We start from the raw sequence: 56,274 nt of genomic DNA on the forward strand, positions 1-56,274 counted from the left end.
CGACGGCAGCGTCTCGTCCTCGGCGGTTTGCACGACGAACGAGGCGAAGTACCGTCCGGCCGCGTCCTTGATCACGGTGACCGAGGTGGGTGCCGACGGCAGGCTGCGTGACCAGCGGACCGGCACGTCGCCGATCTTCGGCAACCGCAGGCGGCCGTTGTCGAGGACCTTGAACCTGCTGTTGTTGGTGAAGCGAATGGCCTGCCGGTTGTCCTTACGGGACCTGAAGCGGGGTGCGGCCACCTTGCGGCCCTGGCGTTTGCCGGACAGCGAGTTGAAGAAGTTGCGGTACGCGGTGTTCAGGTCCGCGAGGGCCTGCTGCAACACCACGGCCGATACCTCGCCCAGCCACGCCCGGCCCTCGGTGGCTTTGGCCTGGGTGATGACCAGCTTCGACAAGTCGGCGTCCGAGACGTACTTCTCGCCCGTCTCGCGGGCCTGCTGGCGCAGACGCAGTCCGTCGTTGAAAACCACGCGGGCACACCCGAACGCCTGCGCCAGCGCGGTGCGCTCAGCGGCGTCCGGGGTGATCCGGAAGTTGTAACGGAGCTGCACGATCATCACTGTACCATGTTGGTTTATGGTCGAGTTTCAAGGCATACGTACTGGCAGACACTGCGTTTTCGCGATGCACGTCCACTTGGTTTTCGTGACGAAGTTCCGGCACAGGGTGTTCGCCGACCGGCACCTGACCCGGATGGAGACGATCATGCGAGACGTGTGCGCCGACTTCGAGGCCGAACTGGTCGAGTTCAACGGCGAGAACAACCACGTGCACCTCCTGGTCAACTTCCCGCCCAAGGTCGCCGTGACCCGGCTGGTCAACTCCCTCAAAGGCGTGTCCTCGCGCCGCCTGCGGCAGGAGTTTCCCGACCTCGTGCACCACTATTACCGGGCCAACAAGCTCTGGTCGGGCTCATACTTCGCCGGGTCCGTCGGCGGCGCACCGCTAAGCGTCGTCAAGCAGTACATCGAACAGCAAAACCCTCCCGGTCAAGGCACCGCTCAGGCCTAGCAGCCCTCCCAGCACGGGCCATCACCCCCGGCCTGAAGGCCGGAGCACTGGCCCGCATTCCGGGTAGCCGTACGCGACGTGCACCCGGTCGCCCGGCCGGCCACCGGAGGCCCGGATCGACCGGGCCATCAGCCGGGCCCAGGTCCGCAGGTCCTCCCGGGTGTAGCCGACCACGGTCGGCCGCCCGGTGGTGCCCGACGACGCGTGCAGCCGGGCCACCTGCTCGCGGGGCACGGCGAACATGCCGAATGGGTAGGTGTCCCGCAGGTCGGACTTGCCGGTGAACGGAAACCGGCCCAGGTCGGCCAGGTCGCGGCAGTCGTCGGGATGGACGCCGGCCGCGGCGAAGGCCGCCCGGTAGTGCGGCACGTTGTCGTACGCGTGCCGCAACGACCAGCGCAGGCGGGACAGTTGCAGCTCCCGCAGTTCGTCGACCGAGGCCCGTTCGACGGGTTCGAGTTCCTCCGGCCGGGGTGCCCGGTCCTGCATGGTGCCTCCTCGCCGCCGGTCGCCGCCGTGTCCGCGCCCGGCGACCGGCCGAATCGTACGCCCGCGCGGTAGCCGGTCGACCGGCGCCGGGCGATCCGGCGGCGACGGTGTGGGCGCGGGTCGGGGCGACGGGTTCACCGGGCCGGGTCCGACCCGCCGTTCACCGGGCCGGGTCCGACCCGCCGCCCCACCGGCTCGGGTCGGCCATCGGCTCGCCGGCCAGCGCGAGCGCGTCGTACGCCCCGACCCAGGTGTCGCAGCGCGGCACCCCGCACACCGGGCACACGCCGGTGGTGGGGCTGTTCGCGTGGACCACGAGCACCTGCTGGAAGTAGCGGACCTGGTACGGCGACAGTTGGCCGGAGATGCGCCACGGATTGTCCTCCGACATCGGCGGTTGCCCTTCATCGATCAACGCCGCTCCGGGCGGAACTACGCTCAGTGTGTCGACAACGACCGAGGGGCACAACCCGCCGCGGCTGCCGACCGGCTGCGCCCCTCCGGCTGACAAGATCGGGTTCGCTTGGTAGACAGGTGACGGGTCCGCGTACCGCCAGGTGGACGGCGGGCCGGCACTTGCGACGAAAGGCGACCATGCCCCCTGCCGACGAATCCGCCGGCCCGGCGATCCCGGTCGGTTCCCCGCCGACCGCCGGCGCCCTCCGGGCCGCCTCCCGCGACGGCGTCACCGGTGCCGCCGCGGTGGAGCGGAACGGACGGGAGCTGGACGCGGCGACCGCCTGGGAACGGTTGCTCAAGGTGCGCGACGGCGCCGACGCCGAGGCGGCCGGCCTGGTCCAGGGCCCGGACGGCCGGTGGCGGTGGGCCGGTGCCGCCTGCGCCGAGGCGACCCGGCTGGCCGAGTTGTACCTGCCGCTGTGCCTGGCCGGTCCCCGGTACGCCTGGGCCCAGCTCGGTCAGAGCCTGGACGGTTTCATCGCCGCCCGCACCGGCGACGCCATCTACGTCACCGGCGAGGAGGATCGGCGGCACCTGCACCGGCTGCGGGCCCTGGCCGACGCGGTCGTCGTCGGCGCCGGCACCGTCGTCACCGACGATCCCCGGCTGACCGTGCGCGACTGCGCCGGAACCAGTCCGGTCCGGGTGGTCCTCGACCGGTCCGGCCGGTTGTCGCCGCGCTGCCACCTGTTCACCGACGGGGCCGCGCCGACCCTGCGGCTGGTGGGCGTCGGGGCCGACGTGCCGGAGCAGGACGGGGTGCAGGTGCTCCGGTTGCCCGCCGCCGACGCCGGGTTCGCCCCACGCGAGGTGCTTGCCGCGTTGGCCGGCCGCGGCCTCGGCCGGGTGCTGGTCGAGGGCGGTGGGGTCACGGTGTCGCGGTTCCTGCGCGAGCGCGCCCTGCACCGGCTCTACCTCACCGTCGCCCCGGTGCTGATCGGTGACGGCGTCCCGGGCCTGCGGTTTCCCGGCGAACCCCGGATGCGCGACGCGCTACGCGCCCCCACCCGGCGCGGCCACCTCGGTGAGGACACGCTGTTCGAGCTCGATCTGCGGCCGGGCGGGACGCGGCCGGGCCAGCCAGCGGGCGATCAGCAGACCGAGGCCGGGCAGGCTCGCCACGAAGGTGCACACGCCGTAGACCACGGCGACCGTGAGGCCCTGCGCGGCGCTTAGCCCCGCCATCCCGAACGCCCAGGCCAGCACCCCCTCCCGAGGTCCCCAGCCGCCGACGTTCAACGGCAACGCCATCGCCAGCAGGGCGAGCAGCAGCAGCGGTGCCAGGGTGAGCAGCGGCGCCGAGACCCCGGTCACCCGCGCGGCGACGAGGAACATCGCCAGGTGACCGGCCAGCACCACGGTCGACGAGAGCAGCACACCGGGCCAACTGTTCCGGGCGAGCAGGCCGAGTCGTACGTCGGTCAGGGCGGTGCCCCAGGCCCGGCGCCACCGGGCGCCGCCCCGCCACAGCCGCAGCCCGATCGCGGCGGCGAGGGCGCCGCCGGCCACCGCGGCCAGGATCAGGACGACGGTGGGGGTGACCCGCACCCGGTGCGCCTCGGCGAGCGCCAGCGACGGCTGGCCGAGCAGCGCGACCGCCCCGACGGCGACCAGCACCACCTGCCCGGCGGTCCGTTCCAGGACCACCGCCCGCACACCCCGGCCCACGTCGCCCTCGTGCTGTCCGTGCCGGACCGCGCGGTGCACGTCACCGAGCACGCCACCGGGTAGCGCCGCGTTGAGGAACAACGCCCGGTAGTAGTCGGCCACGGCGCAGCCCAGCGGAAGTCGCAGGCCGAGCCGGCTGGCCACCAGTCGCCAGCGCCAGGCGCTGAGCACGGTGGTCAGCAACCCGATGCCGAGCGCCGCGGCCAGCGCGCCGACCCCGACCAGGCGCAGCCCGTCCAGGAACGCGGCGGCACCCAGCCGCCAGACCAGCAATCCGAGGATGGCCAGGCCGGCGAACGGCCGCGCCCAGGCCCAGACGGTACGCATCACGACGCGTCCCCGTCCGGCAGGGCGAGCAGGTCACTGTGGCCGACCGTCACCCGCAGCCGACCGGCCGCGCCGGCGGTCAGCCGGCGATCCAGGTACGCCGCGCCGGGTCCGGCCAGCTCGGGCACCTGTTCGCAGGCGGCGCCCACCCAGCCGCGCAGCCACTCAACGGTGAGCGCGGCCTGCTCCGGGCCGAGCCGCCACGGGCTGGGCCGAACGTGCACGGTCGCGCCCCGCCCGGTGAACGCGTCGGTGGCGACCGCCACCGCGTCCGGGCCGAGCAGCCGCCGGCCGCCGGTGACGCGCCGCTGGTGGGCGTTGAAGGCGGCCCGGATCTCGGCGTCGAGCGGGTCGACCGGGTCGAGGTCGACCTCGCCGAGCACGGAGAGCGCGAACAGGGCCGGGCAGCCCGCGGCGACGCAGGCGGCGGCCAGTGCGCCGACCTCCGCCGCGGTGAGCACGTCCAGCAGCGCGGAGGCGGTCACCAGCGACGTGCCGGCCAGGACGTCCGCGGTGAGCGCCGTGACGTCGATCCGCTCGGTGGTCACGCTGACCGGTGCGCCGTCGGCGGCCGTGCCGGCCATTGTCGCACCGGCCCGGGCCAGCAGGAGCGGATCGGTGTCATGCATGATCCAGTGCTGTGGGCCGGGCAGCCGACCGGCCAGCCAGCGGCCCATCGAACCGGTGCCGCACCCGAGGTCGCGGACCACCGCAGGACCGGTCCGACCGGCGTCGCCAGCCAACCGGTCACGCAGCAGCCCGACCAGTTCGTCCGAGCGGGCCGCGGCGTCGGCCGGCTCCCGCAGGGCCAGCCACTCCGGGGCGTAGACGGTCTGTTCGCCGGACTCACTCATCATGTCCTCCCGGATCGCGGCGGAGCTGGTCCAGCACGCCGGCCAGGCGTTGCGACGTCGCCGCCCAGCCGGCCAGGGCGGTCCGCCGCCGGACGGCGGCGGACCGGAGCCGGGCGCGTAGTTCAGGTTCGGACAACCAGCGCCGGACGGCGCCGGCGAGGGCCGCCGGGTCGCCGGCCGGCACCAGGATCCCCGGCAGCGCGCCGTCCGGAGTGTGCCCGAGCGCCTCCGGCACGCCGTCCACCGCGGTGGCCAGCACCGGTACGCCCCGGGCCAGCGACTCGGTCACCACCATGCCGTACGTCTCGGCGTGGGACGGCAGGACGGTGAGATCGGCCGCAGCGTACGTGGCGGCCAACTCGTCCCCGGTCCGCGGACCGGTCAGCCGGATCCGGTCGTCGAGCCCCGCCTCGCCGATCGACCGGCGTACCCGGTCGACGAAGTCCGGGTCCCGGCGCAGCCCGCCGACCAGCTGGCAGTCCCAGTCCAGGTCGGTGACCGTGGCGAGCGCCTCGACCAGCAGGTCCTGCCCCTTGCGGCGGGTGACCGACGCGACGCACACCAGCCGGCCGCCGGAACACGTGCCGGCGACCGGCAGCGCCGCGTCGACACCGGGCGCGGCGACGTGCACCCGGGCGGGATCGAGACCGTGCCGGTCGACCAGCCGGTCGGCGGCCCAGGTGCTGGTCGCCACCACCGCCCGGGCGGCGCGCAGCACCCGCCGCTCGCCGGCGTCCAGCCGGGCCGCCAGGTCGGGCGCCAGGCCCGACTCGTCGGCCAGCGGCAGGTGCACCAGGACGGCCAGTCGCAGCCGGTCGGCCGCCGGGACGACGACCTCCGGAACGGCGCAGGCCACCAGCCCGTCGAGCAGCACCACCGCGCCGTCGGGCAACACGGCCAGGGCGGCGGCCAGGGCGGCGGCGGCCGCCCGGTCAGGTCGCGGCCAGCCGCCGTCGACGGTCAGCTCCCCCACCGACCAGCCGACGGTCGGCAGGTCCTGGCAGACCCGCCGGTCGTAGGTGTTGCCGCCGCTGGGCACGGTCGGGTCGTCGATGTCACCGGGCAGCACGACGTGCACCCGGCGCAGATCGGTGGTGGCGGCCTCGGCTCTCACAGCTGCCGTTCGTAACTCGCCCAGGCGACGTGCGACTCGTGCAGGGTGACGGACAGCCCGGTCAGCGCCCGGGCTCCCTCGCCCAGGGACCCGGCCGCCACCCGGTCGGCCAGCCGGTCGGCGATGACCTTGGCCAGGAACTCGGTGGAGGTGTTGATCCCGGCGAACGCCTCCTCGTCGTCGAGGTTGCGGTAGTTCAGCTCGCCGAGGATCTCCCCGAGCTGCTGGGTCGCCAGGCCGATGTCGACGACGATGTTGTCGGCGTCGAGTTCGGAGCGGCGGAACGTGGCGTCGACGAGGAACGTCGCGCCGTGCAGCCGCTGCGCCGGGCCGAAGACCTCACCTCGGAAGCTGTGCGCGACCATCAGATGATCGCGGACGGTGATGCTGAACAAGGATCGTCCTCCTGCAGTTCGCGGTCGGGTGCCCGGGCGCCCGGGCGGCTCAGTAGGTGACACGTAGACACAACGCGGAAAGTTCACCGCTGGTGAGCTTCGGCATTACCCGGGGAAGATCGGCGAAACCGCACTCGCCGCTGATCAGGGCGTCGAAGGCCGGATCGGCCAGCAGATCGAGCGCCAGCGCCATCCGGTCGGCGTAGCTGCGCCGGCCGGCGCGGGCCGGCGAGACGGTGCCCACCTGGCTGCCGCGGATGGTCAACCGACGGGAGTGGAAATTCTCCCCCAGCGGCAGGGCGACTCGCCGGTCGCCGTACCAGCTCAGCTCGACGACCGTGCCCTCCGGCGCGAGCAGTTCCAGCGCGCGGGTGAGTCCCTCGGCGCTGGCGCTGGCGTGCACCACCAGGTCGCAGCCGTCGGCCGCGGCGGCGGGCGGGGCGAAGTCGACGCCGAGCGCGGCGGCCACCGCGGCCCGGTCCGGGTTGGTGTCGACCAGCTGCACCCGCACGCCCGGGAAGCGGGCGAGCAGGGCCGCGACCGAGCAGCCGACCATTCCCGCGCCGACCACGGCGATCCGGTCGCCGACCAGTGGCGCCGCGTCCCAGAGCGCGTTCACCGCGGTCTCCACCGTGCCGGCCAGCACCGCCCGGGCCGGGGGCACCGCGTCCGGGACCGGTATCACCGCCTCGGCCGGGACGATGTACCGGGTCTGGTGCGGGTAGAGGCAGAAGACGGTCCGGCCGAGCAGGTCCGCCGGGCCCTGCTCGACCACGCCGACGTTGAGGTAGCCGTACTTGACCGGGGCGGGGAAGTCGCCCTCCTGGTAGGGCGCGCGCATCGTGGCGTACTGGTTGGGCGGCACCGCGCCGCCGAAGACCAGTGTCTCGGTGCCCCGGCTCACCGCCGAGTGGCTGCTGCGCACCAGCACCTCGCCGGGGCCGGGATCCGGCAGCTCGACCGCTCGTATCTCCCCCTCCCCCGGGGTACGGAGCCAGAAGGCATGGGCGGTCGAGGGCATGGGCATCCTCCTGGTGACGAGGCGATGACACTCGGTAGACGACGGGTTGTGGATCTTCAGAACGCGATTACCATACGCCGCAGCTTGAACACCGCCACACAACGTAACGGGAGGTGCGGTGGCCGTACTGCAGGTGCACGACGTGTCTCGGCCGGTCCGGGAACTGACCGCCGAGATCGGTGGCCAGTTCGTCCTGCTGCTGGCGCTCTGGGCCGCCGTCGGGCTCGGCCCGGCGGGGTGGCTCGCCGGTACGGTGTACGCCCTGGTGGTGTGGGCGCTGCTCACCACCGCCGTGGACCGGGCCCGGATCCGATCGTTCGGGCCGGCGAACCGGGTGACCCTGGCCCGGGCCACCCTGGTGGGCGGCGTGACGGCGCTGGTGGCCGACTCGGTGCACCGCCCGGTGCCCGGCACCGTCCTGATCGTCCTGGCCACGGTGGCCCTGGTGCTGGACGCGGTCGACGGCCAGATCGCCCGGCGGACCGGGACGGCCACCCCGCTGGGCGCCCGGTTCGACATGGAGGTCGACGCGTTCCTGATCCTGATGCTCAGCGCGCACGTCGCCGGTCGGCTCGGCTGGTGGGTGCTGGTGATCGGGCTGATGCGGTACGTCTTCGTCGCCGCCGCCCAGGCGTGGCCGTGGTTGCGCGCGCCGCTGCCGCCGAACCTCGCCCGCAAGACGGTCGCCGCGACGCAGGGCGTCGCCCTGGTCGTCGCGGGCACGCCGGCCGTACCGCTCGCGCCGGCCGCCGTCACCGCCGCACTCGCGCTGCTGCTGCTCGGCTGGTCCTTCGGCCGGGACGTGCGATGGCTGTGGCGGGCAGGGCAGGACCGCCGGATCATGGTCTGACGGCACGGGCGGTACCGGACGCGACGCCGCACGACGCGCGGAATCCGCCGATCGGCCCGGCACGACCGCGCGGGGTCGCACCCGGGCGTCCATTGCCGGCCACCGCGCGCACGCGGAATCCGCCGCCGCTGTCGCGGCGACGGATCCGGCCTCCGGGAGCCCGTGGCGGCCCGCTGTCCCGGTCTCGGCGGAGGCTGCTTCCGCGCGGTGTCAGCCGCGCCGTGGCCGGCGGCCCCGGGTGGAGACGAACTGGTACGACAACGACGCGAACCGCGGATCACGGGCCAGCTCACGGAACACCCGGAGCTGGCCGGGGGTGACCCCGTCGGCCTGCAGCTTCGGTTCGAGCTGCCGGGAGTTGGTCGCGTGCAGCGAGGCGCCGGGCGAGCCGCCCACCCAGCTCTCGGAGTGGGTGACGGTGTCGATGTCGGCCAGTCCGGCCAGGGCCATCTCGGTGTGCACGGTCTGCGCCCACGCCATGTCGGCGCCCTTGCTCTGCAGGGCCCCGAGCATCGAGTCCATCACCCGTTGGAAGAGCTTCGCCGCGTCGTCGGTGGGCGCGGTGAGCACCCGCAGCGGCGCCGTGCAGTCGAACTCCTCGACGACCAGCCAACCGCCGGGGGCCAGCGCCTCGGCCAGCCGGCGCAGCACCCGCCGCCGCTCGGGCAGGTGCAGCAGCACCAGCCGGGCGTGGATCAGGTCGAACGGCGCCCCGGCCGGTGGTTCGTCCCGCACGTCGTGCCGCGCCACCCGCAGGTTGCCCTCCGGGACCAGGTGCGCGGGTTCGATGTCGGTGGCCAGCACCCGTCCGGCGGGACCGACCAGTCGCGACATCAGTCGGGCCACCGACCCGGCTCCGGCTCCGATCTCCCAGCAGTTGGCCCCCGGCACGAGCAACGGGGCCAGCCGGTGGGCCGTTATCGGATCCATGTACGACTCCAGCGCGTGCATCTGCGCATCGGCTTCCGGAGCGGCGTTGTCGAACGAGTAACCGGGCGTGGTAATGGTGGCGGACACGGATCTACCTCCCTGTCGGTGATGAATGTCTGTCAGTGGTGGACGGCCCGGTCGGGCGCGTCGCCGCGGTCGGCGGGCGACGGTGTGGTTGCCGCGTCGGGGGTGGCGACGCTCAACAACGCCTCGACCGGGGTCGGATCGGCGCGGACCCGCGCCGCCGGGGCGTCCAGGACGACCCGGCCGTAGTCCAGAACGGCCAGCCGGTCGGCCACCTGGAGCGCGTGCGGCAGGTGCTGTTCCACCAGCAGCACGGTGAGACCGCCGGCCGCGAGTCCCGCCACGAGTTCCCGGACCCGGGCCGCGAGGTCCGGGGCGAGCCCTTCGCTCGGTTCGTCCAGCAACAGCACCCGGGGCTGGATGAGCAGCGCCCGGGCGATGGCGAGCATCTGTTGCTCCCCGCCGGACAGCTGGTTGCCCCGGTGGGTGAGCCGGGCGCTCAACCGCGGCAGCAGTTCCAGCACCCGCGGCACGGTCCACCGGGCCGCGTCGGCGACCCGGCCGCGCGGCCGGCTCCCGGCCGCGAGCCGGAGGTGTTCGGCCACGGTCAACCGGGAGAACACCCGCCGGCCCTGCGGCACCAGCCCCACGCCGGCCCGGGCCACCCGGTGCGCCGGCTGCCCGGTGGTGACGGTTTCGCACACCTCGACCACCCCGGCGGACGGTCGCAGCAGCCCCGCGACGCTGTGCACGAGGGTGGTCTTGCCGGCGCCGTTGCGGCCGACGACGGCCAGCACCGTGCCGGCCGGGACGGTGAGGCTCACGTCGTGCAGCACCGTGCCGCCGCCGTAGCCGGCCCGCAGGCCGCTGATCCGCAGCATCAGCCGACCGCCTCGGCGTAGGCCCGCCGCACCGCGGCCGACCGGCGGATCTCGTCCGGCGTGCCGGTGGCGACCGGCCGGCCGTCGCTCAGCACGGTGACCCGGTCGGCCAGCCGGTAGACCAGATCGAGCCGATGCTCCACGAGCAGCACCGCCACCGTACGGGGCAACGACGACAGCAGGTCGACCAGCCGGTGCACCTCGACCGCGGACAGCCCGGCGGCCGGCTCGTCGAGCAGCAGCAGGCGTGGCCGGCCGGCCAGCGCCATGGCGAGCTCCAGCTGGCGGCGCTGACCGTGCGACAGGTGCGCCGCCGCTTCGGTGCCACCGCCGGTCAGCCCGACCTCGTCGAGCAGGGCCAGGCAGGGCCGGCGGACCCGGCTGTGGAACCGGCCCGGACCGACGCGGCGGTGCGGCAGCGCCGCGACGATGACGTTGTCCAACGCGGTGAGCGACGGCCAGACGGCCGGCCGTTGGTGGATGCGGCCGATGCCGAGCCGGGACCGACGGGCCGGACCGAGCCGGGTGATGTCCCGACCGGCCAGGTGCAGCCGGCCGCCGTCCGGGCGGGTGGCGCCGCCGACGAGGTCGAGCAGGGTGGTCTTGCCGGCGCCGTTGGGGCCGATCAGGGCGTGCCGTTCCCCGGCGTTCACCCGCAGGTCGACCCGGTCCACGGCGGTCAGCGAGCCGTACCGGCGGGTCAGGGCCCGCGCCACGAGCAGGTCCGTCGTCATCCCTCGGCCTCCGATCGGTACGCAGGCGCCGGGCCGGACGGCGCCGCTGCCGGCCGGCGGCCCGCGGCTGACCGGAACAGTCCGGCGGTCGCCGCCGAAAGGGTGCCGACACCCTTCGGGAACAGGTACGCGGTCAGCACGAAGAGCGCGCCGAGCAGCAGCGGTGCGGAGCCGGGAAACTGACCGGTCAGCCAGTCCCGGGCGGCGATGACGAGGACCGCACCGGCCAGCGCGCCGCGGATCGAGGCCGCACCGCCGATGACGACGCCCAGCAGCAGCAGGGCCGAGGTGTCGAAACCGAAGTCGGCCGGGGACACGTACTGCTGCGCGGTGACCAGGAGGGTGCCGGCCACGCCGGCGACGGCGCCGGCCGCCAGGTACGCGGCGGAGAGGTAGGCGGTCACCGGGTGGCCGCTGGCCCGCAGTCGGGCCTCGTCGTCGCGGGCGGCGGTCAGCAGCAGACCGGCCCGGGTCCGCAGGAGCAGCAGCACGACGGCGACCACCACGACGACCACCGCCAGCGTGTAGAGGTAGCGCGTCCGGTCGCTGTCCAGGACCGGCAGTCCCCAGAGCGGCCGGACGGCGGGGAACCCGGCCAGCCCGTCGGTACCGCCGGTGACCGACCGCCAACGTCCCGCGGCGGTGACCACCAGTTCGCCGATCGCCAACGTGATCATCAGTACGACGACGCCGCGGGCGTACACCACCAGCGGGACGGTGCCGGCGGCCAGGGCGGCGCCGGCGACCGCGCCGGCCAGCAGTTGCACCACGCCGACGGACTGGGTGTGCACGGCCAGCACCGCACCGGCGTACGCGCCGGCCGCGTACGGCGCGGTCTGGCCCAGGGTCGGCAGGCCGGCGACCCCGGTCAGCAGGGCGACGCTGACTCCCACCAGACCGAGCACCAGCGTCCGGGCCAGCAACGCGGTGGTGTAGTCGTCGACCAGCCAGGGCACCGCCACGGCCACCACGAGGATCACGCCGAGCAGGGACGCGCCGAGCACCCGGCGCCGCGGCGACACCGTCATGTCGCCCTCCGCGGCACCGGCAACCGCAGCCCGCGGGCCCGCACCGCGAGGGCGACGGCCATCGCGGCGAACAACAGGAACGGCGCGGCACCCGGCAGCAGCGCCACGCCCAGGGTCTGGATCTCGCCGACCAGCAGGGCCGCGACCAGGGTGCCGCCGATCGAGCCGAGTCCACCGAGGACCACCACCACCAGGGACAGCAGCAGGACCACGTCGGCGGTGCCCGGCCCGGGACCGATGATCGGTGCGCCGAGCACGCCGGCCGCACCCGCCAGCGCGCCGGCCGCCGTGAGCACCCCGACCCGGATCCGGGTCGGGCTCACCCCGAGCGCGGCCACCATTTCGGCGTCGTCCACCGCGGCGCGGATCAGCATGCCGGCCCGGGTGCGGGTGACCGTGAGCTGCAACAGGCCCGCGATCGCCGCCGCCACCAGGATGAAGACCAACCGGTACGCGGCGTAGGGGTGACCCAACAGGCTCACCGGACGGTCGACGGCCGCGGGGATGCGCACCGGCAGGTTCTCCGGGCCGAAGGCGGCGACCAGCAGGCTGCCGCCGGCCAACGCCACCCCGAAGGTGAGCAACGCCTGGGTGAGATGGTCACGCCGGCCGACCGGGGCGAGCAGTCCGGCGAGCAGACCACCCGCCCCGGCCGCCGCGACGATCCCGACGGCCAGGGCCAGCACCAGCGTCGCCCAGCCGCCGTCGGCCAGCCGGGCGGCGGTGTAGGCGCCGATCGCGTACAGCGTGCCGTGCGCCAGGTTGAGGATGTCCGCGACGCCGAAGCAGAACACCAGCCCGGCGGCGGCCACGAACATCAGCAACCCGTACGCCACTCCGTCGACCGCCGGGATCAGGTATCCGCTCAACGCCCGCACCCCCTCGGCGGCGGTCAGCCACCGATGGTCGCCAGGTCACCGACGACCGTGTTGGACAGTGCCCGTCCGTCCTGGCGTACCTGGCGCAGGTACCACTTCTGCACCGGGGAATGGGTGGTCTTGGAGAACTGCCACGTCCCGCGCGGGCTGTCGATCTGCCCCAGGTCCTCGATCGCTTTGTTGATCTTCTCCGGTGTCGGATCGGCACCGGCCGCGCCGATGGCCTTGTCGAGCACCGCCGCCGCGTCGTACGACGCCATCGCGTATGTGGTGGGCGAGCCGTCGTGGTTGGCCTTCCAGGCCGCGACGAACGACCGGTTCGCGGCGTTGTCCAGGTCGGGTGAGTAGTTCAGCACCGAGTAGATGTTTCGGGCCGCCTCGCCCTGCGCGTTGAGCACGCCGCCCTCGGTGAGGAACCCGGCCGCGTAGAGCGGAACGTCCTTGATCTCCGACTGGGCGTACTGCTTCACGAAGTCCACCGCGGCGGAGCCGGCGTAGAAGGTGTAGACGGCGGCCGCGCCGGACGCCTTGATCTGCGCGAAGTACGGCGTGAAGTTGGTGGTGTTCGGGAACGGCGTCCACCGGGTCTTGCCGTCGGGGTTGGCCAGCTTCCCGCCGGCCTTGGCGAACGCCTCGGTGAAGCCGCGCAGTTCGTCGTAGCCACCCTGGTAGTCGGGGCCGATCGCGTAGACCGGGCCCTTGACGGTGTCCCGCACGTGCGGCGCGATGGCCGCGCCGGGCTCCTCGGACAGGTAGGAGGTGACCCAGACCCGGGAGACGTCCTTCAGCTCCGGTCGGCCGTTGGAGCCGACGAACGGGATCTTGGCCTCGGTGAGCACCGGGTAGACCGCCGCGACCGAGCCACCGCCGACGATGCCGGTCAGCGCCCGTACCTTGTCCTGCTTGATGAGTTTGGTGGCGGCCGGCACGGCGGTCGGCGCGCCGTTGCCCTCGTCGGCCACGATCAGTTCGATCTTGTGCCCGCCGAGCTTGCCGTCGTGGTTGTTCAGGTAGAGCTGGAATCCGTCGCGGATCTCGGTACCGACGGCCTGGTAGGTCCCGGACAACGAGGCGAGGAGACCGATCTTGATCGTCCCGGGACTGCCGGTGCCGCCGCCGTCGCCGGCGCAGCCGGAGGCGGAGGCGGTCGTCAGGCCGAGGGCGAGCAGGCCGGCCAACAGGGCGCGGCGGTGCCTGCTCCGGGTGGTGCGAGGCATGTTCTCTCCAGGAGGGGAAGGGACACCGGCGCGGCGGTGCGCCGGGGTCCGCGGATGTCAGCGGCTGTTCAGCACGGCTGAACGCGCTGCCGGGGTGAGGACGTCTCCGATCCGGTTGGCCAGTTCGGCCATCTCGTAGGAGACCTTGCCGACGTCACAGGTAGGTGCGGCGAGGACAAGCAGTGAGGCACCGTCGTTGAAGGCCATCGAGAACATGAATCCGCCCTCGAGCTGGGTAACGTTGGAGATCACCGCACCGGCGTCGAAGAATCCCGCCGCGCCGCGGAGCAGGCTGACCAGCCCGCTCCCGGTCGCGGCGAGCTGGTCGGCGCGGTCCGGTGGAAGGTTCCGGGTGGCGGCCACCATCAGGCCGTCACTGGAGATGGCGATCGCGTGGCTCACCTCGGTGGCCCGCTCGGCGAAGCTGTCCAGCATCCAGCCGAGATCGTGTTGGTTGGTCACGTGGAACTCCCACTCCCTGTCGCATCACTGGTGGCCGCGGCGTTGACGAGGTTGGTACGTCGGTTGGACACACCGCGGGCGTAGGCGGCCATCGCGTTCGCCACCTGCGTCGGATCGCGGTGCTCCGACTCGGGTTGGGGTCGGGAGGGCATGACGACACCGCCGGGTACGAGGTGCCGCTGTGGTTGCCGCTTCGGCAGACCGGTCCGGGTGGTCGCCGCCACCGCGGGCTTGGCCACCTCGGTGGCGGCCTTCCACGCGTCGTCGGCCGGGGTGTGCCAGCCGGACCCCTTGCCGCCGTTGGACCGGTCGGAGCGGAACCAGTTGTTGACCTGTTCGAAGATCACCAGTTCCTCCGTCGGATCGTCGCCCCGGTGGGGCGCGGAAGCACCGGGTTGGAAGGCCGGCGCGATCGGGCGGGACCGTCCGGCCTGTGCCGGGTCGCCCGGATGCCGACCGGCCGAGCCGTTCTGCGGCGCCCGGGCGTAGCCGACGGGCGCGCTGCCACCGTTACCGCCGTACCCGCCGCCGGGACGGGACGCGAGTCGTCCCGGGGCGAGCAGCCGCGACTCGGCCGGAATGGGCCGGATGAGCGTGGCCGGCAGCGCCACCTCGGCGATGGTGCCCAGCTTGGGGCCGGGGCGTAGTTCGACCCGCACGCCGAGCCGGCCGGCCAGCTGGCCGACCACGACCAGACCCATCGCCCGGACGGCCGCGACGTCGATGGCCGGCGGACTGGCCAGCACCTCGTTGAGTTGTGCCAACCGGTGCGGCGACAGGCCGACCCCCTCGTCGCTGACCTGCACGACCACCCGGTCGCCGAGACTGCGCGCGGTGACCCAGGTCTCGGTCTCCGGCGGCGAGTAGGAGGTGGCGTTGTCCATCAACTCGGCGAGCAGGTGCACGACCTCGTCCACCTTCTCGGCCACCACCGCGACGTCCCCGTCCACCACGCCGAGCCGGATCCGCTGGTAGTGCTCGATCTGCGACAGCGCGGCCTGGAGGACCTTCTGCAGCGGTACGTCCTGGTGGCGTACCCGGCCGACGCCGACCCCGCCGAGCACCAGCAGGCTCGCGTTGATCCGCCCCATCCGGGTGGCCAGGTTGTCCAGCGTGTAGAGCCGTTGCAGCCGTTCCGGGTCGGTCTCGTCCCGTTCCACCCGGTCCACCTGGGCCAGCACGGCGTCCACCAGACGCTGCTCGCGTCGGCTCAGGTGGATGAAGATGTCGGCGGTGTTGGCCCGCATGACGGCCTGCTCGGCGGCGGTGCGGACGGCGGCCCGGTGCACCTCGCTGAACGCCTGGCCCACCTCGCCGATCTCGTCCTCACTGGACACGTCGACGGTGGAGTTGACCCGCCGGGCCAATGCCTCCGGGTCGACCGTGGAGCTGTCCGCGTTGCGCAACTCGGCCACCATGGCCGGCAGTTCGCGGAACGCGACGGTGTTGGCCGCCTCCCGCAGCCGCCGCAGCCGGCGGGTGATCTGTCGGGCGACCGCCCAGGTCACCAGGACGGTCAGGGCCAGCGCGACCGCCATGGCGGCGGCCTCGACGAAGGCCCGACGGCGCTGGTCGGCCCGGTCGGCGTCGACGGCCCGCAACACCGAGGCGTCGACCTGCTGCTGCACCTCGAACAACCGTTGCGCCCAGCCCTGGGTGGCACTGATCCAGGCCGCGGTGTCGAGGTTCAGCCGGGCACCGGGCCGGGCGCGGGAGACCTGGTCCTGCAGGCGTTGCAGGGTCACCGCGACGTCGCCGCTACCGGCCTGCTCCCACCACACGGTCCAGGTCGGCTCGGCCAGACCGAGGAAGGAGAGGCTGGCGTCGGTGAAGCTGGTCCGGGCGGCGGTGATGTCCTGCTGCATGGCCGTGGTCAGCTGGCCGGCGGCCACCGCGCGCAGCACCGCCACCTGCTGCTGGCCGACCGATTCCGCCGCCTTGGACAGCTCGGCGGCGGCCCGGATCGCGTCCGCGATCTTGGCGTTGACCACGCCCTGCGCCGTCGCCTCCCGGTAGCTGAGCAGGTCGGCGATGATGATCCGGTAGCTGAAGGTCATCGCCGACACCGAGGCGTGCGCGGCGGTGCGGACCTGGGCACGCAGCGGGGCGAGGGCGTCCAGCGACTCGTCGATCCGGGTCAGCACGGCGGCGGCGCCCGGCGAGAGCGCGGGAACGTCCCGGCGCTGCTGCCGGTACCGGGCGACCACCGTGTCCGTCTCGGCGGTGGTCCGGGCGAAGGTGTCCTGCTGTTGCGGCGCGCCGGTGGCCAGCAGGTCGGCCGCCGCCGCGCGTTCCCGCTGGAGCTGGTAGGCCAGCCCACCGGCGTCGGTCGCCAGCTGGGTCATCTCCCGCAGGTCGCTGGCCCGTTGCGCCTGACGGACGCTGTCGGCCAACGCGAGGCCGGCGAACCCGATCACCGCCACCAGTGGCGCGGCGACGATCAGGCGCATCCGGGAGGCGATCTTCCAACCGCGCCGCGCTGCCGGATGGGTGCGGGCCGCGTGGGATCTGGTGCCTGTGGCCAAGACTCACTCCCACGAATCGTCGCCAGGATCGGCCCGAATCACGTGGCGGTTGCCCGGCGGCCGATCTGCAGCTTGCAGTTAGCAATTCCCATTGCGCCGGACGGGCGGGAGGAGGAACAGGGTTACCCTTGGTACAAACCGCTGGTACCAGCATCTGTACCCGCGGCCGGCCAGGGCCTTTCCGCAGCTCGGCCGCCTGCCGCGGGGTGTCCCGGGCACGCGCCGACGACCGACGACATTCGTCGGGTCGGTCCGGTGTCGGGCAGTCGGCCGGTCAGTGCCGCCGACCCATGGTGTCGATGTGCCCGACCGGCCGCGGTCGGGCCGGCAGCCGGTCGCTGAGCACCAGGTCGATCAGTTCGCGCAGCTCGTCGATCGTCACGGCGGCCGGTTCGCCCGGCTCGACGTCCCGGTCCACGAGCAACGACAGCGCGTCCGGTGGGGAGCAGCCGCGCCGCGCCGCGTCGGCCAGTCGCGGCCCGCGCCGGCCGTCGGCGGCCAGCTGCTCCACCGCCACCCGGGGCCACAACGCGGCCAGCCGACCTCCCGTGCAGAGCACCTCGTCGCACCGCACGGCCAGTTCGTGACTGCCGTACCGGCGGCCCGACTCCACGGCGGCCACCGTCTCCCGGCTGAACCGGATGCGCTCCGCCAGGGCCCGCTGGGTCAGACCGCTGCGGGTCCGCCAGCGACGCAACTCGCGCCGGAACTGGCGCGTGGCGGTCGGGTCGGCAGCGGTTGACGAGGACGGGGCGTCCATATGCTCACCTTCGCGCGTCAGCGATTCGGCCGCTCGGCCTGATCAATGAGGACGGTGGATCAGCTATTCGCGGGGCCAATTCTTACCCCCACGCGTTACGGGTGGGAAGAGATGGCGGCTACTTATCGTTCGCGATCGGTGAAAAAAGTTCCGTACGACGTGCGCCCGCCACCGGTCGTACCGAGTCGCGAGGGGTCGGTCGAACGGTGGCGGGTCCGCCGTCATCGCTGGTCGGGATGGCCGACAGCGGTCGTTTCCGGTCGCGTCGGTGATCCTTTCCCGGTCGTTACGCCGCGTGCGCGATCGGTGGGCTGACCAGCGGATGGGGCTCGAGGACGGTCGATCCGATATCGATGATCGCGGGCAACGCACGATGGGCACGGAATGCGACATTCGGTTTGTAGAGGCTCGCGTATCCCGGCGCGAGGCGCAGCCGCGGAATGGCGGCGGCGAGCCGGGTGAAGGCGACCCGCGCCTCCAACCGGGCCAATGCGGCGCCGATGCAGAAATGCGGACCGTAACCGAAGGAGAGGTGATCCTTTCCCTCGGTCCGGTGCGGATCGAACCGGTCCGGGTCGCTGAACACCACCGCGTCCCGGTTCGCCGCCCCGACCAGCAACAGGCAGCGTTGTCCGGCCGGGATCGTGACGGTACCGAGGGTGACGTCCCGGCGGGTCAGCCGGAGCCATCCGTCGATCGCCGGACCGAACCGCAGGGTCTCCTCGACGAAGGCCGGTACGGTCGACGGATCGTCAGCCATCGCCTGCCACCGGGCCGGCTGCGACAGGCCCTGGTGCAGACCGTGTGCCAGCAACCCCGCCGTGGTCTCGTGCCCCGCGACCAGCAGGTTGAAGGCGATACTCGCGACCTCGGCCTCGGTCAGCACCCGGTCGTCGCCACCCCGGTGCCGCAGGGCCCGGCTGATGTAGTCGTCGCCCCGGTGGCCCTCGCGCTCCCGACGGGCGACCAACCGGAGGCAGTAGCGCCAGAACTCCAGCAGCCCCTCGGCCAGTCGCACCTGCTCCGCCGGGTCCGGCTGACCCCAGATCAGCGCGATCTGGCCGTCCGCCCAGCCCTTGATCCGCACGACGTCCCGCTCGGGTACGCCGAGGATGTCCAGCACCACCAGCAGCGGGAGTTCGGCGGCGAACGCCGGGACCAGGTCGACCAGTTCCCCGCGCTGCGCCAGCAGGCCGGCGACGAGCTCGTCGACCCGGCGGCGGACGATCGCGCCGTACTGCTCCTCGACCCGTCCGGCGGTGTTGGCGAAGGTGGCCCGCAGGGCCTGCCGGGTCCGCGTGTGCACCGGCGCGTCGGCCGCCGCCGTCGTCGGTGGGGCATCGATTTTCAATATCAGCGACATCGCCTCGGGACAGGGCTCGTAGACCGGGGCAAGCGTCAATGCGTTACTGAAACTGCCGGCGTCGCCGAAGGCGCGTCGGACGTACTCGTGCTTGGTGATCACCCACATACCGAGATCGTCGGCGTAGTGCACGCCGACCGAATCGTCGAGCAACTCCCGCCAGGTCGCGGCGGGATCGGTGAGGTATGTCCCGGCAAACGGGTTGAGCTGCATGATTGCCTCCTCGCCCACCGCATGGCGGCGCGACACACGATCCCCGCGAGCGGTCCCCCCGGGGCGGTCCGAGAATTGTGCCGGAAAACCTTTCTTCAACTCTGTGGATACTTACGGTGCGCTTTCCCTTACGATAAGTCAAGACTGGGATAGGGCACGCGGCGGGGGTGATCAAGAGGCCTCGGGAACTGCGCCGACGACCCCGTCCGAACATGCTTCGCGCAACTTGCCGAATGAGGTTTGCGCACCTATTCCACGGGCGGCCGGGCCGGTGCGCCGAGGTCTGCGTGGCCGGAGCCCGCCCCAGGGAGCCGACTCACCGAACGCACCCGGCCCGGCGGGGCGGCGATCGAACCGGTCCGAGCCGGGAACCGGCCGTCGGCCGAGGACGGCTCCGGATCTCCGCAGCGGACGTCGATCTCTTCCGGACGCCGGCCCGCTCATTGGGAAGAGCCACTGGCGACACCATTGAACCTTTTTCAACCTCCCCTTGCGCTCCGGCGTCGGCCGAGGTCGAAGACGCGGCTTGCGCACCGCGCGGTTCAGGTTGAAAAAGGTTCATTGCGGGTATCGTCGGACCGCGGAATTCCGGCGAGCCGCTCCTTACCGGAAGCGGCCGCACCGGCTCGCCGGCGGAATCGACGCCACGGGCGCGGCGCGGCCCACCCGAACGACCCCGACCGAACCTTTTCAACCCGAGCACCCCTAGCATCTCCAGCCGCCTCGTTCGATCTGCGCCGACGTCAAACTCGGTAGACCGAATGAGGTTCCACGGTCCGGTGACGTGTCGTCGCCGGCGCCACTCCGAGTGCCGCCGACGATGCTCCGCGAGCGATCGACACCAGCCCGTTCGGCGGCGCCGCCGCCGGTCAGCGGCCGTCGGACGATCACCGGCCGAGCGGCGTGCCGCGGCTGCCTCCGCCTCGACGTCAACAATGTTGAACTGCCGGACCCGACTCCGGTAGCGCTCGGACCAGATTGTGAGAACGACGCGGTACGGATCCGTCGACCGTCGGGAGACCTGGTGAAGACGACGGAAAATTGCCAGAAACTTCGCTCGGGATAGGCAAATCATTGCCGCGCGGCTATACGATGCGTCAAACTGACCGCAATGCATTCTCAAAGGAGTGATCGGCGTGGCGAAGCAGGTAATCACCGTTCTGACGGACGATCTCGATGGCGGCAAGGCGGACCGGACTGTCGAGTTCGGGGTGGACGGCGTCACCTACACCATTGATTTGTCCGACGCCCACGCCGGCAAGCTGCGGAAGGCCCTCGACCCGTACATCGCGGCGGGCAGCCGGATCGGACGGGGCCAGGTTGAGACCCGCCGGTCGAATCGCCGCCGAGGCGTGAGTGCCGGGACCAACCGCGACGAGAACCGGGCGATCCGGGAGTGGGCCAGGAAGAACGGCCACGACGTCTCCGAGCGCGGCCGGATCCCGGCGTCGGTGGTCCAGGCGTACCGCGGCCGCTGAGCCACCGCGCGGTGGCTCGGCGGCCGTCCGGTCGCGGCGCGGCACCGTGCGGCCGCGCGGTCGGGGCGTGGCGGCTCAGCTGACGTTGGCCGGTCCGAGGACGCTCTTCAGGTCGGCCATCAGCGCGGTGGTGGGTCCGACCCGCAACGGGCCCAGCCGCAGCAGGGTGCCCCGGGTGCCGTTGAGCAGCCGGACGTGCACCTCCGCGTCGCCCGGATGGCGGACCAGGATCTCCTTCAGCTTCTCCACCATCGGCGGCGTGCACCGGGTGACCGGCAGGGTGAGGGTCACCGGCTTGCTCGCGCCGGCGGTGCTGATGTCCGGCATGGACATGTCCATCGCCATGATCCGCGGGGTGTCGTCGCGCCGGTCGACCCGGCCCTTGACCACCACGATGGCGTCCTCGGCGATGTACTGACCGATCACCTCGTACGTGTTGGGGAAGAACAACGTCTCCACCCCGCCGGCGAGATCCTCCAGGGTGGCCGAGGCCCACGCGCGGCCCTGCTTGGTGATCCGCCGTTGTACGCCGGAGAGGATCCCGGCGAGCGTGACGACCTGCCCGTCGGGCACGGCGCCGTCCTCGGCCAGCGCGGCGATGGTGGTGTCCGCCGCGCCGCTGAGCACGTGTTCCAGCCCGAACAGCGGATGGTCGGAGACGTACAGCCCGAGCATCTCCCGCTCGAAGGCGAGTCGGTCCCGCTTGTCCCACTCGGTGTCGGCGATGACCGGCATCGCGACGGTCCCGCCGGTGCTGGGAGCGGAGTCGTCCGCGCCGAAGCCGGCGCCGAACAGGTCGTACTGGCCGGCCGCCTCGTTGCGCTTGATGTCGGCGTACGCGTCGATGGCCTCCGCGTGCACGGCGAGCAGCCCTTTACGGGTGTGCTTCAGCGAGTCGAACGCGCCTGCCTTGATCAAGGATTCGATCGTCTTCTTGTTGCACACCACCGCGTCGACCTTGGCGAGGAAGTCGTAGAAATCGGCGTAGTCGCCCTTCTCCTGCCGGCAGCGCATGATCGAGGCGACCACGTTGGCGCCGACGTTGCGGATGGCCGCGAGGCCGAACCGGATGTCCTTCCCGACCGGGGTGAACGGCCCGGCCGAGGTGTTCACGTCGGGCGGCAGTACCTGGATGCCCATCCGCCGGCACTCCGACAGGTAGAGCGCCATCTTGTCCTTGTCGTCACCGACCGAGGTGAGCAGCGCCGCCATGTACTCGGCCGGGAAGTTGGCCTTCAGGTAGCCGGTCCAGTACGAGACCAGCCCGTAACCCGCGGTGTGTGCCTTGTTGAAGGCGTAGTCGGCGAACGGGACCAGCACGTCCCACAGTTTCTGGATGGCCTCGTCGGAGTAGCCGTTGTCCCGCATCCCCTGCCGGAACGGGATGAACTCCTTGTCGAGCACCTCCTTCTTCTTCTTACCCATCGCCCGGCGCAGCAGGTCGGCCTTGCCGAGGCTGTAGCCGGCGAGGATCTGCGCGGCGCGCTGCACCTGCTCCTGGTAGACGATCAGGCCGTGGGTGGGCCCGAGGATCTCCTCCAGCGGCTCGGCCAGCTCGGGGTGGATCGGGGTGATCTCCTGGAGGCCGTTCTTGCGCAGCGCGTAGTTGGTGTGCGAGTTGGCGCCCATCGGACCGGGCCGGTACAGGGCCAGCACCGCGGAGATGTCCTCGAAGTTGTCCGGCTTCATCAACCGCAGCAACGACCGCATCGGCCCGCCGTCGAGCTGGAACACCCCCAGGGTGTCGCCCCGGGACAGCAGCTCGTAGGTCGGCTTGTCGTCCAGCGGCAGCTTCAGCAGATCGACCTTGGTGCCGTGGTTCAGCTCGATGTTCTTGACCGCGTCGTCGATGATGGTCAGGTTGCGCAGGCCGAGGAAGTCCATCTTCAGCAGCCCGAGCGACTCACAGGTCGGGTAGTCGAACTGCGTGATGATCGCGCCGTCGGCGTCCCGCCGGGTCAGCGGGATGTGGTCGATGATCGGCTCGGCCGACATGATGACGCCGGCGGCGTGCACCCCGGTCTGCCGGATCAGGCCCTCGATCCCCCGCGCGGTGTCGATCACCTTGCGTACGTCCGGTTCGGACTCGTAGAGGCTGCGGATCTCGCCGGCCTCGGCGTACCGCGGGTGGTTGGGGTCGAAGATGCCGGTCAGCGGGATGTCCTTGCCCATCACCGCCGGAGGCATCGCCTTGGTGATCTTGTCACCGACGGCGTACGGGTAGCCGAGCACCCGGGCCGAGTCCTTGATCGCGGCCTTCGCCTTGATGGTGCCGAAGGTGGCGATCTGCGCGACCTTGTCGGCGCCCCACTTCTCCGTGACGTACCGGATGACCTCACCGCGCCGACGCTCGTCGAAGTCGATGTCGACGTCCGGCATCGAGACCCGCTCGGGGTTGAGGAACCGCTCGAAGATCAGGCCGTGCGGGATCGGGTCCAGGTCGGTGATGCCCAGCGCGTACGCGACCAGCGACCCGGCCGCCGAGCCACGGCCCGGGCCGACCGCGATGCCCTGGCTCTTGGCCCACTGGATGAAGTCGGCGACCACGAGGAAGTACGACGGGAAGCCCATCTGGATGATGACGCCCAGCTCGTACTCGGCCTGGACGACGTGTCCCTCCGGGATGCCGTCCGGGTAGCGGCGGCGCAACCCGGCGAAGGTCTCCTTGCGGAACCACGACTCCTCGGTCTCCCCCGCCGGGATCGGGAACCGGGGCATCAGGTTGCGGAACTCGAACATCCCGCTCGGGTCGACCCGCTCCGCCACCAGCAGCGTGTTGCGGCAGCCCTCGGCCCAGACGTCGGACGAGTCGGCCGCGCGCATCTGGTCGGCGGACTTGATGAAGTAGCCGCCGCCCTCCAGCCGGAACCGGTTCGGGTCGTCGATGTTGCTTGCGGTCTGCACACAGAGCAGCACGTCGTGGGCGGCGGCCTGTTCCTCGACGGTGTAGTGCGAGTCGTTGGTGACCACCGGCGGGATACCGAGCTTGCGGCCGATCTCAATCAGCCCGTCCCGGACCCGCCGCTCGATCTCCAGCCCGTGCTCCATCAGCTCCAGGAAGTAGTTCTCCTTGCCGAAGATGTCCTGGTAGGCGCCGGCGACCTTGAGCGCCTGGTCGAACTGTCCCAGCCGCAACCGGGTCTGCACGGCACCGGACGGGCAGCCGGTGGTGGCCATGATGCCGTCGGCGTACTCGGCGATCAGCTCCATGTCCATCCGGGGCCACTTGATGTAGTGGCCCTCCATCGAGGCCCGGGAGTTCAGCGCGAACAGGTTCTTCAGGCCACCGGCGTTGCGGGCCCACATCGTCATGTGGGTGATCGCGCCGTTACCGGAGACGTCGTCGCTCTTCTGGTGCGGCTCGCCCCACTTGACCCGCTGCTTGTGGAAGCGCGACTCGGGAGCGACGTACGCCTCCACCCCGAGGATGGGGGTGACCCCGGCGGCGGTGGCCTGCTTGTAGAAGTCGTACGCACCGTGCATGTTGCCGTGGTCGGTGATCGCCACGGCCGGCATGCCGAGCCGATCGACCTCCTTGAACAGGTCCTTCAACCGCGCCGCGCCGTCGAGCATCGAGTACTCGGTGTGTACGTGCAGGTGCGCGAACGAATCGCTCATCGCGGCGTCCCCCGGGGTTGTCGAACTGGAGCGGATCAGCGTGCCGGCCCACCCTATCGGGGTTGCCGTCGGTGGCCGACCGGCCACGCACGGGCCATTCGGGCGACTCCGGCGGAAAAGGGTTCGGGCGGTACCGCGAGTTCGTGTAACGCCCGGGTAGGCTCAGCGGGCGCCCCCGCCTGACGCCGCGAGAGGACCGCGCCTGTGACGCATTCCTGGACCCTGACCGACGACCTGACCCGGAAGCTCGACGACCTCGTCGACCGGGTCACCGAGGCGGAGTTGGCGATGGTGCTGTCCCCCGACGGCCTGTTGCTCGGCACCTCTCGCGGGGTCGACCAGGAGGTCGCCGAACAGGTGGTCTGCGTGGCCGCAGGGTTGCAGGGGTTGGCATTGGCCGCCGGCCGGCTCACCGACAACGGCGGGGTCCAACAGATCATCGTGCAGATGGCCGAGGCGTACCTCTTCCTCGCCACCACCCGCGGCGGTGCGCTGCTGGCGGTGCGGTTCACCGCCGACGCGGAGATCGCCGACGTCGCGTACGAGGTGGCGCTGTTCGCCAACCAGTCGCACCACGACCTGCCGGCGGAGTTGGAGTCCGCGGTCCGCTCGCCGGCCCGCGACTGACCGTCCGCCCCACCCGCCTCCGACCGCCCGGCGGCCGACCGATCGACCGGTCCGGGCTGCGGTCGCACCGCCCCGGGCCGGCACACCACCGGCGGCCGGCCCGGTTCGGTGAACCGGGCCGGCCGAGGGGAAGCGGGCTGACGCCCGCGCGTCGGATCAGGCCGAGTAACCGTGGCCGGCGGCCCAGCCGGTGACGTCGGCGGTGGTCATCCAGTACAAGCTGACGTCCGGGTTGGCCGGGTCGGCGAGCTTGAGGGTCCGGCCGTTGTCCCGGTAGCCCACCACGGTCAGGTAGTGGCCGCCGTCGTAGCTGTGCCAGCCACCGTCGAGGTCGGTACGGGTACCGGCGACGTTCACCACCGGGACGTACCCCTGGGTGATGGCCCGCACCACGTCGGCCCGCATCCGGTCGGCCTCGGCGGCGCTGCCACCCTTGACGGTCCGGGTCCGGTAGAAGTCGGTGCCGATGACCGCGTTCAGCACCCGGGTGGTGTCCTCGGCGGAGTCGGTACCCCTCTCGGTGGTGCCCAGCCGGCTGGCGACGGCGTCCTGGCTGGGGCTCTTGCCCTTGGCGGTGAGCGCGATCCGGGTGGCCGCCGGGCCGCAGTAGTAGTAGTTGATCTGAGCCTGGTACTCGTACGCCAGGGTCTTGGACGCCGGGGGCTTGGGCTTCGGCGCGGGTGGGGGCGGTGGGGGTGTCGTCGGGGACGCGGCGGCCGAGGGCTGCGCGGGTGTCGGCGAGGCGGGGCCGGTGGTGGCCGGTGCCGGCTCGGTCTGGCCGGCCGGTGCCAGTTCGGCGGCGACCGGGCCGGACGGGCCGGGGACGGTCGCCAGGCCCTGGACGGCCAGGATCCCGGCGGTGAGGGCCGCCACGAGGGCCACCCCGGAGCCGGCCGTCAGCCGGACGGTGCGACCGGACGGGCGGAGCCGTCGTCGGGTGCGTTGCGTCACGTAATCCTCCACAGATGTTCCGGTTTCGGATCGCGGTGAGGCGATCGGAAGCGCGGGGTCAGGTCGGCCCGGCGGCGCGTCGACATGGCGATGTCCGGTCGGTGGTGGAGGTCAGGTCGGGGCACCCGGGGACCGCCCGTCGGGCGACGGGCGCACGGAACCGTCCGCCACCGCCGCGCGGTGGTGGGCGTCGTCCTCGATGTGATCGCCGGGCGCGGGTCCCGGCGGGTACGACCGTCCTCGCCGCCACCGACCGTCGACGGGTCGGTTGGCCGGTCCGGGCGTTACGACCCGGCGGGGCGGGCGGCCTGGGACACGGGTATGCGGCGGGGGGATCCGGGGGATCGACCGCGGCTCGTGCTGCGCTTCACGAACGTGCTCTCCTTCCGAGACCGCCTACCGGGTTAGCTGACGGATTCGGGCGGGAAGGCCGCCCTACCGCGGGCTTGCGCCCGACGGATTCACCCCAGACGTGCAGTGGGTCCCCGGCTCGTGAGTTCACGACTCAGCGGGCCCGCTCCGGTGTCACCCACGGTGACCAGGGGCCAGAGCGGACGGGCCGACAGTACCGACCGGGAATATCCCTGCCAACCCCGCTTGACCAGCGGAAACGGTGATCTGGGTCGGCACTTTGGTCGATCCGGAAGGCGTCGATCTTTGTTTCACTCAGAGTTACTGGGTAGAGCGGTCGCCCCGGGTCGCGACCGGTAGCCCAATGACCAGAACCGACATGTCGGACATCGCCCGTGGCACCGACCCGGCACGGCGGAGAAGTCCCGGTGACCATCGAGACGAAACCGTTACCTGATCCGGCGGTCGGGCCCGCTCCGGCGGATGGTGCCGCGATCGGGCGACGGGGTCGAATCCTGAGCTGCGTGCCGGGTAGATTCAGCGCCTGAGTCGAAGGGTGGACCGGTTGCATCACGTGGAAATGTGGCTCTCAACCCTGCCGCCGGCCGGGGTGTACCTGCTGGTCGGCCTGATCATCGGGCTGGAGAGCATGGGCATCCCGCTGCCCGGCGAGATCGCACTGGTCAGCGCCGCTTTGATCGCGGCCACCGGCGTGGTCGCCCCGGAGTGGGTGGCCGGCGCCGCCGCCCTGGGGGCCATCGTCGGCGACTCCGTCGGGTACGCCGTGGGCCGGCGCGGCGGCCGGCCGCTGCTGGAACGCCTGGGCCGCCGGTTCCCCCGCCATCTCGGTCCGAGCCACCTGCTGCGCGCCGAGGAGATGTTCGGTCGATGGGGTGTCTGGGCGGTTTTCTTCGGCCGGTTCGTCGCCCTGCTGCGCATCCTGGCCGGACCGCTGGCCGGCGCGCTGCGGGTGCCGTACCGGAAGTTCCTGATCGCCAACGCCGCCGGCGGTCTGCTCTGGGCCTTCGGCACCACCTACCTGCTGTTCTACCTCGGTCGCGTCGCGGAACGGTGGCTCAAGGACTTCTCCTGGGCCGCGCTCGTGGTGGCGGTGCTGGCCGGGATCGGCAGCACCCTCTGGCTGCGGCGGCGGGCCGCCCGGCACGCCGCCGCGGACGAGCCGACCGGCGCACCGGCGGAGCCGGAGGTCGCCGGGTCGCCCGTCGGGACGCCGGAGCACGCGAACCCCCACGAGCCCGATGATCGGAGTGTGTTCCCAGGTTGACGGAGAGTTCGCCGGGTATGCGAGCCGGGCATGCCCAGGTGACAAGGGGGACACCATGTCCGAAACCGTCGCGGTCACGCAGGTCGACGTCGGCATCACAGCGTCCGACGTGTGGCACGGATTCCTGCTGTGGGTACCGCGGATCATCCTGTTCGTGGTCATTCTCGTCGTGGGATGGCTGGTCGCACGTTTCGTCCTGAAAATCGTCGATGCCGTCCTGGAGCGGGTCGGTTTCGACCGGGCCGTCGAGCGCGGTGGGGTGGGCCGGGCGCTGGAACGGACCAAATACGACGCCAGCGACATCCTGGCCAGACTGGCCTACTACGCCGTCCTGCTGCTGACGTTGCAGCTCGCCTTCGGGATCTGGGGGAGGAACCCGATCAGCGACCTGATCAGCGCAGTGGTGCGGTGGATACCGCGGGCTTTCGTCGCCCTCGTGATCATCGTGATCGCCACGGCCATCGCGAGCGCCGTCCGGGACCTGATCACCGGCGCGCTGGGCGGGCTGTCGTACGGCCGCATCCTGGCCGACATCGCCGCGATCTTCGTCATCGCGCTGGGCGTCATCGCCGCCCTCAACCAGGTCGGCATCGCCACCACGGTGACCACCCCGGTGCTGGTGGCGGTCCTCGCCACGATCGCCGGCGTCCTGATCGTCGGGGTCGGCGGCGGCCTGGTCCGACCGATGCAGCACCGCTGGGAGGGCTGGCTCACCCGGATCGAGGACGAGTCCCGCGAACGGCGGGGCGAGGCCTACGCCGCCGGTCGGCGGGACATGGGCCGGGAGCGGGCGGACCGTACCGGAGCGGGCGCGACCCGGCCGGGGTCGACCGTCGGCGGCGGCACCGCCGAGCCGATGGGCTCCGCCGGCGGGTCGATGGGCGGCGGTGCCCAGCCGCGGCCGCCGCAGTCCGGCGACCGCTGACCGTCGCCACCCGGGACCGGTCCGGTATGCGCCGGCCGGAGCGGACCAGGGGCACCCGTCACGCGACGGGTGCCCCTGGCGTACGCGCCGCTCAGGGCCGGGCGGTGGTCACGGGCGCACGCCGGCCTCGCGGGCCAGGGCGCAGACGGCCAGCAGTCGGGTCAGCACCCAGTCCGGTGCCGACCAGTCGACCGGACCCGCCGGTGGTTGCCAGCCGTGCTCCACGGCGGCGTCCCGGACCCCCTCGGCGTACGCGGCGAGCAGGGCCGGCGGTGGCGTCGACCGGCCGGCCGCCGGCCCCGGCACCAGGGCGTCGCGGACGGCGGCGGTGTGCTGGTCGACCGCCGCCAGCAGCCCGGGCCGGTCGGCCGCGGCGGCCAGACCGGCCCGTCCGACGGCCGACAGCAGCGCCGCGAGCACCCGACGGGCGGACCGGCGGGACGCCCAGGAACCCGCCGTGAACAGGGATTTCATGGGGTACGAGGCTAACCGGTGGCCCGGTGCGACGGCCTCGGCCGGACGGTGGACCCCGACGGCCCGGCCGGCCGACCACCGGCCCCGCGCCGACCCGCCGCACCGGCGGCGACCGACAGCCGTCGGTCGACGGTCAGGTGTCCAGGACCACATGGTCGAAGGCGAACTCGTTCGTCAGTTCGTCCCGGCGCAGCCGCAGGCGCGCGATCTCCCGCCCGAGGTCGGCCTTGTCCCGCAGGACCGATCCGGTGTCCGGCCCGGTGTCGAGGTGCACCAGCCGCCGGCCGACCGCCGCGGCGGCCAGGTCCTCGGCCAGCCGACCGGGGTCGATCCCGCAGGAGAAGCCGTGCGACCAGAGCCGGACCCGCTCGAACAGGCACCGGTCGGCCCGCGCGTCCACCCAGCCCCAGCCCTCGGCCGGGCCGTCCCGCCAGGACGCGTGCAGGCCGCGCAGGATCGGGTCGGCCAGCCGCCGGTCGACGTACGCCTCGACGGCCGCGGCCCGGGCGACCGCGCCCAGGTCGTTGACGAAGCCGGTCCGGCCGTCCGGCAGCCGGCCGACGATGTCCCGGAAGCACGGCTGCGGTGCGTCGTCGTCGACGTCACCGGCTGCGTCGCGGAACGCCCGCGCGTCGGCGAGGTAGTCCACGATCACCCGGCCGTGCCGGTCCGGCCGCAGCGTCGCGGACTGGATGGTCAGCAGTTCCAGACCGACCGCGCCGCACACGGCCTGTTTCATCCGGGCCGTCCGCCGGTGGTCCTGGTCGGTCCGGTCCGCGTCGTCGAACTCGACCGCGAAGACCGGGGCCCCGCTGTCCGGATCGCAGACGACGAAGTGCAGATGGGTGCGGGTGGCCGCGTTCCACTGGCTCGCGGTGACGCCCTCCGGGCGGCGCTGGACGAGTTGGCCGAGCTTGCGGTCGGTGCGCAGCATCCGGTCATCGTAGGAAGCCACGCCCCGGTCGGCGCCGCCGGAGGCCGTCCGGCGTGTCGCCCCGGGGCCGGGCACCAGCCGGAACGCCGCGGACCGCCGGCCCGGACGACGGCCGGGCGCCGGGGCGACCCACGGCCGGGCACCAGTCCGCAGGGGGTGCGGTCCGGTGCGCCTCCGATATGGAGTGCCGCCCGACCGGTCGGCCGGTCACCCGTGGCGACCGGTCGGTGGAGGGGGCGAGGGATCAGTCGCGGAGCCGGGCGATGTCCCGCATCTTGTTCATCGCGTCCAGCGCCGCCACCTTGTACGCCTCGGCCAGCGTCGGGGTGCACCCCGAGCAGCCGGCCGGTGTCCGGGGCCACCAACAGCTTGAGCATCCCGTACGAGTCGCCGATGATCTGCCCGCGGGCCAGCTCCCGGTAGCGGGCCACGCCCGCCTCGAACGGCACCTTGCCCTCGGTCAGCTCCTCCTCGGTCCGACCGATGAAACTGATTTCCGGGATGGTGTAGATACCGATCGGCTGCAGCTCCGGCATCGCCCGGACGGCCTCGTCGCAGGCGTGGTGGGCGGCCAGCCGCCCCTGTTCCATCGAGGTGGAGGCCAGCGCCGGGAACCCGATCACGTCGCCGACCGCGTAGATGTGCGGGACGGTGGTGCGGAAGTGCGCGTCCACGGCGATCCGGCCCCGGTTGTCGGCGGCCAGGCCGGCGTTCTCCAGCCGCAGCTCACCGGCCGTGCCCTGCCGACCGGCGGAGTACATCACCGTGTCCGCGGCGACCCGCTTGCCGCTCTCCAGCACGGCGATGGCGCCGCGCGGGTGGCGCTCCACCGAGCCGACCGCCTCGCTGAACCGGAACGTCACCGCCAGGTCGCGCAGGTGGTACTTGAGCGCCTCGACGATCTCCAGGTCGCAGAACTCCAGCATCCGGCTGCGCCGCTCGACCACGGTGACCTTGGTGCCCAGGGCGGCGAACATCGAGGCGTACTCGATGCCGATCACCCCGGCGCCGACCACCACCATCGAGTTCGGGACCTTCTCCAGGTGGATCATGCCGTCCGAGTCGATGATGGTGCGCTCGTCGAAGTCCACACTGTCCGGTCGTGCCGGCCGGGTCCCGGTGGCGATGATGATCTTCCCGGCGGTCACCGTGCTCTCCCGGCCGGCCGGATCGGTCACGATGATCGTGTTCGGGTCGTGGAAACTGCCCGTACCGGTCAGCAGCCGGACCCGGTTACGGGCCAGCCACCCGCCGGCCGAGCTTGGCCGCCGCGATCGCCGCCTTCTGCCCGCCGGGACCGGAGCCGAGCACCAGCACATCGACGTCGTACATCCGACCAGTCTGGCGGATCCGACGCCGTCCGGCAGCGCACGGACGGGGAAAGATCCGGCATCGTTCAGGTGAAGCGCCCGGACCCGCCGCCGGCGCCAACTGGACGCCGGCCTTGCGGTGAAGAAAGATAATTGCGTATGGGCATCATCCGGCAGATGCAACGGGCGCACGCGCAGCAGGTCCACGCCGAGCAGCGGCAACGCGCCGTCAGCTATCAGCAGCACCAGCAGATGGTGTGGGCGGCGGAGAACGCCCACAAGGCCGCCGAGCGGGCGGCCGCCGCGGACGAACGGGAGCGCCGCCGGCTCTACCTGGACGCCCGGGCGGCCCGGGTCGAGGCGGCCAACGCCGACCTGCGGGCCCGGCTCAACGAGCTGGACAACCTCCTGCTGACCACGCTGGCCATCGACGACCACATCGACCTGAACCGGCTGAAGAAGCGGGCCGCCTACCCGCCGTTCGAGCCGGGCGCGTTGGAGAAACCGGCGATCGCGCCGGACTGGCGCAGGTTCGCCCCGCCCGCGCCGACCGGTCTGGGTCGGGTGCTCGGCGGCGACAACCGGCACCAGCAGCAGCTGGCCGACGCGGAGAAGGCGTTCGCGCTGGCCCAGGAGAAGCACACGGCGGCGGAGGCGGCCCGACAGCGCCGGCTGGCCGAGGCGCGCGCCCGGTACGAGCGCCGGTGCCGGCAGATCGACGAGCAGGTCGCCGCGCACAACGCCGAGATCGACCGGTTCGCCGCCACCCTCGCCGCCGCCGAACCGGCCGCGGTGGTCGAGTACTTCGGCCTGGTGCTGGGCAACTCGGTCTACCCGGACGACTTCCCGCAGCGCTACCGGCTGGCCTACCTGCCCGAGTCGCGGCAGATCGTGGTGGAGTACCAACTGCCGACCATCGACGTCATCCCCGCGCTGCGGGAGTACACCTTCGACCGCGCCCGGGACAAGGTCACCACGGCGGCCCGACCGCAGGCCGAGATCGGCCGCCGGTACGCCGGCGTGGTCATGCAGGTCGCGCTGCGCACGGTGCACGAACTGTTCGAGGCCGACCGGTCCCGGCTGGTCGAGACCATCGTGTTCAACGGCATCGTCGACACCGTCGACCGGGGCACCGGCCACTCGGTCCGGCCCTGCCTGGTCACGCTGCGGACCGTCCGGGACGCCTTCGTCGACATCGACCTGGCCAAGGTCGACCCGGCGGCCTGCCTGGAACACCTGAAGGCCACCGTGTCCCCCCGCCCGGAGACGCTCGCCCCGGTCCGGCCGGTGGTCGAGTTCGACGCGGTCGACAACCGGTTCACCGACGAGGTGGACGTGCTTGCCGACGTCGACCACCGACCCAACCTGCAGACCCTGCCGGCCGCCGAGTTCGAGCGGCTGGTCGAGGACCTGTTCGGCCGGTTGGGGCTGGAGACCCGGCAGAGCCGGGTCACCCCGGGCGGCGACGTGGACTGCGTGGCCGTCGACCCGCGGCCGATCTTCGGCGGCAAGGTGGTCGTCCAGGCCCGCCGGCCCCGCGAGGTGGTCGACGTGTCCGCGGTACGGGACCTGTTCGGCACGGTGGTGGACGAGGGTGCCACCAAGGGCATCCTCATCACCACCCGGGGCTACTCGCCCGAGGCGTTCGAGTTCGCCTCGGGCAAGCCGCTGGAACTCATCGACGGTGCGAACCTGCTGTACCTGCTGGCCGAGCACACCGACGTGCGGGCCCGGATCGACACCGTCGACTCCCCCGTCCCGGACGGCGGTCGCGACCTGACCGGCAGTTAGGAAACACGTCCGTCCTGGCTGCTGGCGGCGGACCGGCGCGACGGGACAACGGCGCGGCCTGTCGGCCACTAGCATGACGGCCGTTCTGATCCAGCGAGCCGTGAAGGTGTCCGGTGTCCCATCCCGTTCCGCAGCAACCGACGATCCCGCAGGGCTACCCGCCGCAGCCGCAGCCGTACGGCGCGCCGGCGCCGCAGCAGCCCTACCCCCAGGCGGCGCCGCAGCAGGCGTACGCGCACCCGGCCCAGCCGTACCCGGTGCCGCCGCAGCAGCCGCCGTACCCGCCGCACCAGCCGCAGTACGCCCAGCCGCAGTCGACCGGGCAAATGGCCGCCGGGGCGGCGGAACTGTCCTGCCGGCTGTGCGCCAGCGTCCCGGCGGCGAAGGCGAAGTTCCGCGGCCACCAGGGCATGCTGGTCATCATGCGGTTCCTGTCCCTGGACGGCCCGTTCTGCCGGGACTGCGGCCTGGCCACCTACCGGACCATGACCTCCCGCACCCTGGTGCAGGGCTGGTACGGCTACGCGTCGTTCATCATCACGCCGATCACCGTGCTGTGGAACCTCGTCCCGCGGGGCAAGGTCGCCGGCCTGCCGGCGCCCCGCCCGGCGGCGCACGGCCAGAGCCGCCGGCCGCTCGATCCCGGGCCGCCGCTGCTGCTGCGACCGATGAGCATCATCGGTCTGGCGATACCGTTCGCCCTCGTCCTCCTGGTGGTGGCGCTGATCGTGGCCAACGGCTGACCTGGCCACGGACCGCCACTGACCGCCATTGACCACGACCCGGCGTTCCCGCCCGGCTGACCACTCGGCGACACCGCCCGACCGACCACGTCGGGCGGTGTCGCGCCGGGCATGAACCGACCGCCGGCACCCATGACGTTTGACACTTCCGATCGAGACTGGACGGACGAAGATCCGGCCCGTACGCGCCCCACTCCCCTGGGGCGGCGCAGTCCTCGAAAGGAAGTGGCAGTGAAGCCAGGATTCCTACCGGCGAGGCACCGGAAAGTCGTACTCGTCAGTCTGTTCTCCGTGCTGGCGCTCGGCCTTTCCGCCGGGCCCGGCCTGGCGGCGGCCCCGGGCGGTCCCCGCCCGCATCCGGTCGGTGACCTCGCCCGGACCGCCCACCGGCACGCCACCGCGACGACCCAGAACCGCAGCCTCGCCCCCGGCGAGGAGGAGGAAGGGCCGAACGACATCATGGAGCAGGCCGACCAGTTCGCCGAGGCCCGCACCTCCCCCGGCATCGTCGCCCCCGGGGCGTACTCGGCCGCCTGGGCGCAGGCCCAGGCGCTGCCGCGTACCGGCGGCCGGTGGACCGACGAGACGGCGCTGCCGTACGACTCGGACGACCCCCGCTACCGGGACATCGACTCCAACTCCTCGGGCGGCGCCGGCCGGGTGACCGGCCGGATCACCGGCCTGGCCGCCGACAACGCCGGTTACGTCTACGGGGGTTCCGCCAACGGCGGCGTCTTCCGGTCCCGGACCGGCGGCGGCAACTGGCAGCCCATCTCCGAACGGCTGCCGGCCAGTTCCACCGGCGACCTGCGCCTGGACGGCAAGGGTCGGCTCTGGTACGCCACCGGCGAGGCCAACACCAGCGCCACGTCGTTCGTCGGGGTGGGCGTCTACGTCCTCGCCGACCCGCGGCACGGCCAGTTCACCCCGGCCGACCGGGTCGGCGGCACCGAGCTGGAGAGCACCACCATCCGCAAGCTGCGGTTCGCCGGCACCACCGTCTGGGCGGCCACCAGCCGGGGCGTGTGGAGCCACTCCACCAGCAACCTGGCCGGACCGTGGAAGTTGGAGTTCGCCCCGAACCCGGACTTCCTGCCGGGCGGCTCGCGGGCGAAGGACCCGAACGCGCCGTACAAGAACATCGCCAACGACGTGGCCGTCGACCCGAAGGACCCGTCGAGGGTGATCCTGGCGATCGGCTGGCGCAGCGGCGACGCGTACAACGGGTTCTACACGAAGCGGGGCGGGAGCTGGCAGCGGATCACGCTGGCCGGTGACATCGCCAGCGACCCGGACAACGTCGGCATGGTGACCATGGCCGGGTCGGCGGACGGCTCGAAGTACTACGCGGTCGAGCAGTCGCCGGAGCAGCTCAACACCAACCCGGACAGCGCGCTGCAGGGCCTCTACGTGTCCGACTCCGGCTCGCCGTTCGGGCCGTGGCGGCTGGTCGCCGACTACCACGCGCTGGCCGCCTCCGGTTCGGCGCTGACCGGGGCGGGCTACATGCCGGGCGTCCAGGCATGGTACAACCAGTTCCTCCAGGTCGACCCGGCCGACCCGAGGCACGCCTGGGTGGGGCTGGAGGAGGTCTACGAGACCACCGACGCGGGCGCCCACTGGACCACGCCCGGACCGTACTGGAACTTCGAGTTCCCGTGCTGGAGCATCGACCCGGCCAAACAGACCGGTGACTGCCACCCGACCACCCACTCCGACCAGCACTCGGTCGCCGTCGGCAGCCGCGACGGCAGGGCGTACCTGGTGGTCGGCAACGACGGCGGTGGCTACCGGCGGCCGGTGCGGGGCAGGGCCGACGCCGACGGGCACGCCACCGACTGGACGTCACTCAACGACGGCACCATGGACGTGCTGCAGTACTACTCGGTGGGCGTCGGCCTCGACCGGGGCCTGGGCGTCGCGGTCAGCGGCGGGCTGCAGGACAACGGCCAGTCGATCAAACGGCCCGGCGACCGGGTGATGGGCTCGAATTTCGGCGGCGACGGCGGCGACACCATCGTCGACCCGACCAAGGGTTGCGACATCGCCGAGGAGTACGTCTACCTGGACATCTGGGTGACCAACAACTGCGCCGTCAACAACGGCTCGTGGACCACCGACAAGTCGAAGGCCACCAGCCGCGACGTCGCCCCGCCGGACGCGGAAACCGGAGCGGCCCGGTTCATCGCGCCGTTCACCTTCGACCCGAAGGACAAGAACACCTGGGTGGCCGGTGGCCAGCACGTCTGGGTCCAGCACCGGGGCTGGGCGATCCGGTCGGGCGACGACTGGACGGACGCGTTCGACCTGGGCGAGGGGCACACCGCCACCGCGGTCGCGGTCTCCGGCGGGACGGCGTACGTCGGGTGGTGCGGCCCGTGCAACAACCAGGGCTTCACCCGCGGCATCGCCGTCGGCAAGACCGACGGGACCGGCTGGCACCAGCTCACCCTGCCGATCGACGGCACGATCCCGAACCGGTACGTCTCCGGCTTCGACGTCGACCCGGCGAACCCGAACCACGTCTACGTGGCGATCAACGGCTTCAGCCGCAAGTGGACCGAGGGCCCGGGTGCCGGCATCGGCCACGTCTTCGAGTCCCGCGACGCCGGCGCAAGTTGGGCCGACATCTCCGCCAACCTGCCGGACATCCCGGCCAACGCGGTGAAGCTGGTCCTCGGCGGCGGCCTGGTGGTCGGCACCGACCTGGGCGTCTACTACCGGGCGCCGGGCCGCCCCGGCTGGTCGGTGCTCGGCGGCAACCTGCCGACCACCACCACGATGCAGCTCAAGACCGGACCGTTCGGCCTCCGGCTGTACGCGGCCACGCACGGTCACGGCATCTGGTCGTACGACCTGCCGCAGTTGCTCCTGCGTCATTGACCCGGCAAGCTCGACGGCCCGGCTCCCCTTTGCGGGGACCGGGCCGTCGTCCTGCTCAGAGCGGCTTCAGCCGGCCGACGGTGGTTCCTGCCCGACGTAGGTTCCGCGCTGCGGCACGGTGTAGACGAGGCCGCGTTCCCGCAGCAGTGCTACCGCCCGCACGATCCCGTTTGCTCCTGGCCGGCGGCTTTGCGATGCTGCGCGGGTGCCTACCACGCCCACCTCCACCGAACAGGTCCTCGACCAGCCGCTCCGCGCCCAGTTCGAGGTCTTCCTCGACGAGCACCGGCGCGTGCTGCACGACTGCCTCGACGGGCTGACCGAGGAACAGGCGCGCCGCTCGTTGGTGCCCTCCCGGACCACGCTGCTCGGCCTGGTCAAGCACGTCACCTTCGTGGAAAAGGTGTGGTTCGACGAGGCCGTCACCTGTCGGTCGCGCGCCGAGATCGGCATCCCGGCGACGCCGGACGAGTCGTTCGTCCTGCGCGACGACGACACCATCGCGAGCGTCCGGAGCGCCTATGCGGAAGCCTGCGCGGCCTCCCGCCGCGCGACCTTGTCACTGGGGCTGGACGACCTGCTGCGCGGAAACCGGCGCGGCCCGCTCCCGCTGCGCTGGGTCTACCTGCACATGTTGCGTGAGCTCGCCCAGCACTGCGGGCACGCGGACATCCTGCGCGAACAACTGCTGACCGAACAGTCCTGACGCCACGGCGACCAGCCACGGGCCGATCTGTCCGGCGGCCCCCACTTGAGCGGCGTCCGGCCGGACAGGGCCGGGTCCGCCCGAAGGCCGCCCCGCTGAAGCGGGAAATGCCGGGCGGTGGCGACCCGCCCGGTGCCAGGATGCTCGGCATGTCCGATCGCGCGTTGAGCTTCGGGGCGGTGGCCGAGGCGTACGAACGGTTCCGGCCCGGGTATCCGGCGGAGCTGGTCGACCGGGTGCTGGCGTACGCGGGCCGGCCGGTCCGGACCGCCCTGGAGATCGGTGCCGGGACGGGTAAGGCGACCCGCCTGTTCGCGCGACGGCAGATCGCGGTCACCGCGACCGAGCCGGACGAAGCCATGCTCGCCGAGCTGCGCAGGCATGTGCCGGCGGAGGTTAGGACCGTACGGGCGGCCTTCGAGGAGCTGCCGCTGGACGATACGTACGGCTTGGTCTACGCGGCGGCGGCGCTGCACTGGACGAGACCGGCGGGCCGGTGGGCCCGGGCGGCCGCACTGCTGGAGCCCGGTGGCGTGTTCGCCTCGTTCGGCGGACCGGTCGGGCTGGCCGACCCGGCGGTGGCGGAGGCCGTCCGCGCGGCCCGCGCCCCGTTCCTGGACAGTGACGAGATCCCGTCCCCGGACGGGACACCGCCGGAACACGCCATGCAGTGGCCGGGCACCGAGCTGCAACGGTCCGAGTGGTTCACCGATGTCCGGCAGTCCGTGGTCGGACGGCGTCTCACGATGAGCGCCGCCCACTACGTCGGCCACCTGTCGACCGTCTCCGCCTATCTCGAACTGCCCGCCGGCCGGCAGGCGGAGGTGTTCGGTCGGATCAGGCGGGTGTTGCCGGACACGGTCGAGGTGGCCGCCGACATCACCGTCCACCTCGCCCGCCGCGTCGACGCCCCGCTGTCAGAGGCCGAACGCTAGCCGGCAGGCGGCCAGGCCGTCGACCGTCACCGTGGGCCGCTGCTGCCGGTCCCACTTCTGCCGAGTCAACCGGAGCCGGTCGGAGACGAGGGCCTCGTCGCCGCGGGCGTCGACCGAGATGCCGTCAGGTTCGTAGCCGAGCTTGCGGGACACCCCCTGGGACGCGTGGTTGTCCTGGAACACCTCGGTCAGCGCGGCGTTGGCTCCGAGGTGGTCGAAGGCCAGCGTGAGCAAACCGATCCGGGCCTCGGTGCCGTACCCGTTGCCCTGGTGTTCGAGGCCCAGCCAGGACGCCGTGGTGGCCTCGCGGACCACCGGGAAGTCGCGGGCGCGGAGCGTGACCACGCCGAGCGGGTCGCCGTCGAGGAAGACGCCGAGCCCGAGTTGCCACGCCTCGGGTCGCCACCCCGCGAGCTGGCTCCAGTGTCCGCGCAGCACGACGCGCGCCCGGTCCTCGGGACCGCCGTCGGTCCACGGCGTGAGGAACGGGCGTTCGTCCGGGCGGTGCACTCCCCTGCCGGCGAGGTGGGCGAGCGCCACCAGCTCCTCCTCGCGTGGGAGGCGGAGTTCGAGCCTCGGGGTACGGATGACGAGGCCGAACTGCGGCCACAGGTCGACAAGCACGGACGCGATCATGACGGCCGGGGACGCGGTGACGCTACTGGTTTACGCTCGCCCTCCCGAACCACGTCTCGTGGACGGCCGGCAAGCCGTCGTCGGGAAGCACAGCCTTCCTCGGACACCGTCACGGGAGCGTCACCACTGCGGCGGCGCGATCAGTCGACGTCCACCCAGCCGAGGGTGCGTTCGACGGCCTTCTTCCAGTTGGCGTACCCCTCGTCGCGCTGCTCCTGCGACCAGGTCGGCTGCCAGCGCTCCGCCTCGTTCCAGTTGCGCCGCAGCTCGTCGGTGGAGGACCAGAACCCGACCGCCAGCCCGGCCGCGTACGCGGCGCCGAGCGCGGTGGTCTCGGCGCAGACCGGCCGGCTCACCGGTACGCCGAGGATGTCCGCCTGCAACTGCATGCACAGCCGGTTGGCGGTGACCCCGCCGTCGACCTTCAGCACGTCGAGGCTCACGCCGGAGTCCTTGGCCATCGCCTCGGCCACGTCCCGGCTCTGGTAGCAGATCGCCTCCAGGGTGGCCCGGGCCAGGTGGGCGTTGGTGTTGAACCGGGACAACCCGACGATGGCACCCCGGGCGTCGGAACGCCAGTACGGGGCGAACAGGCCGGAGAAGGCGGGTACGAAGTACACCCCGCCGCTGTCCGGCACCTGCGCGGCCAGCGCCTCGCTCTGCGCCGCGCCGCTGATGATGCCGAGCTGGTCGCGCAGCCACTGCACGGCCGAGCCGGTGACGGCGATGGAGCCTTCCAGGGCGTACACCGGTTTCTGGTCGCCGAACTGGTAGCAGACGGTGGTCAGCAGGCCGGACTCCGAGCGGACCAGGGTGGTCCCGGTGTTGAGCAGCATGAAGTTGCCGGTGCCGTACGTGTTCTTGGCCTCGCCCACCGAGAAACAGACCTGGCCGACGGTGGCCGCCTGCTGGTCGCCGAGGATCGCGGTGAGCGGCACCTCGCCGCCGAGCGGGCCGTGCGGCAGGGTGGTGCCGTAGCGGCCCGGGTCGGACGACGGGCGGATCTCGGGCAGCAGGGCCCGCGGGATGCCGAAGAAGGAGAGCAGCTCGTCGTCCCAGTCCAGGGTCTCCAGGTCCATCAGCATGGTCCGGCTGGCGTTGGTCACGTCGGTCACGTGCACGCCGCCGTCGACGCCGCCGGTGAGGTTCCACATCAGCCAGGTGTCGGTGTTGCCGAACACCGCCTCGCCCCGCTCGGCGGCCTCCCGCACCCCGTCGACGTTCTCCAGGATCCACTGGATCTTGCCACCGGAGAAGTAGGTCGCGGGCGGCAGCCCGGCCTTGCGCCGGATGACCTCACCGCGGCCGTCGCGGTCCAACGCGGAGGCGATCCGGTCGGTACGGGTGTCCTGCCAGACGATGGCGTTGTAGTACGGCCGACCGGTGCGCCGGTTCCACACCACCGTCGTCTCCCGCTGGTTGGTGATGCCCAGCGCGGCGAGGTCCGACGCCTCCAGGCCGCGGGCGTTCATCGCGGTCCGGATCACCGACGAGGTACGTTCCCAGATCTCCAGCGGGTTGTGCTCCACCCAGCCGGCCCGGGGCAGGATCTGTTCGTGTTCGAGCTGGTGCCGGCCGACCTCGTTGCCGCCGTGGTCGAAGATCATGAATCGGGTGCTGGTGGTGCCCTGGTCTACCGCGCCGACGAAGTCAGCCATCTAAGTCTCCTCTGCTCGCTGGTGGAACCGCTGCTCGCCTCGGGATGGACGGCCAGCGGGATCAGACCGTGGCCGGTCGGCCGGCGCCCGTCCGGTCGGCGTCGGTCGGGTCGGCGTCGGTCGGGTCGGGGGTCGGCAGGCGGCCCGGTTCCAGCGCCTCGTCGGCGGGCAGGAACCGGCCGATCAGGACCTGGTAGAGGCCCGCACCCAGCACGCCGCCGACCAGCGGCCCGACGATCGGCACCCAGAAGTACAGGTCACCGTACTGGTCGCGCCACGCGGTGCCGTACCCGGTCAGGAAGGACGCCAGGCGCGGCCCGAAGTCCCGGGCGGGGTTGATGGCGTAGCCGGCGTCGGTGCCCCAGGCCATCCCGATGGCGACCACCAGCAGGCCGATCACCACCGGGGCGAGGTTCGCGGCGGGCGGCGAGTTGCGAAGGTCGGTGACGGCGAGGATGACGAACAGCAGGATCGCGGTGCCGATCACCTGGTCGCGCAGGCCGCCCCACTGGGTCACCGGAAGTACGCCGTTGCCGGGCAGGGTCGAGAAGACGCCCTGGGTCTTGAGGGTGTGCCCGGGGTCGGCCTTGGCCAGCACCTCGCTGTAGTTCCACCGCACCAGCAGCGCGGCGACGAAGGCGCCGGCGGTCTGGGCGAGCGCGTACGGCGCCACCTTGCGCCAGGAGAAGCCCTTGACGACGGCGAGCGCCAGGGTCACCGCCGGATTGAGGTGGGCACCGCTGATCCGGGCGGCGACGTACACGCCGACGGTGACCCCCAGGCCCCAGGCCCAGGCGATGCTGTCGTGGTCGCCGAGACCCCCGGCCACCACCTGGGCCACGACGCCGAGGCCGAAGAGGATGAGGATCATCGTGCCGGCGAACTCGGCGGCCAGTTCGCCGAGGAGTCCGGGGAGTTTCATGCGCTGGGCCATGTTTCCTCCTGCCGGTGGGGCGGCGCCGGTCGCGCCGAGCCGGAGGGTGACAACGAGGTCATCGACGCCTCCATTGGAGAAAACGTATAAAATGGAACGGTCGGGGTCAATGGCTTTGATCGACCTGACTCACCGCCGGGCGATCTCCCGCTGCCAGTCCTGGTCGATCCGGCTGGCCCACTCGGGTCGCACCTCCGGGCTGGCGTGGACCGTCGGTTCCGCGAACGACAACGCCCAGCGCGGCGCCAGCACCGTCGAGAACGCCAGATTCTCCTCCCGGGTGAGCCGGTCCAGGGCGATCGCCGGATAGGCCCCCCACACCTCCCGTTTCGCCTTCGCCAACTGCTGGTCGAACGACAGGGCCTCGTTCAACACCACCATGGCCGCCGCCGCGTGCTTGGCGTTGTACGGGATGCCGAGGTGGTCGAGGCTGCCGATGGTCCCCTCGCGGAGCGCGGCGGTACGGGTGGAGACCGGGAAACGCCCGCTCTCCAGCTTGTTGTTCGGCATCAGGTCGGGGTAGCCGCACCGCCACAGCTCGTCCCGCCGGCCGGCGGCGAACGCATCCCCGCTCAGCCGCACCAGATCGACCGCGCCGTCGGCGTCGCGGCCGGCGCGCCGCTCGGCGCGGGCCCGGTCGACCGCCGCCGGCGCGTCGACGCCCGGCACCCGGACGATCCGGACGCCGTACCGGGCGACCGCGGGGGCGAGATGCTGGTCCACGTACGCCTCGGCCGTCGCCGAGCCGTCGCCCAGGTAGAGGTTCACGGTCTGGCCACCGGCCTCGGCGAGCACCTCGTCCCAGCTGCCGAACGCCCGTACCGGGGCGGCCCTGTCACCCGGTTCGCCGCAGCCGGTGGTCGCCACGACCAGCCCGACGGCTCCCGCCGCGACGAGCCGCCGGATGCCCCGCCCGGTCACGCGCGCCCGCCGGCTCCGCCACGCGCCGGCGGCACGAGGGCGATCCGCCGCCGCAGCCGGACCACGGCCGGGTGGTCCGGACGGTTACTGACAACGGTCCGTCCGGTTGTGGATCTCGACTACGTGGCAGATGGTGACCGCCCATTGCGGTGAGCACCATGGCAAACGACGACATGTCCGCCGTACCCGGACGCCGGGGAAGACACGGTCCGGCCACAGTGGTCGATGACGGCACGGGTCGATGTCCCGACCGGACACCCGCCGGTGTCGTGGCCCGTCCGGCGTCGCTCAGTCCGTCGCGAACAGCCGGGACTCGTCGCGGAACGCCTTGAACTCCAACGCGTTGCCGGCCGGGTCACGCAGGAACATGGTCCACTGCTCGCCCGGTTCCCCGGCGAACCGCAGGTACGGCTCGACGACGAACGGCACCCCGGCGGTCCGGATCCGCTCGGCCAGCGCGTGGAAGTCCTCGATCGACAGCACCAGTCCGAAGTGCGGTACGGGTACCTGGTGGCCGTCGACCGGGTTGCGCCCGGCGTCCGCCGACCCGGCCCCGGGGACCAGGTGGGTCACCAGTTGGTGGCCGTGGAAGTCCCAGTCCACCCAGTGCGCGGCCGACCGCCCCTCGGGCAGGCCCAGCACGCCGCCGTAGAAGGTGCGGCCGGCCGCCAGGTCGTCGACGGGAACGGCCAGGTGGAACGCGGGACGGCGGGACTCGGTCATCGGATCGCTCCTCGATTCGGTGCTCCTCCCGCCCCCTGCGGTCGGTCAGCGGTGGGTCGACGCCCGGTGGATCCGGGTCGTCCGGGCCGGCGGCCCGTCCAGGCCGGCCGGGTCGGCGGCCGGGTCCACCCCGCCCGCGGCGATCCGGTCCAGGGTGGCCAACCCGCGGGCGTCCACCGTCCCGAAGATCGTGTAGTCGGGACGCAGCGCCGAATCTCCGTACACCAGGAAGAACTGGCTGCCGTTGGTGTCCGGTCCGGCGTTGGCCATCGCCAGCACGCCCCGGGCGTACAGCTTGCGGTCCGGCCGGACCGGCGACGGCGGCAGGTCGGTCGGCAACTCGTCCCGGTAGCGGTAGCCCGGCCCGCCCTCACCGGTGCCGGTCGGGTCGCCACACTGCAGGACCTGCAGGGTCGGGTACGTGGTGAGCCGGTGACAGACGGTCCGGTCGTAGAACCGGTGCCGGACCAGGTGCAGGAAACTCTGCACCGTGCACGGCGCCTGGGCCCGGTCCAGGGTCAGCCCGATCCCGCCCTGGTTGGTACGCAGGTCGACCCGGACGGTGCCGCGGTCGGGCGTACGACGGGGGTCGGGCGGCAGCGGGACCGGTCGGGCCGCCGGCTCGTCCGGCGTCTGGGTGTACTGACAGGGACCGTGGGTGACCTTCGGCGGCCCGGCCGCCGGCGCGGCCGCCGCGGGCGCGGCACCGGCGACGGTCAGCGTGGCGGCGGTCAGCGCCGCCGCCCCGACACCGCCCAGTAGCCGCCACCGTCGCGCCGGGCCGACCGGGGCCCGCCGGGCCGGGTCGACAGGGTTTCCGTGGTGACGCCGCTCGCTCAGCAACACGTCCGTCCTTCCCGAGGCATCGTCGCACTCGAATAGACCTACCTCGCAGGGTCTAGTCGATCTCGGGGCGACCGTCAAGAGGCACCACTGGCGGGGCTCCGGCCGGCCCGCCCCCGTCTGCGGGCCCGCCGGAACCCCGCCGCCCGCCCCGTCAGGCCGTGGCCAGGACGGTCGGGTGTCGAGTGGGCGAGGCCGGCCGGTCCGCCGCCGCCCGGATCCGCTCCGGCAACCGTTCGCGCGCCGGGACGGCCAGCAGGGTGCACCCGCCCGCGCGCCGGGTGCTGACCGGCACGCCGAGCACCCGGGCGGACCGGACCAGGACCGCGGCGGTGTCCGGGTCGCTGACCCGGATGCCGAGAAAGTCCGGTCGGCACCGCCGGCCGGCCGCGAGCAGCGCCGCCCGCCAGGCCGCGGTCGCCAGCTCCACGCGTACGGTATGCCGGGGCGAACTGGATCCGACCGGCAGCCCGGCCAGCAACTCGTTCCGGCCGGCGCTCCAGGCGTGGTCGAACACCCCGCGCAGCGGTTCGGCCCGCTCCGCGGGCACCACCACCCGGTACAACCGGTGCTGCCGGTGCCCGCCCGCGGTCAGGTTCACCCGGGTCGCGGCGACCGTGCCGGCGGCGAGCAACTCGACCAGGCGGTCCGCCGGCCGGTCGTCGCTGAACTCGGCAAGCACCCCCGGCGGGCGGCTGACCGGACGCCGCAGCCTGGGATAACGGACCGCGGTGATGCTGGTGCAGCGCAGCAGGACGGCCGACTCGAACTGTGGGGCCAACGCGACCTGGGGGCCGGTGCTCATGCGATGAATATGGCCGCTTCCACCCGAGGGGCCTATTGCTCCGGTCATCTCTTGAGGGAAACTTGCGGCGGCCGACCGGCAGGCCGGTCCGCCACCGTCCGATCCGGACCCGAGGGGGGTGCCCGAGGTGCCACGCAGACGCTGGTCGGCGTGTCTACTGCTGGTCGCCGTGCTGGTGGCCGGATGTGAGCAGCCGGTCCCGCCCGGGCGGACGGTCCGGATCGCCACCGGCAGCCCCACCGCCGTCTACTACGCCATCGGCAACGCGTACGCCCGGATCCTCTCCGCCGAACTGCCCGGCACCAGCGCCGAGGCGCTGGTCACCGCGGCGTCCGCGGCCAACGTGGCGCTGGTCCGCGACGGTGGGGCCGAGGTGGGTTTCACCCAGGCCGACATCCTCAACGGACTCCCGCAGTCCTCGTCGATCTCGGCGATGGCCCGGGTCTACGACGATCATCTCCACCTGGTGGTCGCCGCGCGGGGACGGATCCAACGGCTGGCCGACCTGCGCGGTCGCGCGGTCTCGGTGGGCGCACCGGGCTCGGGCACCGAGGTGACCACCGGCCGGCTGTTGGCCACCGCCGGGCTGACCGGCGCGCTCACCGAGTCCCGGCTGGGGCTGGACGACTCCGCCGCCGAACTGGCGGCCGGTCACATCGACGCGTTCTTCTTCTCCGGCGGGCTTCCGGTGGCGGCGGTGAACCAGTTGTCCAGGCGGACCCCGATCCGACTAATCGACCTCGGCGAGTGGGTCGGACCGCTGCGCAAGCGCTACGGGGACGTCTACGTCGCCCGGGACGTGCCGCGATCCGTCTACGGCCTGCCGGTGATCACCACGGTCGCGGTGCCCAACTATCTGATCGTCCGCAACGACCTGCCCCGCGGCCTGGTCTACGACCTGACCCGGCTGCTGATCGAGAAACGGGACCAACTCGGCCGGGCCCATCCGGCGGCGGAGCAGCTGAACGCCCGGTCGGCCATCACCACCGCCCCGCTGCCGCTGCATCCCGGCGCGATCGCGTACTACCGCGACGCGAAGCACTGAACCTCTTCACGCCGGTTCCCGGTCCGGCGGTACGGCGTCGACCTCGGTGCCGGCGGCGGGCAGCCAGATCCGCGCGTCCAACCCGTGCGGCCGGGCGGTTTCCAGCGTCAGCGTGCCGCCGGACGCGGTCACCAGGACCTCGACCAGCGGCAGTCCCAGGCCGGCGCCCTGCACGTTCTGGGTGTCGGGGGCGCGCCAGAACCGGTCGGTGGCATGCCGCAGCTGTTCCTCCGACATCCCGGGCCCGTCGTCGGTCACCCGCACGACCACGCCGTCGGCCACCGGTCGGACCACGACCCGTACCGTGTCGCCGGCGGTGCAGAACTTCAACGCGTTGTCGATCAGCGCGTCGAGCGCCTGGGACAGGCCGGTGGCGACCGCCCGTACCGGTCCGGTCTCGGCGGGCAGGTCGGCCGACAGGGTGATCTCCCGCTGCTGCGCCAGCGGTTGCCAGGCGGCGAGCCGGGACTCGGCGATCCCCACCGGGTCGGTGCGCTCCAACCGGTGCGCGCCGTTCTCGGCCCGGGCCAGCGCCAGCAGCCCGTCGAGGATCCGGGCCAGCCAGTCGGTCTCGGCGAGGGCCGACTCCAGACCGGCCCGGCCGTCCTCGCCGGTGATGTCCTGGCCCAGCTCCTCCACCCGCAGCCGAAGCGCGGTCAACGGGTTGCGGAGCTGGTGACTGGCGTGCGCGACGAACATCCGCTGCCGGTGCAGCGAGTCGGTGACGGTGTCGGCCATCTCGTTGAACGCCACGGTGAGCCGGCGCAGCTCCGGCGGTCCGAGTTGCCGCGGCACCCGGGCCGCGTGGTCGCCGGAGGCGATCCCGTGCGCGGCGGCGTCCAATTCGGTGACGGGCTTGAGCACCCACCGGCTCAGCGCCGTCGCCGCGACCGCGGAGGCCAGCATGGCGAGCAGCCCGACCCCGGCCAGGGCCGCCCACTTGGTGACCACTCCGGCGCGCACCTCGCCGCTGTCCGAGACAGTGGCCACCGCCCCGGTCACCTCTCCCCCGCCGCCCACCGGCACGGCCGCCACCAGCGGGACGTCCTGCCAGGGCCAGATCCCCGCCGGACTGGCGGACTGGTCGCCGGCCAGCGCGCGCCGGACGGCCGCGCCGAGGTCGCCCTCGATCCGCAGGTCGGTACGGCTGGTGGCGATGATGAGGTTGTCCTGATTGACGATCACCACGCCGATGTCGTACAGCTGGTCGTAGCGGCCGATCTCCAGGTCGATCGGGGACAGTTCGCCGGTGCGCAGGGCCGGCTCGGCCAGCGAGGCGAACCGGAACGCGTCGGCCAACCGGTCGGCGGCCAACCGCTGGGTGTCCCGGGTCACCAGGGTCATCCCCAACGGCACCTCCAGGGCCAGCAGGACGAGGCAGAGCAGCGCGAGGTAGGTGGCGGTCAGCCGGCCACGCATCGCCTCAGCCGGCCTTGAGCCGGTAGCCGACCCCACGGACGGTCTGCACCAGGTCGTCCGCGCCGAGCTTGCTGCGCAGCGACCCGATGTGCACCTCCAGGGTGTGACCGCCTCGCCAGGTGGTCTGCCAGACGTCCATCAGGATCCGGTCCCGCGGCACCGCCACCCCGGGTTGGCGGGCCAGCGAGAGCAGCACGTCGAACTCCTTGCGGGTCAGTGCCACGAGCCGGCCGTCGTAGTGGACCTCGCGCGCGGCGACGTCGATGGTCAGCGGGCCGAACGAGAGCACCGAACTGGGCGGCGCCACCCAGGTCGCCCGGCGCAGTACCGCCTCGATCCGGGCCTGCAACTCGGCCATCGAGAACGGCTTCACGACGTAGTCGTCGGCGCCGGTGCGCAGGCCGACCACCCGGTCGCGTTCCTCGCTGCGGGCGGTCAGCACGATGATGCCGATCCCCGGGCTCGCCGCCCGGAGCGTCCGGCACACCGTCAGCCCGTCGCCGTCGGGCAGGTTCAGGTCCAGCAGTACCAGGTCGACCGGGCCGGCGGCGAGCGCCGCGGCGACGGTCTCGACGTGCTCGACCAGGTAACCCCGTCGACGCAGGCCGGCCGCCAGCGCACCCGCCACCCGGACGTCGTCCTCCACCAGCAGCAGCCGCATGGGATGATTCTGCCCGCCCGACGCGGAGTCCGTACGCCCGCCTCCGGCGCTCGGCCGGCGCGCGGCGACCATTGAACCTTTTTCAACCTGAACCGCGCGGTGCGCAAGCCGCGTCTTCGACCTCGGCCGACGCCGGAGCGCAAGGGGAGGTTGAAAAAGGTTCATTGCGGACGGTGGCCGGCCCACGCCGTCAGGTCCGGCCGGCGGGCCGGCGGCGGCCGGCTAGCGGTCCTGGTCGCGCTCGCGGCGGGCGGTGACCCGCTTGCCCTTGATGGTGGTCGCCCGCAGCGCCTCGACCACGTCGTTGACCGCCGAGTCCGGCACCTCGACCAGGGAGAACCGGTCCGCGATCTCGATCGCGCCGATCTGGCGCCCGCTCAGCCGGGACTCGTTGGCGATCGCACCCACCAGATCCTGCGGCCGGACCCCGACCCGGCGACCGACGCCGACGAAGATACGGGTCATCCCCTCGTCCCGGCCCCGGTACTCCCGCCGGTCGCGGCCGCCGGTGTGCTCCCGCCGGCCGCGTTCCGCCCGCTCCGCCCGGGGCACGAACTGCGGGATCTCCTCCTCGTCGTCCACCGCGCCGCCGGTGGCCTCGTGGGCCAGTTTCACGGCGGCCAGCGCCACGTCCATCACGTCGTACTCGTCGGCCAGCGTCTCGACCACCACCCGGAACCGCTCGAAGTGGTCCTCGATCAGGCTCTCCTCCAGCGCGGCCCGGGTCAGCTCCAACCGCCGGGCGTGCAGGTCGGCGACGGTGGGGATCTTCTCCACCGTGATCCGCTGCCGGGTGACCCGCTCGATCGTCTTGAGCATCCGGTGCTCGCGCGGCTCGGCCAGGGTGATCGCGACCCCCTCCCGGCCGGCCCGACCGACCCGGCCGATCCGGTGCACGTACGACTCCGGCGCGGACGGCAGGTTGTAGTTGACCACGTGGGTGAGCTGCTCGATGTCCAGGCCGCGGGCGGCGACGTCGGTGGCCACCAGCAGGTCCGCCGTGCCGGTACGCAGCCGGCCCATCACCCGGTCGCGCTGCTCCTGGCTCATCCCGCCGTGCAGCGCCTCGGCGCGGTAACCCCGCCCGTTGAGCGTCTCGGTGAGCTGGTCGACCTCCTCCCGGGTCCGGCAGAAGACGATCGCCGCGGTCGGCGCCTCGACGTCCAGGATCCGGCCCAGGGCCGCCGGCTTGTGTGCCCGGGCGACCAGGTACGCGCTCTGCCGTACCTTGGGGGCCTCGCCCGGTGCGGCCTGTTCCCGTTCGATCTGGATCCGGACCGGCTCGCGCAGGTGGCTACGGGCCATCGCGTCGATCCGGGGCGGCATGGTCGCCGAGAAGAGCACCGTCTGCCGTTCCTGGGGCGCCTCCTGCAGGATCGCGTCGATGTCCTCGGCGAAGCCCATGTCCAGCATCTCGTCGGCCTCGTCCAGCACCACCGTGCGCAGCGAGCCCAGCCGGAGCGTGCCGCGGCTCAGGTGGTCCAGCGCCCGGCCGGGCGTGGCGATCACCACGTCCACGCCGCTGGCCAGGGCCCGCAACTGCCGGCCGATCGGCTGACCGCCGTAGATCGGCAGCACCCGGGTGCCGAGTTCCCGGCCGTACCGGTGGAACGCCTCGGAGACCTGCACCGCCAGCTCGCGGGTGGGCACCAGGACCAGCGCCGCCGGCTCGACGCCGCCGGTGTCCGCGCCGATCAGCTGCAGCACCGGCAGCGCGAACGCGGCCGTCTTGCCGGTGCCGGTGGCCGCCTGGCCGAGCAGGTCCCGCCCGGCCAGCAGCGGTGGGATGGACTCCCGCTGGATCGGGGTGGGCTCCTCGTAGCCGAGGCTGGTGAGCGTGTGCAGCAGCTCGGGGCGCAGCGTCAGGTCGGCGAAGCTGGCCGCCTCGTCGGTGTCGCTCTGGGTCATGATCGCTGCTCCTCGCCCCGGGTCCGCGCGGCCCCGGTCCCACCATTCTCGACCCGGCCCGCCGGGCCGCTGGCAGGTGGGTCCGGTGCCGCCGCGCCGCCGCCGTGCTACGACGCCGGTGCGGCGGCCAACCGCCGGGACCGTTCCTGCGCGCCGATCAGGTCATCCGGCAATAAATCCGGCACCCCGGCGACGAACCGGCGCAGGGTCCGGACCCCGAACCCGAGGCCGGTGATCACCGCCAGCGCGATACCGAAGACCAGGTACGCGGCCACCGCGCGGGCCAGCCGGACGGCCAGGGTGGCCCGCAGCGGCAGGGTGATCCCGAAACCGGCCGGGTCACCGGCGCGACCCGGATCGTGACACGAGGCATCACCCGCATGTCTCCCCCACGGACAGGCGGACGTGTCCTGTCCGGTGAAGGCTTCGGATGATCAAGGCTGCGGCCTGTCTCTCAAGCTCCGGTAGGCGTGGCGCTGTCGGACCACCTCAGCTCGTCACGGACGGCATCCATCAATGCCCTCTTGTAGGGAAGGATGTAGTTCCACCAGTCCTCATGGCGTTCTTCGTGGCGGGCTACTTCGTTTAGGGCCTGCGCGTGGCGCGCGAGCGGTAGGCGCAGGCGCTCGGAGCACAGGATGTCTACCTGCGCATGGGCGAGCCAGATCTGCTCGACCATCAGCGCTACGTCCTCGAAGTCGCGGCCGTACTCTCTCGCGTAGAGCTGGCTCTGAAGGTGCTGGGCAGCTTCCAGATAACCGGCGATTGCAGTTTTGACCTCAGCGCGCTGAGCGCTCTGCAGGGCTTGCTCGCGCTCTTCTCGCCGCTGGTTGTCCTGGATCTCGATCTCGCGCCACCTTGAACGCATCGCCAGAACCTGGATGATCACAGCTGAAGCGAGTGTTCCTGCAACACCTACGACAGCGACCACCAGGGCCGTGACATTGCTGCTCATCAGCGTCTCCAGACGGTCGGGGCGTGAGTTGTTCAGGTCTACTTTCCGATCGAATGATCTTGTGCTTCAGAGTGGGTGCGCGACCCCGGCGAACCGGCCCTTGGACTCGACCTCGATCCCGGCGTAGACGAACGTGGCCGGCAGCCGCTCGGCGAAGTATTTGAGCTGGTCGGACACCTCCGCGCCGGTGCGGGTAGCGAGGTTGAGGTTGTGGATCTCGTCGACCAGGACCAGCTCGACGCCGGTGTGTGCGGCGGTGGCGCAGACCGCGTTGACGACGTCGGTGATGTTGGCCCGACCGGAGAACTCCAGGCCAAAGAAGCGGGCGAACTCGACCGCGAGCATCCGCGCGGTCGCGGCGGGCGGGACGGTGACGTAAAGGACCGGCAGCCGGTGCGGCTGGTCGGGTGCCGCTTGCGTACCGCGCGTTCGTGGGTGCGGCCGAGCTGGGTCAGCGCGGTGGTCTTGCCGGTGCCCGACGCGCCGCTGATGATGGCGCCGCGCCGGGCGGAGATCTGCCGGCGGTTGAGCTGCACCAGCAGCCGGCCGGTGGACAGCACCTGCCGGATAGTCGGGGTGTTCACCAGGGGCAGCTCGGCGTGGTAGTCGCGGCGGGCCTCGTCGTGCGCGGCCCGCTGCCGGTTGGTCAGCGCGAGCGGCTCGGCGCCGGTGAGCACCGGTGGCGGCTCGGGTTGGTAGTCGACGAACCGGAGCCAGCCTTCCTTGGTGGTGGGCGGGTCGTCGGGGGCCAGGGCGTCGTCGAGGGCCGGGCTCATATGCACCTTTCCGCGTCGGCGTCGGCGTCGAAGATACCGAACGGGATGACCTGCGCGTCCGGCTGTACTGGCTCGGCCGGGGCGGGGGTCCGGGCAGGACGGGTCGGTGCGGGCGGCGACCTTCGCGCTGGCCCGGTCCCGGCCGTACTCGGCGCGGGTGAGCAGTTCGTCCAAAGCGCGGGCGACCTCGGCCTCGGTGACCTGCTCGCCGGGAGCCGCCGCGGCGGCCAGGCGGGGTCGCAGGCCCGCTCGAACGTCTCGGACACGAACACCCGGCCGTGGTCGATGACGATCTGGTCCGGGATGATGACCGGCCGGGCGGCGGCCTCCCGCATCCGCGCGTCGACGTCGACGAGCCGGGCGTGTGGCAGCCGGGACGCGGACATGCGCAGCGCGTTGGCCAGCCCGGCCGGATCGGCTCCGGGACCGGCATCCGGGCCAGCAGCAACGCCGCGTCCACGGCCTTGGTGCCGACCGGACGCAGTACCCCGGCGCAGATCGTGCGGGTGGCCACGTCGACGGCGATGGTCGGGTTCGCCCGGGCCATCAGCCCGGTGTCCAGCAGCACCATTACGTCGATCGGGGTGGAGTCGATCTGTACCTGCTCTCCGGGCCGGGACGCGAACGTCGGGGTGAACGCCCCGGCCGGCCGGTTGGCCGTCTGCCGGCGGGTGACCGCCGAACCGAAGGTGTGCCTGCCGGCCGACAGCCGGTCGACCAGCGCGTAGAACGCCGTGCGGCCGGGCAGCGGCACCACCCCCGGCCCGTGGATCTCCTCCACCCGGTTGACCACGCGCCGGATCAATCCGCCCCATCGAGAGCGGCTCGCCCGGACCCGGCGCACCGGATCGCGGCATGTGCGGACATCGTTTCGTGCGATCACGACGGTTCGCGCTGACGGTCGGTCGAGATGGTTTCGACTCGGCGCTTCAGCGCGGCGTTGTGTCGCTGGAAACTTATGAGGGATGCCGCGATGACACGCCCGAGCAATGGCACGATCAAGCCGCGGTAGGTTTCGCCCTGGGTCACGTGGGTGCCGTATCCGTCGTCGATCGGCTCCAGTGTGAACCAGTGTTCACCACCGAAGACTCCGGGAAGGCTGCCGCGCAGGCGTAGTTCGTGCCCGGGATCGACGATGAGGACGCGGGGCCGGATCCTTATCGGAGGACCGATCGGCGGGTGCATGTGGAAGGTCACCCGGCGCCCCGGGACGAGCTCGCCCTCGGCTCGCCGGATCTGCGGGTTCCACTCGGGGTAGCCGCCGAAGTCGATCAGTACGGCCCACACCTCGGCGGCGGGACGGTCGATATCGACCGTGGTAGAGACCGCCCGGGTGCACCAGGCGCGCAACCGGCCCGTCATCGGGGCCTGGCCGCCTTGACGTACCTGGCGAAGCGTTGATGTGCCGCCTGCCTGCTGATGCCGAACGCGTCCCCGATCTCCGACCATGACGCGCCCCGCCTGCACGCGGCAACCGCCGCCTCGGCAGCGGCCGCACGGGCCAGCGCCTCGACGCGGGCCGACATGGCCAGCGCCCCGAACGGATCAGAGCCGGTCAGCGCAGTCAGCCGCGCCCGCAGCAGCGTCAGTTCGTCTTGTTCGGGCCGCTCAACCATGCGTCAAGGATCCTTGACGCAGCGCCTCTCGTCAAGGATCCTTGACGACCCTCACGCAGAGTCGAAGATGCACGCTCATCGGCAGATCCGGTAGGGGGCATCGCGGGCAACGTCCAGCCCGTCCCGGATACGGGCAACGTCCCAGCCCGTTCCCGATCCGTACCGGCCCGGTTCGGGGCGGGAACGGCACACCCGTCGGGTCGGTCGGACGGCCGGTCACGCGATGGTGATTCCGGCGTGCCAGGCGTCGACCGGGTAGATCGTCTGGCAACGTTGACGCGTGACCGAGCTGAGAAACTCCTGGCTGAGCCGTTGGACCGTGGTCGTTCCGATCATCGCGGCCGCGGCCCTGGCGCTCACCTGGGGCCGGAACCTGCCATCCGCCCTCGTGGTGTTGGTCGCCGCGTTCCTGGCCGGGGCGGTCATGGCCGCGGTCCACCACGCCGAGGTGGTCGCGCACCGGGTCGGCGAACCGTTCGGATCGCTGGTGCTCGCCGTCGCGGTCACGGTGATCGAGGTGGCGCTGATCGTCACGTTGATGATCAGCGGGGGCGACAAGACGGCCTCCCTCGCCCGGGACACCGTCTTCGCCGCGGTGATGATCACCTGCAACGGGATCGTGGGGCTGTGCCTGCTGCTCGGCGCGCTGCGCCACCGGGTGGCGGCCTTCAACCCGGAGGGCACCGGCGCCGCCCTGGCCACGGTGACCACCCTCGCCGCGCTCAGCCTGGTACTGCCCACCTTCACCACCAGCAAGCCGGGACCGGAGTTCTCCTCCGATCAACTGACCTTCGCCGCCCTGGCCTCGCTCGCCCTGTACGGACTCTTCGTGGCGGTGCAGACGGTGCGACACCGGGACTACTTCCTGCCCGTGGCCGACGAGGGCGAGATCGTCGACGGCGCGGAGCACGCCCGGCCGCCGTCCACCCGGACCGCGCTGGTCAGCCTCGGTCTACTGCTGGTCGCGCTGGTCGCCGTGGTCGGCGACGCCAAGGCCATCTCGCCCACCATCGAGTCCGGGGTGACCGCGGCCGGTTTCCCGCAGTCGGTGGTCGGTGTGGTGATCGCTCTGCTGGTGCTGCTGCCGGAGACGCTGGCCGCGGCCCGCGCGGCCCGCCGCGACCGCGTGCAGACCAGCCTCAACCTGGCGTACGGCTCGGCCATGGCCAGCATCGGGCTGACCATCCCGACGATCGCGCTGGCCTCGATCTGGCTGCCCGGACCGCTCCTGCTCGGCCTCGGCGCCACCCAGATGGTGCTGCTGGCGCTGACCGTGTTGACCGGCATCCTCACCGTGGTGCCGGGCCGGGCCACCCCGCTGCAGGGTGGGGTGCACCTCGCCCTGTTCGCCGCCTTCCTCTTCCTGGCCGCCAGCCCCTGATCCCTGGTCGTCAGCCCTCGATCCCTGGTCGTCAGCCCCTGGGTCCGGCCCGGTCACCCGGCACGAGCACGCCCGGGTCTGTGCTCGGCCGGATGGGCGGCCGGCTCAGCGGGCGGCGAACGCCTGACGGACGACGCCGCCGACCACCGCGCACCAGGTGCTCGTGCTGACCTTGCCGTTCGGGGTCAACCCGTGCAGTCGCTGCAGGTCCTGGACCGCCTTCATGGTCGGCTGGTCGTACGTCCCGGTGACGGTGACGTCCGCGTACCCCTTGTTCCGCAGGATGTACTGCACCGCCTTGACCGGCAGCCCGGTGGCGTCCTTGGCCAACTCCGGCGCCAGCGTCTCCCAGGTCGGTCCGGTCAGGGTGGCGTCGACGTCGACCGGGAGGCCGTTGCGGGCCTGCCAGTCCTGCACCGCCGCCACGGTCGCCGCGTCGAAGACGCCGTTCACCGGCACGGCGTAGCCGCGGAAGTTCAGCAGGTACTGGGCGACCTGGACCACCGGTCCGCCGACGAACCGCCAGATGTCCGGCCAGCGACGGGCCGGAACATCACCGGCCGGCGTGCCGAGGCCGGCGGCCACCCGGCGGCGCAGGGCGGGAAACTCCCGGTAGAACAGAATGCCCGGGCAGTCGGTGGCGCGGAAGTCCCAGTGCCCGAAGATGTCGTGGGCGTGCAGCCCGTACCGCTGGCAGATGGTCACGCACAGCCGGGTCAGCGAGTCCAGCAGGGCTGCCGGCGGCGTCTCGGTGACGTACGTGCCCTCGTTCTCGATGCCGATGGCGTTGCCGTTCTCGCCGGGACAGTGCGCCGCGACCACCTGTTGCCGGCCCTCCCGCAGGGTCTCCAGGCTGCGGTGCCGGCCTTCCAGGACGTAACCGCCCCGGCTGACCGTGAAGTGCTGTCCGGTGTCCGCCCAGCCGTTGCCGTCCATGTGCAGGTCCTGACAGCTGCGGGCCAGCCGCAGCGCCTGGTCCCGGGAGTAGTCGGTGACGTTCGGGAAGGCCATGTGGTGCACGATGATCTTGTTGGTGGTGTTGCCGCTGAGCTGGATCGTGCTCGCCGGCGGTCGGGCGCCCCAGTCGTCGCAGCCGATGATCCAGTCCAGGTCCGCCCCGGGTGCGGCCTGCGCCGCCGTCCCGGCGGCCAGTTCGGTGCCGACGACGGCCACCGCCGCCGCGCCCAGGCCGGCCCGCAGCAGCGTACGGCGGTCGAGTTCGTGCTGGTCGAAGGGCATGACGTCGCCTCCAGTGGCTGCATGAAAAAGACCTACGCTTGCACCTACCGGCTCGGAGAATATTGCCAAAGATGGCCCGGCACCAGGGGCCGGGTCGGTTTTTGTCCCACCGGTCCGGTCCGGCCCGGCCGCCGGGACACGGCGCCCGCCGGCCGGTTTGGCGCGGGCCGGAACCGGCGAAGAGGAGGACCATGAGCAGGTACCCGGATCCGACGCTCGACGGGAACGTCTACCCCTCCGAGGAGGAGATGGACCCCACCGGGCAGGGCATCGAGCCGAGCGGCGAGTCACCGGCCGACGCGCCGGAACCGGTGACCGCGCCCCCCGCGCCAGCCGCGGCGACGCCGCAACCGCCGGGTCCGACCCGGATGCCCGGGGGCCACCGGTACGCGCCCGACGCCCCACCGCCGAGCGACCACCGGCCTCCGGTCGGATCGCCGGTGGCGGGAGAGTCGCACACGATCGTCACCCACCACCTGGACGGTTCCACCGAAACGATCACCGACCTGGACGGCGACGGGATCGCCGACATCGTG

General features: G+C 72.3%; 54 protein-coding genes, 2 pseudogenes and 1 riboswitch (1 of these 57 only partly in view). Of the genes and pseudogenes, 17 read left to right on the forward strand and 39 right to left on the reverse strand.

All coding sequences use genetic code 11. From position 1 onward, the window contains the following. A partial coding sequence (locus ACFOX0_RS23895) for an RNA-guided endonuclease InsQ/TnpB family protein (RefSeq protein WP_377549850.1) occupies positions 1-561 on the reverse strand: 561 nt, incomplete at its 3' end. A gap of 19 nt (positions 562-580) precedes the next feature. On the opposite strand from ACFOX0_RS23895, the gene tnpA reads away from it, so the two are divergent. Further along, positions 581-1,015 (forward strand): IS200/IS605 family transposase, encoded by a 435-nt coding sequence (gene tnpA / locus ACFOX0_RS23900; protein ID WP_377549852.1) that lies wholly within the window; start codon positions 581-583, stop codon positions 1,013-1,015. 21 nt (positions 1,016-1,036) lie between these two features. Here tnpA and ACFOX0_RS23905 read toward each other — a convergent pair whose 3' ends face one another. Continuing rightward, a complete protein-coding gene (locus ACFOX0_RS23905; protein ID WP_377549854.1) occupies positions 1,037-1,504 on the reverse strand; it encodes a hypothetical protein in 468 nt (155 codons plus the stop codon). Between the two features lie 160 nt (positions 1,505-1,664). Continuing rightward, positions 1,665-1,895, reverse strand: coding sequence for a hypothetical protein (locus ACFOX0_RS23910; RefSeq protein WP_377549856.1), 231 nt, complete (start codon positions 1,893-1,895; stop codon positions 1,665-1,667). Between the two features lie 203 nt (positions 1,896-2,098). On the opposite strand from ACFOX0_RS23910, the pseudogene ACFOX0_RS23915 reads away from it, so the two are divergent. After that, a pseudogene (locus ACFOX0_RS23915) lies at positions 2,099-2,905 on the forward strand (RibD family protein); the annotation flags it as partial. A gap of 51 nt (positions 2,906-2,956) precedes the next feature. Here ACFOX0_RS23915 and ACFOX0_RS23920 read toward each other — a convergent pair. From ACFOX0_RS23920 to ACFOX0_RS23940, 5 genes are read right to left on the reverse strand one after another with little or no spacing between them, the layout of a single operon-like run. Further along, positions 2,957-3,958 (reverse strand): lysylphosphatidylglycerol synthase transmembrane domain-containing protein, encoded by a 1,002-nt coding sequence (locus ACFOX0_RS23920; RefSeq protein WP_377549858.1) that lies wholly within the window; start codon positions 3,956-3,958, stop codon positions 2,957-2,959. Further along, on the reverse strand, positions 3,958-4,812 hold the full coding sequence (locus ACFOX0_RS23925) for an SAM-dependent methyltransferase (protein ID WP_377549860.1): 855 nt from the start codon (positions 4,810-4,812) through the stop codon (positions 3,958-3,960). The genes ACFOX0_RS23920 and ACFOX0_RS23925 overlap by 1 nt, the downstream gene beginning before the upstream one ends. After that, complete coding sequence (locus ACFOX0_RS23930) at positions 4,805-5,926, reverse strand: glycosyltransferase family 4 protein (protein ID WP_377549862.1); 1,122 nt, start codon at positions 5,924-5,926, stop codon at positions 4,805-4,807. Before ACFOX0_RS23930 ends, ACFOX0_RS23925 begins: the two co-directional genes overlap by 8 nt. Next, entirely contained in the window at positions 5,923-6,321 is a 399-nt protein-coding gene (locus ACFOX0_RS23935; RefSeq protein ID WP_377549864.1) for a 6-pyruvoyl trahydropterin synthase family protein, read from the reverse strand. The genes ACFOX0_RS23930 and ACFOX0_RS23935 overlap by 4 nt, the downstream gene beginning before the upstream one ends. Before the next feature lie 49 nt (positions 6,322-6,370). Next, the gene (locus ACFOX0_RS23940) at positions 6,371-7,342 is read right to left on the reverse strand and encodes a zinc-dependent alcohol dehydrogenase (protein ID WP_377549866.1); all 972 of its coding nucleotides are present in this window, start codon (positions 7,340-7,342) and stop codon (positions 6,371-6,373) included. A 118-nt stretch (positions 7,343-7,460) separates the two neighbouring features. Between ACFOX0_RS23940 and ACFOX0_RS23945 the strand changes: the two genes are divergently transcribed. After that, positions 7,461-8,192, forward strand: coding sequence for a CDP-alcohol phosphatidyltransferase family protein (locus ACFOX0_RS23945; RefSeq protein ID WP_377549867.1), 732 nt, complete (start codon positions 7,461-7,463; stop codon positions 8,190-8,192). Positions 8,193-8,402: 210 nt separating this feature from the next. Here the strand turns inward: ACFOX0_RS23945 and ACFOX0_RS23950 are convergent, their stop codons facing one another. The 10 genes from ACFOX0_RS23950 to ACFOX0_RS23995 form a co-directional block, all read right to left on the reverse strand. Then, positions 8,403-9,209, reverse strand: a complete 807-nt coding sequence (locus ACFOX0_RS23950; RefSeq protein WP_377549868.1) for a class I SAM-dependent methyltransferase — start codon at positions 9,207-9,209, stop codon at positions 8,403-8,405. Positions 9,210-9,241: 32 nt separating this feature from the next. After that, the gene (locus tag ACFOX0_RS23955; protein ID WP_377549869.1) at positions 9,242-10,027 is read right to left on the reverse strand and encodes an ABC transporter ATP-binding protein; all 786 of its coding nucleotides are present in this window, start codon (positions 10,025-10,027) and stop codon (positions 9,242-9,244) included. Beyond that, positions 10,027-10,761: an ABC transporter ATP-binding protein gene (locus ACFOX0_RS23960; protein WP_377549871.1), complete on the reverse strand. Its 735-nt coding sequence runs from the start codon at positions 10,759-10,761 to the stop codon at positions 10,027-10,029. Before ACFOX0_RS23960 ends, ACFOX0_RS23955 begins: the two co-directional genes overlap by 1 nt. After that, complete coding sequence (locus ACFOX0_RS23965; protein ID WP_377549873.1) at positions 10,758-11,789, reverse strand: branched-chain amino acid ABC transporter permease; 1,032 nt, start codon at positions 11,787-11,789, stop codon at positions 10,758-10,760. The genes ACFOX0_RS23960 and ACFOX0_RS23965 overlap by 4 nt, the downstream gene beginning before the upstream one ends. Beyond that, positions 11,786-12,658, reverse strand: a complete 873-nt coding sequence (locus ACFOX0_RS23970) for a branched-chain amino acid ABC transporter permease (protein WP_377549875.1) — start codon at positions 12,656-12,658, stop codon at positions 11,786-11,788. The genes ACFOX0_RS23965 and ACFOX0_RS23970 overlap by 4 nt, the downstream gene beginning before the upstream one ends. A 23-nt stretch (positions 12,659-12,681) precedes the next feature. Then, entirely contained in the window at positions 12,682-13,884 is a 1,203-nt protein-coding gene (locus ACFOX0_RS23975; protein WP_377549877.1) for an ABC transporter substrate-binding protein, read from the reverse strand. 57 nt (positions 13,885-13,941) lie between these two features. Beyond that, the gene (locus tag ACFOX0_RS23980; protein ID WP_377549879.1) at positions 13,942-14,346 is read right to left on the reverse strand and encodes a roadblock/LC7 domain-containing protein; all 405 of its coding nucleotides are present in this window, start codon (positions 14,344-14,346) and stop codon (positions 13,942-13,944) included. Further along, positions 14,343-16,871, reverse strand: coding sequence for a sensor histidine kinase (locus ACFOX0_RS23985; protein WP_377549881.1), 2,529 nt, complete (start codon positions 16,869-16,871; stop codon positions 14,343-14,345). The genes ACFOX0_RS23980 and ACFOX0_RS23985 overlap by 4 nt, the downstream gene beginning before the upstream one ends. A gap of 274 nt (positions 16,872-17,145) precedes the next feature. Continuing rightward, on the reverse strand, positions 17,146-17,631 hold the full coding sequence (locus tag ACFOX0_RS23990; RefSeq protein WP_377549883.1) for a helix-turn-helix transcriptional regulator: 486 nt from the start codon (positions 17,629-17,631) through the stop codon (positions 17,146-17,148). 286 nt (positions 17,632-17,917) lie between these two features. After that, positions 17,918-19,207, reverse strand: coding sequence for a cytochrome P450 (locus ACFOX0_RS23995; RefSeq protein ID WP_377549885.1), 1,290 nt, complete (start codon positions 19,205-19,207; stop codon positions 17,918-17,920). A gap of 1,136 nt (positions 19,208-20,343) precedes the next feature. On the opposite strand from ACFOX0_RS23995, the gene ACFOX0_RS24000 reads away from it, so the two are divergent. Beyond that, entirely contained in the window at positions 20,344-20,685 is a 342-nt protein-coding gene (locus ACFOX0_RS24000; RefSeq protein ID WP_377549887.1) for a histone-like nucleoid-structuring protein Lsr2, read from the forward strand. Between the two features lie 75 nt (positions 20,686-20,760). Here the strand turns inward: ACFOX0_RS24000 and dnaE are convergent, their stop codons facing one another. Continuing rightward, positions 20,761-24,303 carry a DNA polymerase III subunit alpha gene (dnaE, locus tag ACFOX0_RS24005; RefSeq protein ID WP_377549889.1) on the reverse strand — a complete coding sequence of 1,181 codons (3,543 nt, stop codon included), beginning with the start codon at positions 24,301-24,303 and terminating at the stop codon, positions 20,761-20,763. Positions 24,304-24,507: 204 nt separating this feature from the next. On the opposite strand from dnaE, the gene ACFOX0_RS24010 reads away from it, so the two are divergent. Continuing rightward, positions 24,508-24,930, forward strand: a complete 423-nt coding sequence (locus tag ACFOX0_RS24010) for a roadblock/LC7 domain-containing protein (protein ID WP_377549890.1) — start codon at positions 24,508-24,510, stop codon at positions 24,928-24,930. A 156-nt stretch (positions 24,931-25,086) separates the two neighbouring features. On the opposite strand, the gene ACFOX0_RS24015 is transcribed toward ACFOX0_RS24010, so the two are convergent. Then, entirely contained in the window at positions 25,087-25,893 is an 807-nt protein-coding gene (locus ACFOX0_RS24015; RefSeq protein WP_377549892.1) for a C39 family peptidase, read from the reverse strand. Positions 25,894-26,259: 366 nt separating this feature from the next. Continuing rightward, positions 26,260-26,402, reverse strand: a riboswitch (cyclic di-AMP (ydaO/yuaA leader). Between the two features lie 410 nt (positions 26,403-26,812). Between ACFOX0_RS24015 and ACFOX0_RS24020 the strand changes: the two genes are divergently transcribed. Next, positions 26,813-27,517, forward strand: coding sequence for a DedA family protein (locus ACFOX0_RS24020; protein WP_377549894.1), 705 nt, complete (start codon positions 26,813-26,815; stop codon positions 27,515-27,517). Positions 27,518-27,572: 55 nt separating this feature from the next. Continuing rightward, entirely contained in the window at positions 27,573-28,442 is an 870-nt protein-coding gene (locus tag ACFOX0_RS24025) for a mechanosensitive ion channel family protein (RefSeq protein WP_377549896.1), read from the forward strand. 108 nt (positions 28,443-28,550) lie between these two features. Here the strand turns inward: ACFOX0_RS24025 and ACFOX0_RS24030 are convergent, their stop codons facing one another. The 3 genes and pseudogenes from ACFOX0_RS24030 to ACFOX0_RS24040 form a co-directional block, all read right to left on the reverse strand. Beyond that, positions 28,551-28,916, reverse strand: coding sequence for a DUF6401 family natural product biosynthesis protein (locus ACFOX0_RS24030; protein WP_377549898.1), 366 nt, complete (start codon positions 28,914-28,916; stop codon positions 28,551-28,553). Between the two features lie 133 nt (positions 28,917-29,049). Then, positions 29,050-29,850, reverse strand: coding sequence for a DUF2726 domain-containing protein (locus ACFOX0_RS24035; RefSeq protein WP_377549900.1), 801 nt, complete (start codon positions 29,848-29,850; stop codon positions 29,050-29,052). A gap of 386 nt (positions 29,851-30,236) precedes the next feature. Next, a pseudogene (locus ACFOX0_RS24040) lies at positions 30,237-31,028 on the reverse strand (FAD-dependent oxidoreductase); the annotation flags it as partial. Between the two features lie 309 nt (positions 31,029-31,337). Between ACFOX0_RS24040 and ACFOX0_RS24045 the strand changes: the two are divergent. From ACFOX0_RS24045 to ACFOX0_RS24065, 5 genes are all read left to right on the forward strand, one after another. Then, a complete protein-coding gene (locus ACFOX0_RS24045) occupies positions 31,338-32,951 on the forward strand; it encodes a restriction endonuclease (protein ID WP_377549902.1) in 1,614 nt (537 codons plus the stop codon). 113 nt (positions 32,952-33,064) lie between these two features. Beyond that, positions 33,065-33,694, forward strand: coding sequence for a hypothetical protein (locus tag ACFOX0_RS24050; protein ID WP_377549904.1), 630 nt, complete (start codon positions 33,065-33,067; stop codon positions 33,692-33,694). Between the two features lie 291 nt (positions 33,695-33,985). Further along, positions 33,986-36,577: a glycosyl hydrolase gene (locus ACFOX0_RS24055; protein ID WP_377549906.1), complete on the forward strand. Its 2,592-nt coding sequence runs from the start codon at positions 33,986-33,988 to the stop codon at positions 36,575-36,577. Between the two features lie 205 nt (positions 36,578-36,782). Beyond that, positions 36,783-37,283 (forward strand): DinB family protein, encoded by a 501-nt coding sequence (locus ACFOX0_RS24060; protein WP_377549908.1) that lies wholly within the window; start codon positions 36,783-36,785, stop codon positions 37,281-37,283. Positions 37,284-37,432: 149 nt separating this feature from the next. Beyond that, a complete protein-coding gene (locus ACFOX0_RS24065; RefSeq protein ID WP_377549910.1) occupies positions 37,433-38,218 on the forward strand; it encodes a class I SAM-dependent methyltransferase in 786 nt (261 codons plus the stop codon). On the opposite strand, the gene ACFOX0_RS24070 is transcribed toward ACFOX0_RS24065, so the two are convergent. From ACFOX0_RS24070 to ACFOX0_RS24100, 7 genes are all read right to left on the reverse strand, one after another. Beyond that, complete coding sequence (locus tag ACFOX0_RS24070) at positions 38,201-38,842, reverse strand: GNAT family N-acetyltransferase (protein WP_377549912.1); 642 nt, start codon at positions 38,840-38,842, stop codon at positions 38,201-38,203. The genes ACFOX0_RS24065 and ACFOX0_RS24070 overlap by 18 nt on opposite strands. 152 nt (positions 38,843-38,994) lie before the next feature. Beyond that, complete coding sequence (glpK, locus tag ACFOX0_RS24075; protein WP_377549914.1) at positions 38,995-40,512, reverse strand: glycerol kinase GlpK; 1,518 nt, start codon at positions 40,510-40,512, stop codon at positions 38,995-38,997. A 61-nt stretch (positions 40,513-40,573) separates the two neighbouring features. Beyond that, positions 40,574-41,446 (reverse strand): MIP/aquaporin family protein, encoded by an 873-nt coding sequence (locus tag ACFOX0_RS24080; protein ID WP_377549916.1) that lies wholly within the window; start codon positions 41,444-41,446, stop codon positions 40,574-40,576. Between the two features lie 129 nt (positions 41,447-41,575). Beyond that, complete coding sequence (locus ACFOX0_RS24085) at positions 41,576-42,367, reverse strand: hypothetical protein (protein ID WP_377549918.1); 792 nt, start codon at positions 42,365-42,367, stop codon at positions 41,576-41,578. 288 nt (positions 42,368-42,655) lie between these two features. Next, positions 42,656-43,090, reverse strand: a complete 435-nt coding sequence (locus tag ACFOX0_RS24090; protein ID WP_377549920.1) for a VOC family protein — start codon at positions 43,088-43,090, stop codon at positions 42,656-42,658. Between the two features lie 45 nt (positions 43,091-43,135). Continuing rightward, on the reverse strand, positions 43,136-43,825 hold the full coding sequence (locus tag ACFOX0_RS24095; RefSeq protein ID WP_377550072.1) for a peptidylprolyl isomerase: 690 nt from the start codon (positions 43,823-43,825) through the stop codon (positions 43,136-43,138). A 262-nt stretch (positions 43,826-44,087) separates the two neighbouring features. After that, on the reverse strand, positions 44,088-44,738 hold the full coding sequence (locus ACFOX0_RS24100; RefSeq protein ID WP_377549922.1) for a hypothetical protein: 651 nt from the start codon (positions 44,736-44,738) through the stop codon (positions 44,088-44,090). 127 nt (positions 44,739-44,865) lie between these two features. On the opposite strand from ACFOX0_RS24100, the gene ACFOX0_RS24105 reads away from it, so the two are divergent. After that, a complete protein-coding gene (locus tag ACFOX0_RS24105; protein WP_377549924.1) occupies positions 44,866-45,783 on the forward strand; it encodes a TAXI family TRAP transporter solute-binding subunit in 918 nt (305 codons plus the stop codon). A gap of 6 nt (positions 45,784-45,789) precedes the next feature. On the opposite strand, the gene ACFOX0_RS24110 is transcribed toward ACFOX0_RS24105, so the two are convergent. The 6 genes from ACFOX0_RS24110 to ACFOX0_RS24135 form a co-directional block, all read right to left on the reverse strand. Next, positions 45,790-47,202 (reverse strand): HAMP domain-containing sensor histidine kinase, encoded by a 1,413-nt coding sequence (locus ACFOX0_RS24110; protein WP_377549926.1) that lies wholly within the window; start codon positions 47,200-47,202, stop codon positions 45,790-45,792. Between the two features lie 4 nt (positions 47,203-47,206). Further along, the gene (locus ACFOX0_RS24115; RefSeq protein ID WP_377549928.1) at positions 47,207-47,863 is read right to left on the reverse strand and encodes a response regulator transcription factor; all 657 of its coding nucleotides are present in this window, start codon (positions 47,861-47,863) and stop codon (positions 47,207-47,209) included. Between the two features lie 222 nt (positions 47,864-48,085). Beyond that, positions 48,086-49,771, reverse strand: a complete 1,686-nt coding sequence (locus ACFOX0_RS24120; protein ID WP_377549930.1) for a DEAD/DEAH box helicase — start codon at positions 49,769-49,771, stop codon at positions 48,086-48,088. Between the two features lie 107 nt (positions 49,772-49,878). Then, positions 49,879-50,046 carry a hypothetical protein gene (locus ACFOX0_RS24125; RefSeq protein ID WP_377549932.1) on the reverse strand — a complete coding sequence of 56 codons (168 nt, stop codon included), beginning with the start codon at positions 50,044-50,046 and terminating at the stop codon, positions 49,879-49,881. Positions 50,047-50,225: 179 nt separating this feature from the next. Next, positions 50,226-50,726, reverse strand: a complete 501-nt coding sequence (locus tag ACFOX0_RS24130; RefSeq protein WP_377549934.1) for a hypothetical protein — start codon at positions 50,724-50,726, stop codon at positions 50,226-50,228. A gap of 66 nt (positions 50,727-50,792) precedes the next feature. Beyond that, positions 50,793-51,116 carry a TniB family NTP-binding protein gene (locus tag ACFOX0_RS24135; RefSeq protein ID WP_377550074.1) on the reverse strand — a complete coding sequence of 108 codons (324 nt, stop codon included), beginning with the start codon at positions 51,114-51,116 and terminating at the stop codon, positions 50,793-50,795. Positions 51,117-51,185: 69 nt separating this feature from the next. Between ACFOX0_RS24135 and ACFOX0_RS24140 the strand changes: the two genes are divergently transcribed. Together ACFOX0_RS24140 and ACFOX0_RS24145 are read left to right on the forward strand one after the other, a co-directional pair. Further along, on the forward strand, positions 51,186-51,332 hold the full coding sequence (locus ACFOX0_RS24140) for a hypothetical protein (protein WP_377550083.1): 147 nt from the start codon (positions 51,186-51,188) through the stop codon (positions 51,330-51,332). A 448-nt stretch (positions 51,333-51,780) separates the two neighbouring features. Then, on the forward strand, positions 51,781-52,230 hold the full coding sequence (locus ACFOX0_RS24145) for a hypothetical protein (protein WP_377550085.1): 450 nt from the start codon (positions 51,781-51,783) through the stop codon (positions 52,228-52,230). A 151-nt stretch (positions 52,231-52,381) separates the two neighbouring features. On the opposite strand, the gene ACFOX0_RS24150 is transcribed toward ACFOX0_RS24145, so the two are convergent. Then, positions 52,382-52,864 (reverse strand): SRPBCC family protein, encoded by a 483-nt coding sequence (locus ACFOX0_RS24150; RefSeq protein WP_377549936.1) that lies wholly within the window; start codon positions 52,862-52,864, stop codon positions 52,382-52,384. Then, complete coding sequence (locus tag ACFOX0_RS24155; protein ID WP_377549938.1) at positions 52,861-53,118, reverse strand: hypothetical protein; 258 nt, start codon at positions 53,116-53,118, stop codon at positions 52,861-52,863. The genes ACFOX0_RS24150 and ACFOX0_RS24155 overlap by 4 nt, the downstream gene beginning before the upstream one ends. A gap of 289 nt (positions 53,119-53,407) precedes the next feature. Here ACFOX0_RS24155 and ACFOX0_RS24160 point away from each other — a divergent pair, with 289 nt between their 5' ends. Next, positions 53,408-54,499, forward strand: a complete 1,092-nt coding sequence (locus ACFOX0_RS24160) for a calcium:proton antiporter (RefSeq protein ID WP_377550076.1) — start codon at positions 53,408-53,410, stop codon at positions 54,497-54,499. 105 nt (positions 54,500-54,604) lie between these two features. On the opposite strand, the gene ACFOX0_RS24165 is transcribed toward ACFOX0_RS24160, so the two are convergent. After that, entirely contained in the window at positions 54,605-55,738 is a 1,134-nt protein-coding gene (locus ACFOX0_RS24165) for a peptidoglycan recognition protein family protein (protein ID WP_377549940.1), read from the reverse strand. 191 nt (positions 55,739-55,929) lie between these two features. Between ACFOX0_RS24165 and ACFOX0_RS24170 the strand changes: the two genes are divergently transcribed. After that, on the forward strand, positions 55,930-56,274 hold the 5' portion of the coding sequence (locus tag ACFOX0_RS24170) for a hypothetical protein (protein ID WP_377549942.1). 111 nt of this gene lie beyond the right edge of the window; the window shows 345 of its 456 coding nt (coding positions 1-345); it begins with the start codon at positions 55,930-55,932; the stop codon falls past the right edge of the window.

Origin of the sequence: Micromonospora zhanjiangensis (genome assembly GCF_042650605.1) — a bacterium.
Lineage (GTDB): Bacteria > Actinomycetota > Actinomycetes > Mycobacteriales > Micromonosporaceae > Micromonospora_J > Micromonospora_J zhanjiangensis.

Bases quoted from the DNA above. Each gene is read 5' to 3' on its own strand.
- ACFOX0_RS24090 (WP_377549920.1), bottom strand. From the start codon at position 43,090: ATGACCGAGTCCCGCCGTCCCGCGTTCCACCTGGCCGTTCCCGTCGAC.
- ACFOX0_RS24120 (WP_377549930.1), bottom strand. From the start codon at position 49,771: ATGACCCAGAGCGACACCGACGAGGCGGCCAGCTTCGCCGACCTGACG.
- ACFOX0_RS23960 (WP_377549871.1), bottom strand. From the start codon at position 10,761: ATGACGACGGACCTGCTCGTGGCGCGGGCCCTGACCCGCCGGTACGGC.
- ACFOX0_RS24045 (WP_377549902.1), top strand. From the start codon at position 31,338: ATGCAACGGGCGCACGCGCAGCAGGTCCACGCCGAGCAGCGGCAACGC.
- ACFOX0_RS23905 (WP_377549854.1), bottom strand. From the start codon at position 1,504: ATGCAGGACCGGGCACCCCGGCCGGAGGAACTCGAACCCGTCGAACGG.
- ACFOX0_RS24020 (WP_377549894.1), top strand. From the start codon at position 26,813: ATGTGGCTCTCAACCCTGCCGCCGGCCGGGGTGTACCTGCTGGTCGGC.
- ACFOX0_RS23910 (WP_377549856.1), bottom strand. From the start codon at position 1,895: ATGTCGGAGGACAATCCGTGGCGCATCTCCGGCCAACTGTCGCCGTAC.
- dnaE (WP_377549889.1), bottom strand. From the start codon at position 24,303: ATGAGCGATTCGTTCGCGCACCTGCACGTACACACCGAGTACTCGATG.
- ACFOX0_RS23975 (WP_377549877.1), bottom strand. From the start codon at position 13,884: ATGCCTCGCACCACCCGGAGCAGGCACCGCCGCGCCCTGTTGGCCGGC.
- ACFOX0_RS23995 (WP_377549885.1), bottom strand. From the start codon at position 19,207: ATGCAGCTCAACCCGTTTGCCGGGACATACCTCACCGATCCCGCCGCG.
- ACFOX0_RS24115 (WP_377549928.1), bottom strand. From the start codon at position 47,863: ATGCGGCTGCTGCTGGTGGAGGACGACGTCCGGGTGGCGGGTGCGCTG.
- ACFOX0_RS24110 (WP_377549926.1), bottom strand. From the start codon at position 47,202: ATGCGTGGCCGGCTGACCGCCACCTACCTCGCGCTGCTCTGCCTCGTC.
- ACFOX0_RS24035 (WP_377549900.1), bottom strand. From the start codon at position 29,850: ATGCTGCGCACCGACCGCAAGCTCGGCCAACTCGTCCAGCGCCGCCCG.
- ACFOX0_RS23925 (WP_377549860.1), bottom strand. From the start codon at position 4,812: ATGAGTGAGTCCGGCGAACAGACCGTCTACGCCCCGGAGTGGCTGGCC.
- ACFOX0_RS24080 (WP_377549916.1), bottom strand. From the start codon at position 41,446: ATGGCCCAGCGCATGAAACTCCCCGGACTCCTCGGCGAACTGGCCGCC.
- ACFOX0_RS24165 (WP_377549940.1), bottom strand. From the start codon at position 55,738: ATGCCCTTCGACCAGCACGAACTCGACCGCCGTACGCTGCTGCGGGCC.
- ACFOX0_RS24155 (WP_377549938.1), bottom strand. From the start codon at position 53,118: ATGGTTGAGCGGCCCGAACAAGACGAACTGACGCTGCTGCGGGCGCGG.
- ACFOX0_RS23940 (WP_377549866.1), bottom strand. From the start codon at position 7,342: ATGCCCTCGACCGCCCATGCCTTCTGGCTCCGTACCCCGGGGGAGGGG.
- ACFOX0_RS23955 (WP_377549869.1), bottom strand. From the start codon at position 10,027: ATGCTGCGGATCAGCGGCCTGCGGGCCGGCTACGGCGGCGGCACGGTG.
- ACFOX0_RS24100 (WP_377549922.1), bottom strand. From the start codon at position 44,738: ATGAGCACCGGCCCCCAGGTCGCGTTGGCCCCACAGTTCGAGTCGGCC.
- tnpA (WP_377549852.1), top strand. From the start codon at position 581: ATGGTCGAGTTTCAAGGCATACGTACTGGCAGACACTGCGTTTTCGCG.
- ACFOX0_RS23965 (WP_377549873.1), bottom strand. From the start codon at position 11,789: ATGACGGTGTCGCCGCGGCGCCGGGTGCTCGGCGCGTCCCTGCTCGGC.
- ACFOX0_RS24065 (WP_377549910.1), top strand. From the start codon at position 37,433: ATGTCCGATCGCGCGTTGAGCTTCGGGGCGGTGGCCGAGGCGTACGAA.
- ACFOX0_RS24150 (WP_377549936.1), bottom strand. From the start codon at position 52,864: ATGACGGGCCGGTTGCGCGCCTGGTGCACCCGGGCGGTCTCTACCACG.
- ACFOX0_RS24025 (WP_377549896.1), top strand. From the start codon at position 27,573: ATGTCCGAAACCGTCGCGGTCACGCAGGTCGACGTCGGCATCACAGCG.
- glpK (WP_377549914.1), bottom strand. From the start codon at position 40,512: ATGGCTGACTTCGTCGGCGCGGTAGACCAGGGCACCACCAGCACCCGA.
- ACFOX0_RS23920 (WP_377549858.1), bottom strand. From the start codon at position 3,958: ATGCGTACCGTCTGGGCCTGGGCGCGGCCGTTCGCCGGCCTGGCCATC.
- ACFOX0_RS24130 (WP_377549934.1), bottom strand. From the start codon at position 50,726: ATGAGCAGCAATGTCACGGCCCTGGTGGTCGCTGTCGTAGGTGTTGCA.
- ACFOX0_RS23990 (WP_377549883.1), bottom strand. From the start codon at position 17,631: ATGGACGCCCCGTCCTCGTCAACCGCTGCCGACCCGACCGCCACGCGC.
- ACFOX0_RS24030 (WP_377549898.1), bottom strand. From the start codon at position 28,916: ATGAAATCCCTGTTCACGGCGGGTTCCTGGGCGTCCCGCCGGTCCGCC.